Raw genomic sequence first — 57,671 nt, forward strand, 5'->3', positions numbered from 1 at the left:
CGAGTCTCAGTTGATGTAGTAGCGCCAATGTTAAACAAGGCTCGGCACTTTTAGTCTTTGACATGGAAACAAATTCGACTTTAGTTTTAAACACAGAATGTCCGTTTAAAATAATATCAACGGCATTCGTCCCAGGTTCAATTTGGTCCGGGTGATAAAACTGCTGTGGTATTTCCTGAGAGTTTTTACGTAAAAAATCCGCATCAAACTCAGAACTCTCATTTGATGCTGGATTGATTTCTTCACTGGCTATTGAATGCAATGAAAAAAAAGCAGAGACAACAATGATAATTCTCATTATTAATAATAAATGAATCCTCATCATTATTGTTCCGCTATAAATTCATTAACGAAAGGCTCCAAAAATACCTAATGGAGATATCCCGTCTGAATTATGTTAAGGGCAAAACAAGCAGACAGGCTCTTTTAGTTATACACAATATCGACGAAGGTTTTTGCACTCACATTACCCGCCGTTACTGCTGGTGTTGAAGTATTAGCTTTATAGGCAACTTTAAAATGCAAAGTCGTATTTCCCGTTGATAAAGCTTGCTGCTTAGACGGTGTACCGCCGTTAATATCAACCAGCGTCGCGCCATCGTTTTCGAGTAGAGCAACACCGACTCCCGTTGCTGGATTGGTGCTGCTACCATTTTTTAAAATTTCATTATCCACTGTGTCTGGTGAACCACTGAATGTCACTTGCGCATTTTTTTGCGTAGTAATATCACACTCTTTCAGGTCAATAGTGAAATCGGTCATCCCCGCATAACCACCAGCCGAACTAAACGAAGCCGGTGTTACCGAGGGCAGAGTCATCGTAGCCCCGCTGGTCGTCGTTCCCGCATTGAAGCCATTGAGTGTACACGCAGAGGCGGTCACTAGCCCCGTGAAAGTAATATCACCATCTGAAGCAAGCGCTGAGAACGAGCTCACAGCCAATAGCGATAAAATTAAAAATTTATATTTCATACAATTACCTTCATATCCATAAAGTTGAAACCATCCGTTTTTTAGTCATACATGCGTAAACTTAGAGTGCATGCTAGCTATTAATAAATTATATGTATGAATTATAATTTTGGAATACATGAAAATTAAATTCATTTTTTAGTAGGAATAAATACAGTAAATAAAGCTCACAGCAATCAATATTCAGTTAAAATTAATATAAACACCAAGCTTTATCAAAAAGCTTACCGTCATAGAATTTAATAAACCTTGCATAATAAAAAGCAGAAGCAATAACAATTAATCGCATTAAAAATGAAACATATTTATTACTGTTCCGCTTTGCGTAAACCGATGAGGTATGCCTAAGTAATATAAGCAAATTAAAAATTAATTGTACATAATATCAATAAACGTTTTTGCGCTCACATTACCCGCAGTTACTGCTGGCGTTGAGGTATTCGCTTTATAGGCGACTTTAAAGCGCAAAGTTGTATTTCCGGTCGATAAAGCCTGTTGTTTGGATGGCTTACCGCCGTTAATATCAACCAGAGTCGAGCCATCATTTTCTAGCAGAGCGACACCTACCCCCGTTGCCGAATCTGTGCTGCTGCCATTTTTGAGAATTTCATTATTAACCGTGTCGGGTGAACCACTGAATGTCACTTGCGCGTTTTGTAGCGTAGTAATATCGCAGTCTTTCAGGTCAATAGTAAAATCCGTCATCCCTGCATAACCACCGGCAGAACTAAATGAAGAGGGTGTCACAGGGGGTAATATCATTGTCGCCCCGCTTTTTGTTGTACCTCCATTAAAACCATTCAACGCACATGCAGAAGCCGTTACTACACCGATAAAGGTGATATCACCATCAGAAGCAAATGCAGGTAATGAACTTACTGCCAACATTGATAAAACTAAAAGTTTAAATTTCATACATCCACCTAAATATCCATAACGATAAAAATCCATTATTTAGCAATGAATTAACGAACACTTAATGCATACTAAGTATGGATGAATTATATTCAGTTATTATAATTTTGGAATGCGTGGAAATTAAATTCATTTGTTAGTAAAAATGAAAGAGGCAGATTAATAAATTAATGCTATGAAAAATTTAACTAAAGCATTCTTGTGCAGAACAGCAACCTGAGCAACGGTTGCTCAGATTGCTTGCTATAGGTGAGATAACCACGCGGCTATCTGCTTACGTGAGATTTTGATCCCGCCCTGTTTTAGATCTTCGGGCAGAAGGTAGTAACGGATAGGCTGTTGAAAACGGGCGAGCTTTCCTTGTGTCCAAGGAGCAAGCACAGACAAATCCAGTCCTTTCCGAGCTTCAATCACCGCAACGGGACGCTGGCCAAACTCACAGTCGTCCACCGGCAGTACAAACGCCTGCAGAATATCGGGGTGAGTCAGGAGAACGCGTTCAATATCTTCCGGCTGAATGCCTTCGCCGCCGCTGAAAAACAGATTGTCGAGTCGGCCTATAATTCTCAGCTCGCCATTTTGCATCTCACCCCGATCGCGGGTATGAAACCAGCCATCTGCATCGGCTAGCGGGAATAAATGCCCGTCGCGCCAGTAGCCAGACGCCATGTTATCGCCCCGCAGCAGAATTTCACCGTCAGCCAGCATCAGTTCACGCCCACTTAACGGCAATCCAACGCCGGGTAAAGCATTGGCGCGTTTGGCACATACGGTTGACGCCATTTCTGTCAAACCGTAACCGCACCAGCAGCGGATCCCACGCGCTTCCGCCTGCTCGGTTAAATCAACCGGTATCATCGCGCCGCCGAGCAAAACGTCTTTCAACGTCAGTGAGGTTTCAGGCTGGTTCAGCAAACGCCACAGTTGGGTTGGCACTAACGATGCGTGAGTACAGCCGCGTAGCGCGTCATCCAGCGGGTGCATGTTACGCACCGCCAAGCTCGCGCCAGCGAGTAACCAGCGCCACACGATACCTTGCCCAGAAACATGGAATAACGGCAATGAAAGCAGCCAACTATCTTCTTGAACGAAGGGCATCAGTGACAAAACACCCGCCGCACTGGATAAATGCGCCTGAAAACTATGCGCAGCGGCTTTCGGCATTCCCGTTGACCCCGAGGTTAGCGTTAGCGTAGCCAATCGCTGCGCTTGCCACGACGGTAATTCAACAGGATCGCCAGCCGATGCGCTCAGCGCAGCAATGCCGTTTGGCCAGCGGAACTCAGCGTCTGGGTTATAGCCATAATCGACATTAAGCTGCGGCAACAATTCGCTTAGCAGAAGATCTGGCAGCTGCGGATTAAGCGGTAAAACCCGTGCGCCGCATTGTAAAACGGCTAAATAAGTCAGCAGCAGCTCAGCGCTGTTCTTGCCTCGAACGGCGACGATGGCATCAGACGTGACGCCTTGATGCATAAAGCTTGACGCTAATTGGCCGATCTTTTGACTCAAAGCTCGCCAACTCACCGGCGTGCTCTCGAGGAACAACGCCGTATGTTCGGGAGTGTGACTGGCCCAGTGCCGCCAAGGCCAGTCGGTAAACGCAGGATAAATCGTTGCTGTCATGCTAAGAACGCCATACCACATCTAATGAAGAAACGGTCTGCAGCGGCAACGTGTTTTCCGGCCAAGGGCGGATAAGCTGAGCCTGCATCAGATCTAACGTATCCAAACCGGGGACGGTGTTAGGCGTGAGCCATGCCGCCACGCGAGCCAGTTGAGTCAGCCCAAGGCTCGATTCAATGCTAGAACTGATAACGGCATCCAGACCGACCTGATGCGCCTGAGAAATCAGCTGCTGACAGCGCTGCAAACTGCCGGTTAAGGTCGGTTTGATAACAATGGCCGCCACGCCCTCTTCAGCTTCAACGCGGAAATCAGGCTCACGTACGCTTTCATCCCACGCAATAGCAATGCCGGTTTGACGTGCAAAATCACGCGATTCATCGCGGGTTTTACACGGCTCTTCCAGAAATGCGATACGGTTACGCCATTCAGGATTCACATATTTGGCAAATCCATCGGCTTTAGCCCGTGTCCAACTGCGGTTAGCATCCAAACGTAGTTTTAGATCGGGCAATGCCTCTAGCAGCACGTTAACCACCATGCCGTCGCGCACCGCTTCATACAAACCGACTTTCACCTTAGCCACTTTCTCGCCGGGGATAGCCTGCAGCACCGCAAACAATTCGTCGGGGTCGCCGGAACACAGTGGGGCTTTGCGATAGTCAGCCTCCGTTGGCAGTGAGCCTGAAAGCTCAGCCAACGCGCAGCTCATACCGAACGCCACCGAAGGCAGCGCATTTTCATTAGGCTGCTGGCCTGCGGCCCACTGCTGCAAATCAGCCAACACCGCTTCCTGCGCCTGTTCTAACGTCTCATGACTAAACTCAGGCAAAGGGGCAATTTCGCCCCAGCCTTCCTGTTCACCCTCGCGCAGGCACACTATCAACCCGTCACGAGTTTTTAGCCGCTGGTTGCGCAGAATGACGCCTGCATCCATGGGCAGGCTGTAACGGTAAAGTGTGACCTGTCGCATTACGGGTTACGCTTGAATTTAGAGAAATCAGGTTCACGTTTTTCGTTAAACGCGTTACGTCCTTCCTGACCTTCATCGGTCATGTAGAACAGCATAGTGGCGTTACCCGCCAGCTCTTGCAGACCGGCTTGACCATCGCAGTCTGCGTTCAAGGCAGCTTTCAGGCAGCGCAGCGCCATTGGGCTATTGCGCAGCATTTCACGACACCAGCGCACGGTTTCCTTTTCCAGATCGGCCAAAGGCACCACGGTGTTAACCAAGCCCATATCCAGCGCTTCTTGTGCATTGTACTGACGGCACAGGAACCAGATTTCACGCGCTTTTTTCTGGCCGACGATACGTGCCATATAAGAAGCGCCCCAGCCACCGTCGAAGGAACCGACTTTAGGCCCGGTTTGACCAAAGACCGCATTTTCTGCCGCAATGGTCAAATCGCACATCATGTGCAGCACGTGACCGCCACCGATGGAGTAACCTGCTACTGCAGCGACCACTGGCTTAGGACAGGTACGGATCTGACGCTGGAAATCCAGCACGTTCAGGTGATGGGTGCCGCTTGCGTCTTTGTAGCCGCCGTAGTCGCCACGAACCTTTTGGTCACCGCCGGAGCAAAATGCTTTATCGCCCGCACCGGTCAGAATGATGGTGCCGATATGGTCGTCATAGCGAGCATCAGACATGGCCTGAATCATTTCTTTAACCGTCTGAGGGCGGAAAGCGTTGCGCACCTGTGGGCGGTTGATGGTGATTTTAGCGATACCGTCTGCCGATTTATGGTAGAGAATATCTTCAAAATCAGCAGAGCAGTCCTGCCACTCAATCGGTGCATACAGCTCTTGTTCGCTTGGATACAGCATAGTCAGATTCCTGTTAAAGAAGTGGGGTAAAAAAGTCACGCACCTGAGCAACAAACTCGTCAGGATTCGCGCGATGTGCGTTATGACCGGCGCCTGCAATCGTTCGCACCGGCAAATCAGATTCGGCGGCAAGCTGCTGAAACTTAGCGTCACGCTCACCGCATAAATAGACAAAGGGAATAGCCAGCGTTTTCAGCTGTTCGGTGAGCAAGGGCTGTTTGCCCAGCGACGTTGACTCAAGCATTGTAGCCAAAGGCTCGCCGTTCTGCGCCGCGCGCAGTGTCACCAACCGGTGACGTTCAGGATCGCTCAGTTCGGCAAATACAGGCTGGCGATACCATGCCTGAAGAACTTCCGGCATCGGCTGTTGGCGAAAACGTTCCGCCCAACGCGCGTCGTTTTCAATTCTGGCTACCCGTTCGGCTTGCGTTTTCAATCCCGGATTTCCGCCTTCGATCAGCAAGGCTTTTAATCCTTTGGGATACTGAGCCGCGTGGTACATCGCCACACGTCCGCCCAATGAGTAGCCGATAAGCGCATAGGATGAAATATCATAATGCGCCAAGGTAGCCCGCAAAGCGGCATCCACGGCGGCAAAACCGTCTACGGAGAGTTGTGCCGAACGCCCATGGCCGGGGAGATCAACCAGCAGATGTGAAAACTCGGGGAGCTGAGCGGCAAAATCTCGCCATTCGCTGCCCTCACCTAAAAATCCATGCAGCCAGACTAAAGTCGGAGAAGATCCCGCACGCGTTTGAGCCGCAATGTTTGAACCGCAAAGGATGTATGTCGCGGCCAAAATCACAGTGCTTTTACCTGAGCCAACAGATCGCGCAGCGTTTCCGCGCCTTCGCTAGGAGAAACCTGTAGCTCAATCAGCGTAGCCCCCGCGCGACGCCAGCCTTGCTGCACCGCATCAACCAGATCATCCCAGCTTTGTGGCTGGGCATAGGCTAGTTTGAACATCGCAGCAGCATGCTGGAACTCCACGTCCTGCGGCATCAAATAAAAGCGTTCACGCTCGGCTTCTGGCGTTGGCAGCATGGAGAAAATCTGGCCGCCGTTGTTATTCACCACGATAAATACCGTTGGCGCAGAGCAGTGACGCAACAGCGCTAACGCATTGAGATCGTAAAGCGCGGAGAGATCGCCAACGATCGCCAGCGTCGGTTTCGCCGTGGCGCGCTGCACGCCCGCGGCGGTAGAAATCAGCCCATCGATGCCGCTGGCACCACGGTTGCTATAAACCGGGTATCCCGCAGGAAGCTGAGCAAACGCATCAATCAGGCGAACAATCAGGCTATTACCGACGAACAACTGACCATTTTCAGGCAATAGTTCAGGGATGCGCTGCGCCACCTGCGCCTCGCCAAAATGTTCATCGAGATATTCAGTCACACACTGCTGGGCAGTATCCGCCAACAGTTCCAACTCAGGTGCCCACGGCGCACGCGGCTGCGCAGGATGTAGCTCTAACCAATCAGCGATAGAGGCGATCACGCGGCGACCATAGTGATTCGCCGGATCCAAGCGACCTTCCAGCGGATCGATCAGCCAATATTCTTGCGGTTCGCAGCTTGCCTGCCACTGCAACAAGCGTTTTCCCGTTAGGCTGCTGCCGAATTGGATAACCACCTGCGCCTGCTCTAATAACGACTGAGCTTTTGGATTAGCTAGCCATAAATCCGCACAGGGTAAAGGTTGGCCGCTTTGCGATAAAACATCGCCAATCAGCGGCCAGCCGAGCAGCTCAGCCCATAGTGAAACTTGATCGCCCTCTTCGGCGCTCATTCTGCCCGCTAAGATCACACCGCGTTTTTGCCGCCAGTAAAACCAGTCAGGCTGTTTTACCGCAGTGCGCGCATGCAGATCAGTCTCCCGCAGCCACGGGCGTGGATCCTGCCACCATTCACCCAGCGTTTTCGACCACGCATCGGCTGAACCATCGTCATCACCGTATAACGGTTCAGCAAAAGGACAGTTCACATGCAATGCGCCGTGGCTCAGCTGCGCCATCGCGCTGTCGATGGTCGAAGCCAACCAGCGAGCGGGGATATCCGGCGTCGGCCTTGGCAGATTCAGGGTTTGTTTAGGATGAGACGCAAAAATATCGTTTTGACGAATGGCCTGATTGGCACCGCAGTCGATAAGTTCTGGCGGACGGTCGGCGGTCAGCATAACCAGACGTTCACCGGTCAGACCTGCTTCAATCACCGCGGGATACAGATTCGCAACCGCCGTACCCGATGTGACGATAACGGCAACCGGCTCGCCGGAAGCTTTCGCCAGCCCAAGCGCCAAATGACCCAAACCACGCTCATCAAAATGCGTATGACAAATCAGTTGGGGATTAGCGGCCGCCGCAAGCGTTAGCGGCGTAGAACGGGAGCCGGGAGCAATACAGATATGGCGAACACCGTGGCGGGTTAACGCCTCCAGTAACAACGCGGCCCAGTGGCGGTTAAATACACTTGTCGACATGGCGGCTCAGCAGTCTGGTTAAAAAGGGTTTTCTCAGCTTAGTCCATTCACCGACCCCCATCTGAGCTCGAGAATGATAAAGCCGTTAATTTGTTCGCAATTTGAAGGTCTTACAAAACTATGTCTTACAAAACCATAACGTAGAGTAACTTCATGTTTTTGAAAGAAAATCAAAAGGGATTATGCGGCAATATGTTACACCAGCGAGCCCAAGACCACAATCAGCTAAGGGGAGTATATAAAACCAGAGGATCCGTATGGCTTGAGGACAGCAAAGATAAGCGCACGAAGCAAAGAAATGGAACAAAGCGCGCCTTAAAGACTCGCAACGCAGAGCCCTTATGATCGGCGCAAAACTTTACCAGATTACAGCGAAATATCACTTTCCAGCAGCGTTCTCAAACCAGCCGCTTTGTTTTCAATCTCTAGCCACTCTTGTTCAGGATCCGATCCCGCCACGATGCCCGCTCCGGCATAAAGATGAATATGATCATGCTCAATTAACGCCGAGCGCAACGCGACGGCAAACTCAGCCTGATCCTGCGCCAAATAACCCGCCGAGCCAGCATACCAGCCGCGATCGAAGGGTTCATCTTGCATGATGAACTGGCGCGCGGGTTCGCGCGGCAATCCGGCTACAGCAGCGGTAGGCTGCAAGCGGCGCAGACAATCAGCATCGTTAGACTGCACCAGCGTGGCATGAATTGGCCGACGCAAATGCTGAACCTTACGCAAACGAATAATTTCAGCAGGCATCACATCAAGCGCTTGCGCCCCACCCTGCAAACGCTGGCAAATATCATCCACAACCAGTAAATTTTCGTGCTGGTTTTTCCGGTCTGACATCAGCCACTGCGCATTTTCTTGCGCTTGTGCATCGCTGTTACCGCTGGCTACGGTGCCAGCCAAGGCCTCCGTTTCCAGCGATAAGTTTTGGCGACGATATAGTCTTTCCGGCGAAGAGCCTAAAAACGCCCGCTCCGGCGCTAACGCCAGCATGAAGTGGTAGCAACGATGATTCACCGCGCGGCTTGCCGCTAAAAATTGAGCAGCGCGCAGCGGTAGCGAAAGCTTTAACGTCGTACGGCGTGCCAGTACCACTTTTTCAAAGGCTTTATGTTCAATTTCAGCCAGCGCATTATTGAGTAAATTACACCAAGCATCATGATCGGGTTGATGGCGCGCAGCGAGAACGTCGGTTTGTAAGGTTGGCAATGGCTGAATAGCGCACAGCGCAGCTAAATCACGCAGCGCGAGTTCCAGATCTTGCGTCAGTGATGTTTCACCGTATAGGTACACCACCAGCTCCGCCTGACCAGCATGACGCATCAGCGCGATGCGCGGCAAAAACAGCAGGCTGTTGATCGTGCCGTAGCCATCCAGCTCAACCTGACCAAACGCGTTTAGCCCCCAGATACGAAGCTCAGGACAGCCATTTTCTTGAACAAATTTCTGCGCCTGCTCGGCGTCGGTAAACGTACGCACCGCACCACACACTGCGGCTTCTTCCGCGCCATCGCGGTGTCGCCAGTAGAATTGTGGAAACAGCGGCTGCGACGCCAACCACTCCAACATTTGGGTTCCATCTTTCAAACTGCAAGGCAGCGCAATACGTACCAGCCCCGATTGCTCGGCAGCGGCTTGGCGTAACAAAGGAATGATGCGTTCTACCAGGACGGAAAGATGAACCACGACAACCTCGGGCGGCTTTAAGAAGAAGTGAAGAATTATACGGTGGATTGATAAGAAGGAAAGCAACCAGAAGAGTTATCGGCACAGCCAGCGAGTAAGTGGTGAAAAACCCGCCAGCTGTTAACATTTGAAGGGAGAAAAACGCGAATTAAGGAACTTCTTGGCTCGCCGCTTCTGTCTGCGCTTCCACTTTTTGTCGTTCTGCCTGACGCTGCTTACGTGCCGCTAGCCACAATCCGCTGTTTTTCATCGCATAGCCAAAGACTAAGCCCACTAGCAGCGAAGGAACCACCATCTGCCAATCGCCGTTTGCTGCGAAGGTGGCGCACGCGCCGATAAAGGTACCGGGAACAAACGCCAGCCAGCGCTGTTGCGCCTGAATGCACATCAGAAAAGCCACGATCCCGATCAGTACGTAGCCTATGATCGTCCACTCTGGGCGTAGAGCCCCACCATAAATGATCACTTCAGCCCAGAATACACCGCTAAGCAGCGTACATAGGCTGATGCCAAAACCTTTCAATCCGCCCTGCGGACAGGCGAAATAGGCCGTACAACCGAGAAAACCCGCCCAGCTTAACAGCCCAAGGCTCACCGCGACCCAGCCCCAAATGCCAGAAAGGATGCCGGTAGTGATGGCAATAGCAACCAAAACATTCATGATGGAAATCTCACGTATTCAAAAAAAGTAGTTTACCGATGAGAACAGGATATTCATTGACCAGCATCACAAATGCAAAGTGATGTGTTTGTATGATTACATTTTATTGTGATTTTAATCACAAATAAAGTTGTTTTTTTCGCCACCTAACTGCGTGACGCCTCACGAGAATGGACACTTAACCGGCCAATCTGGCCATAAAACCAGACAGCCATCATCCAATAGAATCGTGCCCATTTATTGTCATATCAAAATCAGAGGCATAGGTTAAAAGCCTAAAAAATTTCTCTCACGCATGACGAAAGGCCACGATTCCGATGAAAAAACACATTCTCTCCGCCGTCATTCCTGCTCTACTGGTTCCTCCTGCAATGGCATGTACCACCATTTTGGTGGGTAATGAAGCCTCCAGCGACGGTTCTTTTATCGTCGCGCGCAATGAAGACTATTCCGCTAATAACCCGAAACACTTTCTGATTCATCCTCGCGCTGAGCATCAAAAAGGTGAATTTAAATCCCACGCCAACGGCTTTACCTATCCATTGCCGGAAACATCGCTGCGCTACAGCGCGATATCAGATTTTGACACTAACGATTTATCCATGGGTGAAGTCGGATTTAATGAAGCGGGCGTTGGTATGACCGCAACCGAAACCATCTATAACGGCCAGCAGGTGCTTAAGTTCGATCCTTACGTAGAGAAAACCGGCATCACCGAAGACGCTATCGAAAACGTGATCCTGCCGAGAATTCATAGTGCGCGTGAAGGTGCCGAACTTCTGGGTAAAATCATTGAAGAAAAAGGTGCCGGTGAAGGGTTTGGCGTAGCTTTTGTTGATGAACATGAAGTTTGGTATTTAGAAACCGGCAGCGGTCATCAGTGGATGGCCGCCAAACTACCGCGCGACCAATATTTTGTGTCAGCCAATCAGGGACGTTTAAGAAATTATAACCCTGAAGACAAAGCCAACTATCTGGGATCAAAAACGCTGATCAGCTTTGCCGAACAGCACGGTTTATACAACCTCAAAGACGGCGAGTTTGATTTCCATAAAGCCTATTCGCAAGACGTTGAAAACGATGTCACCTACAACTACCCACGCGTTTGGACAGTGCAGCACATGTTCAATCCGGATCTGAAAACCACCATCACCGATGGCACCGCGTTCCCAGTCTTCTTAAAACCCGCGCATAAAATTTCCGTTGCCGATGTTCAGACCGCGCTGCGTAATCACTATCAGGGAACGGCGCACGACCCGTATGCCAACAACAATCCCAAAGAGCCTTATCGCCCAATTTCCGTATTCCGCACCCAAGAATCTCACGTGCTTCAGGTACGGCCAAAACTCCCAAAAGCCATTGGTGAAGTGGCCTACGTTGCCATCGGCATGCCGTCGCTCAGCGTTTATGTTCCCTATTACCAAGGTATGGAGCACTATCTTGCTGGCTATGATAAAGGTACCAACAAATTCAGTGATGATTCAGTGAGTTGGAAATATCGCCAGCTGCAAACGCTCGTGATGCAAAACTACAACGCCTATGCGCCTGAGGTCGAAAAGGCCTATGCCGAGTTTGAGAAAAATACGGCGGTTCAGCAAACGGCGATGGAAAAAGAGTATCTAAAACTCTATCAGTCTCAGCCGCAGCAAGCGCAAAAAGTGCTGCAAACATTTGAAGATAAAGTGATGCAGGATGCGCTGAGTCTGACAGAACAGCTGACTCGCCAAGTCATGACGCAAATGACCCACGATACCGACATGAAATATCACTTCGAAGGCGCATAACAGCGGCGCAAGCAAAGAATCATCAGGGCCGGGAGCGTATCGAGAGTTTCCGGCCATCCCTCTCACCATATTGGCCCTTATTCACTTCTGAAATGGATAGCCCTTTTGGATAATTTCCATCATCTCTTGGGTATAAGGCGTGACGGGCGTTTTCACCAGCGCGGGGAAAAACACCATGGGGGAAGGAAAAACTTCAACAACATAGCTATGACTGAGTTTGCTGGCATCCACCTCTGACGCCGGCAGCAGCGTCGCCGCGGCAAGTCCAGACTCGATCCAATCTAGAATCGCCTCCGGCTGGGTAATATGCATAATCACATGGGGATGCTTACCGCCTTTATGAAAGTGATCCAATAAAATCTCATCGGTTCCGGCATCTTTAGCGCGATGCAATAAAACCAGAGGAAACTGGCTTAGCGCGAGATAGGGAAAGGGCGAAACAGGCGCTTCGGCTAACAGCTTGTGAGATATCACGGCTACAACGGGGATCGGAGGAAACGTGATGCAGTCAAATCCCTCAAATTTTCTCGGTTTTTGAATCAGCGCAACATCAATTAACCCCTCATTCAAATGCGATTCCAGATAGCTCGAATCGAGCACTGAAATATGTAATTCAGCATCGGGATTACGTCGATGTAGTTCCAAGAGCAGCGGCTTAAAATAGCGCTGAAATAGATGCGTGAGCCCCACTTTTAAAACTTTGGTTTCACGATTCGAGAGAAGTTTGGTTTCCCGCGCCGTATCTTCTATCTGGCGTAAAATATCGCAGGCTTTGCGATAAAGATAATAGCCGGCCTCGGTTGTTTCTAGACGATTACCATTGCGTACAAATAACGGAGCGTTGAGCTCATCTTCCAGCTCTTGGATCCTTTTACTCAACGGCGGTTGAGCCATATTCAGCGCCCTTGCTGCTTGGCTAATCGATCCCTGCTCCACCACCTTACAAAAGTATTTCAGCCTTTTCAGATCCACTTACGCGCTTCCCTTTATCATTTTCACCCCACAAGTTTCGCACCGTAAAGCCACACTGACTAATACTCCACGGCAATATTCCACGGCAAGAATAGAGAGTATCGGTATAGCCACTATGATCGAAACGGTATTGGTCTTGAAATTCAATTAAGAATATATCTATTCCTAACCAACGCCCTCTTATCTCAAGGCAGAATAATGGACAATACACCGAATAATAAAATCAAAAACCCCATTCATGATTTACGCTCCGCGCTGGCTTTTTTAGCCGCACAGCCCGGCGAATTAGTCTCTACCGATGTTGAAGTCGATCCGTGCGCTGAACTATCCGGCGTGTATCGCTACGTAGGCGCAGGTGGAACCTGCCTGCGCCCAACGCGTAAAAATGGCCCTGCCATGGTGTTCAACAAAATTAAAGGATTCAACGATATTAGCGTCGCCATTGGTTTGAATGGTTCACGCAGCCGCGTAGGACATTTTCTCAACTGCGAACCTGAAAATCTGGGGCATCTGCTGAGAAACTCGGTGAAAAATGCCGTCGCGCCCGTGACGGTGGGTGCTGATAAAGCGCTGTGCCAGCAGGTGATTCATTTCGCCGACGATGCAGATTTTGACCTACGCAAACTGCTGCCAGCACCAACCAACACCGAAGAAGACGCCGGTCCGTATATCACCATGGGGCTGTGCTACGCCTCCGATCCCGACACGCATGAATCTGACATCACCATCCATCGCCTGTGCGTGCAAAGCCGCGACGAGCTTTCGATGTGGCTCACGCCCGGTCGCCACATCGATGCCTTCCGCATGAAGGCTGAAGCGCAGGGAAAACCATTACCGATTTCAATCAGCATTGGGGTCGATCCCGCAATTGAAATCGCCGCCTGCTTTGAACCCCCAACCACGCCGCTTGGCTTTGACGAACTGAGTATTGCGGGTGCCCTGCGCGGCCACGCCGTTGAAATGGTTCAGTGCAAAACCATCAATGAAAAAGCCATTGCCCACGCCGAGATTGTGATTGAAGGCGAACTCTTGCCCAATGTACGGCTGCGCGAAGATCAAAACACCAATACCGGCAAGGCAATGCCTGAATTCCCCGGCTATACCGGCGCGGCCAAAGATGCGCTGCCGGTCATTAAAGTCAAGGCCGTAACCCATCGCTTCAACCCTATCTGGCGTACCACCATTGGCCCAGGCGAAGAGCATGTGAATATGGCGGGTATACCCACCGAAGCCAGCATTTTAGATATGGTTGAACGCGCCATGCCGGGCAAACTTCTCAACGTCTTTGCCCATTCTGCGGGCGGGGGAAAGTTACTAGCGGTGATGCAGTTTAAGAAAAGCGCCGCCGTAGACGAAGGTCGCCAGCGGCAAGCCGCGTTGCTGGCTTTCGCTGCCTTCTCTGAGTTGAAGCACGTTATTCTCGTCGATGAAGATGTCGATATTTTCGACAGCGACGACGTGATGTGGGCAATGCAGACCCGTTATCAAGGCGATGTGGATACGATTTTCATTCCCGGCGTTCGCTGCCATCCGCTCGATCCTTCACAGATGCCAGACTACAGCCCCTCCATTTTGCAAGAAGGGATGTCATGTAAGACCATTTTTGACTGTACGGTTCCGTTCCATTTGAAAGCCCACTTCGAGCGTTCTCGTTTCAAAGAGGTGGATGTGAAACGCTTCCTGCCTGATTTTAAATAATCACTGGCGATAGAGGGTAAAAGGTGGATAAAAAAATGCCGAACCCTATGAATTTGGGTTCGGCGATATAATAACACGACTACTTTTATAGCGCCTTTAGGGCTTTTAATTCTGACTCAACGCGTTGAGTTTAAGATTTAGAAAATAAGGCACGTCGGGACAGATTTACGCTCACGCTGCTATCCTGCACCGGTAACGACAGCAGCATCTTCAACGTATCCGTCACGAGTGCCCTGCCTTCATCTGCGCTGATATGCGGTTCAATCGGCGACATCAATGAGCAGGACAACAGCTGGCCGGTTTTAGGTAATTCACCGACCATAAACGTCATGTCGCCACGCGGCAGGGAAAGCGCAATTCGCTCGCCGAGTTTGCGCAAAGACCAAACCTGATCCGGCCCCGGCAAAATCACCACGCTTAGCATCCACGGCGTTAATACCGTGCCGAGCCACTGCCCTTCATGCTGCTGCATCTCAACCACGATCGGCATTTCGGCACGATAGAACGGCAGCGTCGCCATCTCTTCCTGCGCAATCTGTTGGTACTGTTCTATCAAAAGATCGGCAGGATTTTGCTCAAAACCCCAAAATTCATCAGCACCGATAGCGGTCAAATCATGTTCAGAAGGCATGTACCGCTCCTTTATGCTCTATTTGGCAACCATCGTTACGCAGAAGCTGGACAATACGATCCATGGCTACAGGGATCGCCGCCTCAATCGCCGACGTCAGACCAATATGCGGCTCCAGAGACTCTGGCACCACGCCCACCAGCGTTAAGCGCTGTGGAAACTCATCGGTGAGATGCAACGCAGAAAGCACGTCGCACAGCCCAAGTTGATGTGGTGAAATTTTCCGGCTAAAAAATGCCGGAACTTCGTCGTCACACAGCGTAATGACGCTGCCGGGTGCGCTATCGCTGAGGACCGCATCGGCCACAATCAGATGATCGCGGCTAGCCATGTACTCCATCAGCTCCATGCCCGCGGTTCCGCCGTCCATCAGCTCAATGCCCTCAGGAAAACGGAAATCGCGTTCTAGGCGCTCAATGATGCGCACGCCAACCGCCTCATCGCTGAGCAATAGGTTGCCAATACCTAAGATCAGCGTATTCATCACAGCACCTTGACCTTGGTCACTTCGCCACCGCGCGTGTCCACCACGTGCACCGCACAAGACATGCATGGGTCAAAGGAGTGCACGGTGCGCACCACTTCCAACGGTTTTTCGATATCTTCGATAGGCGTGCCGATGAGCGCTTGCTCATACGGGCCCGGCTCGTCGTTGGTGTTACGCGGGCCAGAGTTCCATGTGGAAGGCACAACCGCCTGATAGTTTTCGATCTTGCCGCCTTTAATCACGATCCAATGCGAAAGCATGCCGCGCGGCGCTTCTTCAAAACCGACGCCGCGATACTCTTTATCTTCCAAAATTTCAGGCTTGATAAAGGCAACGTGATCGCCTTTGCCGATGTTGTCGATCAGCGCCTGCCACTGTTGCAGCAGGGTATCTTTCAGTACGCAGCAGCGCACCGCACGACCAATAATGCGTCCCATGGTGGAATGCAACTGCTCGGTTTGTAATGCTTTGCCATTCAGCGTTTTATACAGACCGTTCACTTCATTGAAGTGTTTCACCGTATCAGGATGCTTAGCCGCCAGTTTCACCAGCAGATCGGCCAGCGGGCCGACTTCTACCACTTTGCCGTAGAAGGTTGGGGATTTCACCCATGAGTACTTACCTTCATCCTGCCAGCCAGTGTAGTTCGGTTCGGTTTTGCCTTCCCACGGCTTTAAAATTGCATCGTCTTTATACCAAGAGTGTTTGCAGCTTTCGGCAATACCGTCGATCAACCATTCATCCTGATGGCTGGTGATTGGGCGATAGTTAGCCATATCACCATTTTCAATGTAGCCGCCCGGCAGCAGGAAGCTACCGCCTTTGGCATCGGTTGGCAGCTCTGGCACGCTCAGATAGTGCTTCGCACCTTCGCCCAATGACAGCCATTCTGGGTAGTTTGCCGCAATAATTGCCGCATCCACTTTGTAAACCTGCTCAATGAACTCACCCAGACGTTCAATAAACATCTTCACATACATCAAACGTTCCAGATTCAGCACGCTTGGCGCATCCAGATTGATTGGGTTAGCCACGCCACCCACGGCCAAGTTTTGGATATGTGGGGATTTACCGCCTAAAATCGCCACTACGCGGTTTGCATCACGTTGGCATTCAAGCGCCTGCAGGTAGTGGGCAACCGCAATCAGGTTTACTTCTGGCGACAGTTTCATCGCCTTGTGGCCCCAATAGCCGTTGGCAAAAATACCCAGTTGACCACTGGCCACCAAGTCGCGGATTTTCTGCTGTACCTTGGTGAACTCTTCCGAGCTATTCAGCGACCACGTTGAAACACCTTTCAGCATGGCTTCGCATTTTTTAGGATCGGCGTTCAGCGCAGAGGTGATGTCCACCCAGTCCAGCGCCGACAGCTGGTAAAAATGCACAATGTGGTCATGGATGCTATGGGCTGCCACGATCAGATTACGGATATGCTGCGCGTTCACCGGCACTTCAGCGCCGATCGCATTTTCCACCGCGCGCACTGAAGCAATGGCGTGGATGGTGGTACATACGCCGCAAATACGCTGAACAATCATCCACGCATCGCGCGGGTCGTTGCCTTTGACAATCTCTTCCATCCCGCGCCACATGGTGCCGGATGACCAAGCCTTGGTGACTTTGCCGTTTTCAATTTCGCAGTCAATGCGTAGATGGCCCTCGATACGGGTGATCGGGTCGATAGTGATACGTTGGCTCATACTTTAGCTTTCCCTCGGGCCTGATAATCTTTATGTACACGTTCAAGCGATGGCAACACCGGTAAAATCCGGATTAGCAACAAATAGGCACAGACTTCAATCGCCACAAAGCCGACTGAAATCAGAAGTTCTTCTGACGTTGGGAAATAGTGGTAACCATTGCCCGGATTGAACGCCAGCAGTGAGTAGTTCATACGCCACAGCGCAGCACCCAGCAGCATACTTAGCGCGCCAAGGAACAGCATGCGCGAATCGCGGCGGAATCTGTCCCAATGGAATACCAGCAGCGGGAAGAGCATCAGCCCAATTTCGCACCAGAATGAAATGGAGTAGCGATTCCACTGTGAGAGGTACTCTGATTTATCTCGCAGCACAATTTCCGCGAAGCGCAGCGCAACGAACAGGATCAGGAAAATATCGATAACCTGCGTCAGTCGATAGAACAGCGGCTTTTCATTCGGGCCTTTACCTGCTAACCCTGCCTGTACCAGCGAACCTTCAAACACCACAATGGAGAAGCCCATAATGAATGCCGTCAGCAATGAGAACACCGGCAGCAGCTCGTAGCTTTGCCACAGCGGATGAATTTTATTCCCCGCAGCAATCATCAACGATCCCATTGAAGATTGGTGCATGGTTGGCAGCAGCGCGCCGAGTGCCAGAATGAAGAACATGATTTTATTCAGCCACTTCATTGGCACTTTCCAGCCAAATTTCTCCAGTACGACAGGCGCAAACTCCAGCGCCATCACGCCGATATACACCGTCATACATACCGCGGTTTCAAACAGCACCGACGAGGTATTAAAGTGTCCTGGCAGATAGAAATAAGGCAGGTTCCAGTAACGGCCCACGTCAATGGTGATTGATAATCCCCCTAACGAATAACCGAACAGGCTCGCCAACAGCGCGGGACGCACCAGCGGGTGATATTCACCTCGGTTGAAAACGTATACCGCCCACGCAAGCGCCCAACCACCACAGGCAAAACCTGTGCCGATGAGCAGGTCGAATGAAATCCACAGTCCCCATGGATAACCTCCGTTCAGATCGGCAACGGAGCCAATCCCGAAGATCAAACGTTTGAGGATGAAAATGCCACATAGCACCACGAAGGGCGCCATCACCATTACCGGCCAGCTAACAAGGCGACCACCTAACGGACTGGCTTTATGTTCACTCATGATCATCATCTCCATCATGGTGGTTTTTGGTGTTACGACGGATCATGACCGACAGACCTGTCAGAACCACCAGCGGCAAGATCATGCCTTTATAAACGGTATGCTGAATGTGCTCAGAGCGTGCGCCAGTTGAGAGTTCAGCCAGTTTCGGCATGCCTAGATTTTCATACGGCACCCCCGCCAGCACTATCACCTGCGTTCCACCGCCCTCTTTTTCGCCGTAGACATAAGGCTGATACTTGGCAAGCGGATGCAGATAGTTATCACCACCGTTCAGGGTTTGGCGCGGATAGGCATATTCGGCCCCAGGTTTTGCCGCCAGACGCTTTTTAGCCTCAGCCAACAGCTCGTCACGCGTGCCAAAGATAACCGCGCCGGTTGGGCAAACTTCTACACAGCCTGGCAGTTGGCCTTTGGTAATACGCTCAAGCCCTTTCTGATCGCACAGCTGGCACTTATGAATCTCACCAAACGGGTTGTGATAATCATATTTTGGAATATCGAACGGACATCCCACCATGCAGTAACGACAGCCCGTACAAACGTCAGGGTCGTAATGCACGATGCCGGTTTTGGGATCTTTTTTCAGCGCCTGTACTGGGCATACCGAAACACAGTTAGGGTCGACGCAGTGCATGCACTGTTTTTTGATATAGGCGTAGCCGTTTTCGACCTGATCTTTATTAACGCCGCTGCCGTCTTGCCACACCTGAATAATGTTGTTGGTGTAAGGCGTTAATTTATCGTTGTTAGACCACGTTTGTGGCCCGTTAGGATTGATCTGGTTTTTGTTCAGCTTCTGACACTCAGCCACGCAGGCTTGGCAGCCTACGCACAGCGTTGAGTCATAGAGCATGCCAACCGCACCGGGGATCGGCGGTTTGTTTTCTACCGCTGCCTGCGCAGTGTTCGATGTCACCGTGCCTGCAGCCAACGCCCCCGCAGAGGCAAACTTAATAAAGTTTCTTCTATTCACGGTTATTCCCCCCGTGAATCGTGGTGCTCAGCGTGGCTTTTCTCAGCGTTTTGGCGCTCCGATTCATGGCGCTTTTGCTGGCGACCAAGCTCACGTACCGTCATCAAGCTGACCCCAATCAGGATCCCCAAAGCGCCACCAATCAGGCCAGTTGCCGTTGGTGAAATATGTCCACCTTCGCGGTTGGCCACGCCGGGTTTATCCACGCGCGGCGTTGGATTTTCAACGTTCGCCAGTTGGAAAATCCCTTTGGTGAAACCAATGCCCTGCTCGTTACAGCCATAGCACGGATGACCGATACCGACCGGCCAGATGCCGCCGCCGATATCACAGAATTCCAACGTTGAGCAGTTGCCGTAGGTTTCTGGGCCTTTACAGCCTAGGTGATACAAACACCAGCCTTGGCGATGACCGTGGTCACCAAACTCTTTGGCAAAACGCCCAGCATCGAAATGAGGACGACGCTCACAGTTTTCGTGGATTAAACGTTCATAGGCAAACAGCGGACGATGCTTGCTATCTAACTCAGGCAGCTTGCCGTAGGTGATGTAATACACCACGGTCGTCAGGAAGTTGTGCGGGTTTGGAGGGCAACCAGGGATGTTGATAACCGGTTTGCCGATGGCTTCTTCAAGGCTTACCGCACCGGTTGGGTTGCCGCCGGTGGCAGGAACACCACCCCATGCGGCACAGGAGCCAATCGCGATAACCGCTGCCGCATCAGCGGCTGCACGGCGAATATGATCGACAATAGGTTCACCGGCGACCATGCAATAAACGCCGCCATCTTTTAACGGAATGGAGCCATCAACAACCAGAACATATTTGCCTTTATAACGCTTCATCGCGTTATGTTTATTTTCTTCGGCTTGATGTCCGAAAGCCGCAGATAGCACCTCATGATATTCGAGTGAAATAGTATTAAGGATCAGGTTCTCAATTGTTGGGTGCGTGGCACGCAACAGGGACTCAGTACAGCCGGTACATTCTTGAGCACCAATCCAGATAACTGGCGGTCTCTGTGGATTTGTGATTGCCGCAGCCATTTCTGCTGCCGCATTGGAACTTAGCCCTAGTGTAGCGGCCATACCCGCACACAACTTCATGAAGTCACGACGGTTCACACCGTGAGCGGATAGAAAGTTATCCTCAGCCATTCGTAGTATTCCTTAGATGCGCATTCGTCTGGCGGAATGCTTAGGTAGTGAAATGCTAAGGATTAACCCTACTAGTTGTGGTTGATCTTTATCAAGTTGAGAAGGATTAGTGGAAGGTCAACACCAATAATGTGAATAAAACCGATTCAGCGGAAATTAAATAGCGCAAATATTCCGCAATATATTATTTCTATAAATTGAAAATATAGGATTTCAGATTACTTTCGTATGAATTTTCTTAATTTAGAGGAATACCTAAATGAGAGTAGTTTGTATTAATGACGGTAAATTAGAATTAAATAAATTAAATTCATTTAGTTTTATTTATTTAGTTAAATAATTATTTAGGAAGCGGCGCGGAAATAGTATTACCTCCCAACCTTCCTTTAGCAACGAGTTGACTTACCCCCTCCCAACCTCCCCCTTCACAGGGGGAGGAGCAGATCGAGGGCCTTACAAACATCACCGAACAGTTCCCTCCCCTGACAATAAGCTGGCATTCCCCACTCCCAACCTCTCCCTTTGCAGGGGGAGGAGCAGATTGAGGATCTTACAAACATCACCGAACAGTTCCCTCCCCTGACAATAAGCTGGCATTCCCCCCTCCCAACCTCTCCCTTTGCAGGGGGAGGAGCAGATTGAGGGTCTTACAAACATCACCGAACAGTTCCCTCCCCCTGCGAAGGGGAGGGTTAGGGTGGGGTTTAAACAGGCTTAAAGGCTATAGCTTGTGCACTGCACGCCGTTCACATACAGCTTACGTTGTTCGCTTTGCGGCAGACGGATAACGATTTCCTTCCACGCGGGCTGGAAATCACCTTTGCGGGTAAACGTCACGTCTATACGTTGGTTATCGGAAGCGATCTCCCAGTTAAGCCACAGTGCCTGCCCTTCTCGCCAAGCATAGGTTTCACCATCATCATCAAATAGCATGCCGCGATCGCAACCTTTACCCATCGGAGGGAACAGCATCAGTTCGCGAGAATCATCTGCGGCAGCATCTACGAATGCGGTACGTCCAGACAGCGGTAACATCGCCCCTGCACGCACGACCAGCGGTAAGCGCTCTAAAGGAGCCTCCACGGTGATAGACTGACCGCCGCTAAACCATTGTCCGGTGTAGAAATCATACCAGCCGCTTTCGTTGGCAGGCAGATAGATTTCACGCTGACGCTGTCCTTGTTCCACCACGCTCGCCACCAGCAAATCCTTACCTAACATAAAATCATCGGTTTCTGCGAAGGTCGCCGCATCATTTTCATGATCGAGGAAGGTCGGACGCAGCATCGGCTCATCGTTTTCACTCGCCTGCCACAGCAAGGTATAAAAATACGGTAGCAGGCGATAACGCAGCACGATGGCATCACGAATGGCTGGCGTCACCGCCGGATACATCCACGGCTCATTTACCGTGTGATCGTCGTTCCACGAGTGAATGGTAAAGCGTGGGTGCATCACGCCGTTTTGAACCCAGCGCACAAGCAGCTCGGCATCTGGTTTGTCGCCGGAGAATCCACCAACGTCATGACCCACATTATATAAGCCAGACAGACTCATCCCCACGCCCATTCGCGTGTTATAACGCAACGTCTGCCAGCTTGTCCGGTTGTCGCCGCTCCACGTTTGAACATAGCGCTGCATGCCCGCACAGCCGGAGCGTGAGATCAGATAAGGCCGCTGTTTAGGCGCGAAACGCTGTTGCGCTTCTAAAGAAGCACGCATCATCAGTAGCGGCATCACCGGACGGATCTGTTTAATCGCAATTTCTTGGCCAAACCCATGACAGCGCGCCTCGCCGTCCCATACTTCATATTCGTTATTATCATTCCACGTCGAGCCAATGCCCATTTCTAGCAGTTGCTGAGTCACGTTATCTTGCCACCACTTCACCGTAGCGGGGTTGGTGAAATCAAGGTGGGAGCCTTCGTCATCCCAGAATACCGAGCGCTCCGCGCAGTCCGATTCTGAATCACGAATGAATAATCCCTGCTGCGCCACTTCCTGATATTTAGGGTGATCCTGCAACAAACACGGTTTGATGTTTGCTGCCAGTTTGATCCCTGCATCGAGGAAAGCCTGTGACATCACCTTTGGTTGAGGCACTTTGTCGTAGTTCCAGTTGAAGACATAACGCTTGTTGTTAATCGAGGTGTAACCCGACGACAGTTGGAATGAGTCACATGGAATATCGTGCTCGCGGCACAGCTCGATAAACTTCATCAGCTGATTTTGGGCATCCGGTGCATCGGTGTAATACATGGTTGAGCCGCTATAACCGAGGCTCCATTTTGGCCCAAAAAATGTTTTACCGGTCAGTCGCACAAAGGCTTTAGTGACGTCCAGAACCTTTGGCCCAACGAACATGTAATAGTCTAAGTCACCCGCTTCCGCCTGATAGCGACGGTAGGCTAAATGGTAATTATCCAGCTCGTTGCCCAGATCCAACATAGTGCTGCTGAGGTTGTCATAAAACAGGCCGAAGCTAACGTCTTCTTTGCGCGTAATCGTGAACGGAACATGCTTATACAGCGGATCGGTTGACGCAGCGTTATAACCCATCGCATCCAAATTGCGCATTTCATAGCGCCCACCGGTGCGGTTAAGATCGCCTGCTTTTTCTCCCAAACCATAGTAGCTTTCGGTTGGGAAACGGCGCTGATAATGAGCAACGCCATCACCGTGCGCATTCAGTAAATAAGCGCTGGTTGGACGGTCTGCCGCCAGCGGCAGCCATTCACCTGCCTCGTTACAATATTCCCACTCTAACCACAGCGGTTGATGTACCGTCACCCGCATTTTGTCGGTGCTGATACACAGTTCAGCATCACGCTGTACCAGCTCAAAAACAGGCCGTGCGAAACCCTCGGTGCTTTCACGATCACGCCCCTCCCAAGGCACATCCGTTTGCGGGGCAATACTCCACGTACGGTTCAGCGCCAGCTCCCCGCGCTGTTTAATCAGCACGCGAAACAGCCCTGACTCTAAAATGTAGATGCGGAATAAATGCTGACCATCGACTTTTAACTCAACGTGATCGGCTGCTTGGCGATTCAGAACCCAGTTTTTCAACGTTTTCATTCTGTTATTCTTCCAAAAATTTAAAGGATCAGGCCTGACGCGACTTCTGGCGGCGTTCGGCAATAAAAGCAATCAGGAATACGGCGCCAATCAGGTCAAAGAAGCCCATGGCGATAAATAGCGGGTTGTAGCCAATTTTGTCGGCGGTCACGCCAATCAGGAGTGAGAACAGGAAACTGGCGATCCACGCAAAGGAACCACGCATCCCGTTCACGGTGGCCATTTGGCCTTTATCGAATGATTCAACCACCAAGGCGCTCAACATGCAGGAGATCACCTGATGACCAAAGCCGCCAACGGAAATCAACGCAATGGTGATATAAGGGTCTTTGGTGATTGCCACCAGCGCCAGTGAGATCATCAGGAATGCACCGGTGACCGAGCTGGCTACGATAGAGTTCACGCGCGAGGTGCCAAAGATCTTGGCGTAAATACGCGTGAGATATCCGCTGGCTACGCTGCCTAAATCCGCAGCCAAGAACGGCAGCCAGGCAAACATCGCAATCTGTTTTAGATCCATGCCGCGTTCGTTAGCTAAATAAAGCGGAACCCAAAAGCTCAGCACGGCCCATGCGGGCTCAGCCATAAATGCCGGAATGGCGATACCATAAAAGCGTTTATTTTTAGACACTGTGGCTAGCGCTTTGAAGAACGGCAGCTTAACCGGCGCAGGCTCGTTATCCTGCTTGATATATTCCAGCTCAGATTTGCTTAAATTCGGGTGTTGATCGGGATTGTGGTAGAACAGCCACCACAGCACCACCCACAGCATGGCCAGAACCCCAGAGAACATAAATGCGCCCTGCCAGCCAAATGAAACATGGGCAACCACGATAATCGGCGGTGCAAGCATTGCGCCAATCGAGAAACCGACTCCGGCCCATCCCGCTGCGATTGGGCGCTCTTTTTTCGGGAACCATTCACCGATGGTTTTGGCATTGGCTGGCGTTGCCGCGGCTTCCGCTCCGCCCATAAAGAAGCGTAGGATCGCCAGCTGCATCCAACTACCGGCTCCCGCATGGAGCATGCACATCAACGCCCAAATCCCCGCACAAATCAGAAATCCAAGCTTTAGGCCAATCACGTCGATCAGCCAGCCGCACAGCGGTTGGAAAACGGTATAGGCAATCTGAAAAGCACCCACGATCCACGAATACTGCTCAGTGGTCATCCCCAGACTGGTTTTTAATTCTGGTGCCAAAATCCCTAGCGAGTTACGCGTGATGTAGTTGACCGTAACCCCCAGCAGGAACAGCGCCAACATCCACCAGCGTAGATTCTTAATCTTGCGTTTTTCCTTTACAGCCACAGCCGGTTGATTCATATCAAGACTCATGGTGATCCCCTGGTCGCAGTAGCAATATGCAGTCGGCTGAACACATTGTTGGTATAGAGCTTTTTGAAATGTGTCTTACCAATAAGAATATCGCTATTTATGACTATACATTTGATTTTTAATTTAATTATCCATTTTTGTGACCAAGATAACGCTTGTAATTGGTCGACCAATTGAGAGTAAAGAAGTTAAAAACGTGGGGATACGCACTTTTTTGCAAAGATTTTCATGCGACTCTTGGAATTCACTGTTTTCGGTCAAGAACTCCCGCTGTGTGGCGATTATTGGCTTATGAAAATTTTGTCATTTTCGAATTTGAACGAGATCACAAAATGAACGGAAAGCTAAAAATCCGCGAAATTGCCGCTCAAACAGGGCTTTCTATCAGCACGGTATCGCGCGTTCTATCCGGAAAATCGAATACCAGTGAAGCGGCTAAACAGCGGGTTTTAGCCTCAGCGCGCCAGCAAGGTGTCTTGGATGAGATCTCTACGGGAAGAATGCTGCTTAACGGGCTGGTGGTGTTTGCTCCCCAGCGCGCATTTGACGTGCGGTCTGACATCTTTTACTACAAGGTGATCCAAGGGATTGCTCAAGCGCTGGAGCCTCACGAGGTTCGGCTGCGCTATTGTTGCTTGGAGGAAAATGACAGCGATGTCTCCCTCTTCCTGCAAAAAATGAACGAGCCCGCCACCGAGGCCGCGATGCTGATTGGCATTGACGATCCCTATATCCACTCTCTCGCCGCAGACTTAGGCAAACCCTGTATTCTGATCAACTGCCGCGATCGCAAAATGCGTTTGCCCGGTATTGCCCCCGACCACCAAACCATCGGCGAATTCTCTGCAAACTATCTTTTTGAACAGGGGCATCGCCACGTTTTGCATCTACTTTGCCTGCGTCGCTATACCATGGAACTGCGCTTGGCCGGCATTCGTGAAGCCTATCAAGCACATAATCTTCCCTTTAATAGCGACGATACCCTGCTCACCGCGCCCAGTTTTGGTGCCGCAGATGCAGAGCTTGCCGTGGCTCAATTTCTTGAACATTGCCCTGCCGAACATCGTCCAACCGCCATCCTTGCTGGGGGTGACTATATGGCGGTGGGCGCCGTGAATGCCCTCTTAAAAGCCGGACTGCGCGTACCGCAGGATATTTCCGTGATGAGCATGGACGGATTCAATCTGGCCGCTATCCACGATATTCCGCTTACTTCGGTTCACGTACCTAGAGACGAATTAGGAGAAGAAGCGGTGCGCATGCTGCAACGACGACTCATGCAGCCAAACACACCGCTGGGCAATTTATTGTTGAACGGAACTCTGGTGGCTCGCGACTCGGTTCGCCGCATCCGAACCAGCCAAAATCAGGCCTTGGTGCAAAAAGACGGGGTTTATGGTTAAAAGCGCCCCGCTCAGCCTTGAGTTCATTCACTATTATTTGAGGTTCCACCTTAAATATGAAGGGTGTGCTAATAAAGCCTGTGGCAAACTGTGCTCACTTCCATCCGCTGCTTAGCAGCCAATACGAGAGATAATTCCGCGATGAAATGGCTTTGCTCGCTCAGTCTGGTCGCAGGACTGATTGCAACTACTCTGTCTCCTGTTCACGCAGACACAACCCAACCCGTTCACCCAATGGTGAAACCGCAATCCACACAGGCGCGTGATGCTTTCGTAACCGATCTGCTGAGCAAGATGACGCTCGATGAAAAAATAGGCCAAATGCGCCTTATCAGCGTGGGACCAGACAATCCTAAAGAAGCCATTCGCGAGATGATCAAACAGGGTCAGGTCGGGGCTATTTTTAACACCGTGACCCGCCAAGACATCCGCAAAATGCAGGATCAGGCTATGCAGCTTAGCCGCCTGAAAATCCCTCTGTTTTTCGCCTATGACGTGGTTCACGGCCAACGTACCGTTTTCCCTATTAGTCTCGGTTTAGCGTCAAGTTGGGATCGTAATGCGGTCACCACCGTTGGGCGTATTTCTGCTTATGAAGCCAGCGAAGATGGACTAAATATGACGTGGGCGCCGATGGTCGATATCACCCGCGATCCACGCTGGGGACGTACCTCAGAGGGCTTCGGTGAAGACACCTATCTGACCTCCGAAATGGGCCGTTTGATGGTTGAAGCCATGCAGGGTAAAAACCCGGCCGATCGTAATTCGGTCATGACCAGCGTGAAACACTTCGCCGCCTATGGCGCAGTGGAAGGTGGACGCGATTACAACAGCGTGGACATGAGCCCGCAGCGTTTGTTCCAAGATTACATGCCGCCGTATAAAGCCGCACTCGACGCGGGCAGCGGCGGCGTCATGGTATCGCTCAATTCCATTAACGGCACACCAGCAACGTCTAACAGTTGGTTATTAAAAGACGTGCTGCGCGACGAATGGAATTTTAAAGGCATCACCATCAGCGATCACGGCGCAATCAAAGAGCTCATTAAGCACGGCGTTGCCAGCGATCCTGAAGACGCCGTGCGCGTGGCGGTGAAATCCGGCATCGACATGAGTATGAGCGACGAATATTACAGCAAATACCTACCCGGCTTGGTCAAAAGCGGACGCGTGAGCGAAAAAGAAGTCGATGACGCGGCACGCCACGTTCTAAACGTGAAATATGATATGGGTCTATTCACCAATGCCTACAGCCACTTAGGGCCTGTTGGTTCAGATCCTGTCGATACCAACGCGGAAAGCCGTTTGCATCGACCAGAAGCGCGCAGCGTGGCGCGTGAAAGTATGGTGCTGCTGAAAAATCGCCTAGATACGCTACCGTTGAAAAAATCCGATACTATCGCTCTGATTGGCCCTCTAGCCGACAGCAAGCGTGATGTAATGGGCAGTTGGTCTGCGGCGGGTGTGGTCGATCAGTCTATTACCGTCTTGCAAGGCCTGCGCAATGCGGTCGGTAACAATGCACAAATTTTATATGCCAAGGGTGCCAACGTTTCGAACGATCCGGGGATCACTGATTTTCTGAACCTGTATGAAAAAGCCGTGAACGTGGATACTCGATCGCCACAGGCGATGATTGATGAAGCGGTAGCTACGGCTAAAAAATCGGATGTTATCGTCGCCGTCGTGGGTGAAGCTCAGGGTATGGCACACGAAGCATCGAGCCGTAGCGATATCAACATCCCACAGAGCCAACGCGATCTGATAGCCGCACTGAAGCAAACGGGTAAACCATTGGTACTGGTTCTGATGAATGGCCGCCCACTGGCGCTTGAAAAAGAAGATCAGCAGGCCGATGCTATTTTAGAAAGTTGGTTCTCAGGCACCGAAGGCGGTAACGCCATCGCTGACGTGTTGTTTGGCGATTACAACCCATCGGGTAAGCTGCCCATGTCCTTCCCGCGCTCTGTGGGTCAAATCCCGATTTACTACAGCCACTTGAATACCGGTCGCCCGTATAATCCAGAGAAACCAGAGAAGTATACTTCTCACTATTATGATGCCGCCAACGGCCCACTTTACCCGTTTGGCTATGGACTGAGCTACACCACCTTCAGCGTGTCCGATGTAAAAATGTCGAGCCCAGTGATGAAGCGTGACGGCAGCTTAACCGCCAGCGTAACAGTAAAAAACACCGGCAAGCGTGACGGTGCCACCGTAGTGCAACTCTATCTACAGGATAAAACGGCGTCAATGAGTCGCCCTGTTAAAGAGCTAAAAGGCTTTGAGAAAATCACGTTGAAATCTGGCGAACAAAAGACCATCAGCTTTAAAATTGATGCCGACCAGCTGAAATTCTGGAATGCATCGATGAAATATGTGTCAGAGCCGGGTACATTTAATGTGTTCATCGGACTCGATTCACAGCGCGTAAATAAAGGTGAATTTGAGTTACTTTAAGCATTCTGGTTAATTCTATCCTTAAGCCTCCCTATTTCATTGAGGGAGGCTTAATTTTTCTATCCGCAAATAAATTTATTTTATATAGCCTGATATTAATACCGCAAGAAAATACATTTCTTGAAACTTACTGACATTACCCGATATAAGCTAACCTTTATAAACTGGCATTATTCCACCTGCGGTTCATACTGGTATTCAATGAGTACATTGTAAACAAAGGTGGAATGTCATGCCGAACAAAATCATCACATGGGTTATTATGTTTGGTTTTAGCCTATCGCTGGCGCTATTAGCCAGTATGCTGGGAGAAGCTAACATATGGGCAATTCTGAGTATTTTTACCGTTACGTATTTTATCTGTGATGTTATTTATACGGTCACTGAGTAATTTCTTATTTTCAGTGACCAGACTACAAAAAAAGCATGAGTATGCCTAGCGACAGTCCCTTTTATCATAGACCATGCTAATCCGTTCCGTATCTAGAATCAACAAATACTCGACTTTGATATCAGTTGCAGAAAATATAGGCAAGGCGCAGACTCGCTTAAATGCAGACAAACCATAACTATAAAGTTTGACTCGGGTGAAACTCTCTTTGTTGATATTCATAACGTATTCATAAGTGATTTTACTATCATCACGATACACATCTCTTAATGTAACATCATTGTTTATTTTTACAGGGTATCTATTTTCACTTTTATTTTTGGCAATATACTTATCAAATTCAATCAGTGTATTCCGAGCAACCTTCTTAGCCAAGAGCTCACATGTAATAAACGTACCGCAATACAATGAAAATGATAATAATACACAGAGCGCAGTAGTAACCTTCAGTTGTTTAACTGTCGTATTTTTCCTTTTTTTCCATTGATGAAACGCTATCGTACCTGCAATGCCGTAAGAAAATAAAAAAACCAAGGCTATTAATGAAATATTAATAGCATAGCAATTATAAAAAGGAACTGATTGTAGCATCATAGCTTGATTTAATAAAAAATAAATCAGTAAAAGTATAACGCACGCCCTGCTACGTTTATACCCGCCATAGGTTAATAAAATAACAGTGGTTTCATGCGGTAAAAAACGCCAAGTAAATCCTTTTGACATTATACCAACAATCACAAATATAGTTGTAATAGCAGCATAAAATATGCTTACCCAGCAACCACATTTGGTTGCCCGATTGATATACTTGGGCACCCGTGGTATTGAATTAGTCTCTTCAATTTCAATTGCGTGAGCTGCTAGCATACCCATTCCCACATCCTTGTTATCACTGCTCATTTCAAATCCTTATAAAGCTATGCTTTACATCATTGTATTCAGGAGAATTATCATCATGAATAAACAATGGTATATCACTACCAAAGAATTTTGATCTCCAGATAGTGATATATTGAATTAAGCACTGATAACATCAGTGTGAGATAATATACAGCTCTTTGCTATATACATAGTCCTGCGGGTTGTGGGTGGGGAAACCACCAACGTAAGGCTTCAGTAGTTTAATCAGCGGCTGATAGTAGATTGGAATGATCGGCGCTTGTTGGTTGATTCGTACTTCGGCCTGCGCATATAAAACATTACGCATAACGGGATCGGATACGTTCTCCGCCTGCTTCAATAGCCGGTCATATTCGGCATCTTGCCAATGCCCAACGTTTTCCACACTTTCGGAGCGTAGCGTATTCAAAAACGTTGAGGGCTCATTATAGGTCGCATCCCAAGACTGACGTGACAGCATAAAATCCCCTGCCCGTCGCGCATCTAAATAGGTCTTCCATTCCATGTTACGCAGCGTCACCTGTGCACCCAGTAGCTTCTTCCATTGTGAAGAAAGTGCTATGGCCGTTTTTTCGTGCAGGTCATATTTATTGTAAAACAGCTCAAACTTTAATGGATGCCGTTCGTCATACCCCGCCTGATGTAGCAATCCTTGAGCTAATACAGCTCGCTGAGCTAACGGTTCATTTAATTCATCAAATACCGGTGGCTTAAAATCAGCAACCTGAGGCGGGGTTAGCGTACTGGCTGGCTCTCGTAGCCCTAAAACTTTATGAGCGATCAGCTCACGATCCACAGTGAGGTATAAAGCACGACGCACGCGAACATCATCAAACGGCGGCCGCGTAATATTGAAATTATAATATTCGGTGTTTAAACGCGGAATAATATGTAATTCATCCGGCATAGTTTGCTGAATATTTTTAATCTGATCGGCAGGCACCCAGGTGAGATCTAAATCACCAGCACGATAGCGGTTGTAACCAGAAACCGCGCTGTCGACCACTAAATACTCAACCTGTTTTAATACCGTTTCAGAACGATTCCAATATTGAGGGTTTTGTTTAGCCACGATTTTTTCATTCACTATGCGCTTAGCCAACACAAAGGCACCGTTAGAGACGATGTGTTCAGGCTGAGTCCAGCGTTCTCCCCATTGCGTCACCACCGCATGTGGAACCGGAAACGTTGTGGGCCACGCTAACATCGAAATAAACCACGGTGTCGGTTGTTCTAGCTGCACGCGTAAGGTTCGTACATCTAGCGCTTGTACACCCAGCGTCTGCGGTTTCATTTTTCCGCTCACAATTTGAGCCGCATTAACCACATGCCCAGCGGCAAAATAATTGGCAAATGGGCTCGCTGTGGCAGGATCAACCGCTCGCTGCCACGCAAAGACAAAATCATCAGCGGTCAATGCAGAGCCATCTGACCAACGCAAATTTTTACGCAACGTAAAGTCGATCTGCTTGCCGTCCGCGCTCACTTTCCAGCTTTCAGCCTGCGCGGGTTGTACCTTACCCTTGCCGTCCAACCACACTAGCCCTTCAAACAGATCGAGCGCGATCTGCGCGGCGGTGTTTTCTTCAATTTTTTGTGGATCGAGCGTCGCGGGTTCCGCATGGTTGTTGTAGCGGAAAATCTGTTGGGGAGAGAGCGATGTCCCTGCGGGGATTTGAGCAGCATATAACGGTGCCACGCTTATCAGGCTGACCAGCCATAATGGCGACATTTTTTTCATGATATTCCCTTTTCAATGCGTGAATGCGCGTACCTTACGCCCGCCTACTGCCGATTGCTGTGTGGGATCTCGCGAAAAATGTTTTTTGGCCTTGTTTCTCAAAGCAGTGGATAAAAAAATCCAGCCATATATCAAGGCTGGATTTTACTTACTCATTCATTCAGCTAGCTAACGATTCTTTCTTAGGCGTCAAGCGGATACCAAGACGTCGCAGCTGCCGCTTAAGCATTAACACCACCACTATCGATAAACAGATGTTCGATAAAGGCATCGCCAACCACACGCCGTCCAGACCGAATACCCACGGGAAAAAACCGAGGAATGGGAACAAGATCAGCATATTGCTCAGCGTGATAAACGTAGCATAGCGGGCATGGCCTAATGCTTGGAAGAACGTTGCGGCGAGCACGATAAAGCCATCCAAGTACATCACAAACAGATGCAGACGCAGGCCGTGAATGGTTGCCACGTGCAGCGCGCTGTCATCAGAAATAAAGATGCTGGTAAACAGAGAGGGAAGAATCAGTATCGCGACCGCTAACGCAATGCCGCCGCCGACTGCGGTCATCAAACCTAACTTTAAGACCTGACGTACCTTCTCCGGCTGGCGTGCGCCGTAATAGTAACTGACCAGCGGCTGCATTCCCCCGCATACGCCTTCGGCGAGCAGGTAATAGAAACCAATCAGATAGCTGGCGATGCCATAGGCGGCCACTTCTATTGGCCCACCGTGCTTCATGAAAAGCAGATTATGCATCATAACCACCACGCTGAGATAAAGGTACATCAGCATGCTGGAAAAACCGGTGGTTAGAGATTCCAAACTGAGGCGCAGGTTAAAAGCAATGTGCTCGCGCTGTGGTCGTAATTTGTTGTAGCGGGTGAAAACAAATCCGATGCAAATAATCACCGCCACGCTTTCACTGATTATCGTTCCTATCGCCGCGCCTTTTAATCCCCAACCCAAGCGAATGATGAAGACATAATCCATCAGCACATTCAGCAGCGCTCCCGTCAGCATGGCAATAGTCGCTAACCTTGGCGCGCCTAAGTTGCGCACCAACAGCGGCATAGCGATACTGCCGAGGACAATGGGTCCCGAAATACCAATAATAGTTAAGTAATCAATGCCATAATTTTCAATAATGCCAGATGCGTCTTGCAAGCGCATAAACATTGGGGCGAAATAAACGATGCACAGACCCACGCTGATACCCATGGCGATCAACAGCCAGAATACCTGCATTAAAATGCGCCGCGCCTTATCAATTTTTTCTTCGCCCTGCGCCAATGAACAGCGCGCGCCGCTGCCCATGCCGATCATCATCCCCACCGCAAGCAAAACGCCCGACAGTGGCCAAGCCATATTAATGGCGGAAAGGCCTTCAGCGCCCATCGCATGCCCGATAAAGGCACCATCGACAATCTGGTATAAACCGCTGATCAACAAGGCGGCAATAGCCGGAATACTGTAGTGCCAGAATGTGCGGGTAATACTTTGCTGCAACATAACTTTTCCCAGATCTCTTTCTTATCTATTTTTCATCGCTATCAGCCTGTTTTTAAGCTGCCGCAGGCTTTGTGGAGCAAACGCTCAAACTGCTGTTGTTCTTCTCGCGTTAACGAGGCCGCCATTTGCTGAGTGGTTTGCGCATAGATATCCATCTCTTCCTTTTCTAACGCCGCGCCTTTCTCGGTGGCCTGTAGCAACGTTGCACGGCCATCCTCAGGACACGAAATACGTTGAATGTAAGCGCGTTTTTCTAATTTGCTCACCATAGCGCTGGCGGAAGCTTTGCTCACTTTCATGCACTCAGCCAGTTCAGTAAGCCGCATCCCCTGCGGGTGTTCCAATAACGCATAAAGATAGTCAAACTCGCTGTTCGTCAGCTCCATACTGCCGCTTTGACGCGAGACTTCACGCCAGCAAAACCAGAGGTGCCACTGAAGTTTTTTCAGATCGTCAATCATTCGGGGACTCAGTTCAGAGAGGGAAAATAATTTAGTTAGGCTAACATACTAAATTTAGACAGGCAATTGGGCGAAAATAAATATTCTCAGGATAAAAACTATTTTCTAATTGGTTTCAGACGACCTATACATTTAGGCCGTCTGAAAGATAGCCTTAGGCTTTAAGGCTCTCCCCTTTGCTGGCTATCACCTCAGAATACCAATAGAAACTATCTTTGCGACTGCGGATAAGGGTTCCTTCACCGTGATCATCTCGATCGACGTAAATAAATCCGTAGCGTTTTGACATCTCGGCCTTCGACGCGCTGACGATATCAATCGGCCCCCAGCTGGTATAGCCCATCACCTCAACGCCATCGTCGATAGCTTCCGCGACCTGAACCAGATGATCGTTAAGATAGCTAATTCGGTAAGCGTCATGAATCGCGCCATCTGCGGAAATTTTATCTTTCGCTCCCAGTCCATTTTCAACGATAAATAACGGTTTTTGGTATCTATCCCACAGCATATTCAACAAAATGCGCAGGCCAGTCGGATCTATTTGCCAGCCCCACTCTGAGCTTGGTAAATGTGGATTTGGCACCATATCCAAAATATTACCGCGGGATTTACGATTTAATTCTTCATCAGCCGTGACACACCCCGTCATGTAATAGCTGAAAGAAATAAAGTCGATAGTCGTTTTTAACGCCTGACGATCCTCTGGGGTGATATCAAGCGTAATATTATTTTCACGGAAATAACGCAGCATATAGCCGGGATATTCCCCACGGCATTGTACGTCGCCAAAGAATAGCCAAGTCCGATTTTGCTGGAGCGTTTCCCATACGTCCTGTGGCTGGCACGATAGTGGATACATTAAACCGCCCAATAGCATATTACCTATTTTGGCATCGGGGATAATCTCATGACAGGCTTTCACCGCTTTAGCACTGGCCACTAATTGATGATGGATAGCCTGATATATTTCTGCTTTGCTACTACCTTCGGGTAACCCAACACCGGTTAAAGGCGCATGCAGCGACATATTGATCTCATTAAACGTGAGCCAATATTTAACCTTATGTTGATAGCGCTGGAATACGGTGCGCGCATACTGCTCAAAAAAACCAATTGTTTTCCTGCTCCCCCAGCCGCCATATTTTTTAACTAATTCCCACGGCATTTCATAATGAGAAAGCGTCACTACCGGCTGAATACCGTATTTAGCCATTTCATCAAACAAACTGTCATAAAAAGCTAAACCCGCTTCATTAGGCTGATCCTCATCGCCATGTGGGAAAACACGCGTCCAAGCAATAGAAGTTCGTAAACATTTGAATCCCATTTCTGCAAATAATGCGATGTCTTGTGGATATTGGTGATAAAAATCAATTGCGACATCTTTAATACCAAAGTCACCCTCACGACGCTCCACTACATCCCCAAAAATACCCTGCGGCTGAACGTCTGAGGTTGATAAGCCTTTGCCTGCCTCACGATACGCACCCTCAACCTGATTAGCGGCTACCGCGCCTCCCCAAAGAAAATCCTGCGGAAAAAGTTTCATCGGTTATTCCTTATGTTCGCGGCTTACCACCAGCAGTGGTTCGCCCTCTTGGGTTAATGTGCGTGCCAGGCACTGCACATCCAGAAATTCGTCGCTATTACTGATAATTATCGGCGTCGTTAAATCGTAACCGGCAGCAATGATCGCCTGCCGATCAAACTCAATGAGCAAATCACCGGCCTGAACTTTGTCACCGGCTTTTACATGCGCGGTAAAATGCAGTCCGTCCAGCTTCACAGTATCGATGCCAATGTGGATCAACAGCTCAATCCCCTGCTCGCTGAGGATGCCGATGGCATGTTTGGTTTGGAATAGGGACGCTATTTCCCCCGCAAAAGGCGCCACCACACGCCCAAGCTCAGGCACTATCGCCGCGCCGCGCCCGAGCAAACCACTGGCAAAAGTACTATCACTCACGTTTTCTAGCGCCAGTACCGTGCCGGTCATCGGCGACAACACGGTATTTTCATCGGCAGTCCAGCGCCTGGCACCAGACTTCACTTCCGGCTTCGCCTGCTCTTTAGGCAGACCGAACAAAACGGTGCTCACCGCGGCGATAATCAACGCCAGTAATGACCCTGTAATCGCGCCCCACACGCTCAGATCCACGCCTGCGGGAGGGATAATTTGAGCAAAAGTAAAGACGCTCACTAAGCCAAAAGAGTAGGAAGCTGCTTGGCTATAGCCTACTATCGCACCGCCAATAGCTCCGGCCACGCAGCCAAAAATAAACGGACGTCGGCGCGGAAGCGTTACGCCATATACCGCAGGCTCAGTGATGCCAAAAACCCCCGCGGTGGCAGCGGAACCGGCCATCACTTTAAGCTTGGCATCCCGAGTGCGTAGGAAAACACCAAAAGCCGCACCGACTTGGCCGAGTACTGCGGGCAGCAACAACGGTGATAAGGTGTCATGCCCAAGCACGCTAAAGTTGTTAATCATCAATGGGATCAATCCCCAGTGAAGTCCGAAAATCACGCAGACCTGCCAAATGCCCCCCATCACTGCGCCCGCGAGCCAAGGTGCAAACACATAAATTGCTTGATACCCCATGGCTAGCATTTGGCTTAGCCATGTTGCTACTGGGCCAATCAACAGGAACGTTAACGGAACCGTGATCGCTAGACACAACAGCGGCGTGAGAAAGTTTTTCACCGCGGACGGCATATGGGCATTAAGGCGTTTTTCTAATTGGCAACTGACCCACGCAGCAAAAATGATGGGAATAACCGACGAACTGTAGTTGATAAAGGTAATAGGAATACCGAGGAAATAAGCATCAAAACTACCGGCGAGTGAAGCATTAAACCCCTGCATCATCAGCGGGTGTGTTAACGCACCACCAATGGCCATGGTTAAAAACGGACTGCCACCAAATTTTTTCCCAGCGGTATATCCCAGAACCAGCGGGAAGAAATAGAACAGAGCATCACTGGCAGCAAACCAGATTTGATAGGTGCCCCCTGTAACGGATAGCCAGCCACAGGCCGCGGCTAGCGCCAATAATCCCTTTAAAATACCGGAAGCGGCCATCACGCCTAAGAATGGTGTAAAAATGCCGGATACAACATCAATAAAGCGACCAAGTAACCCCGATTTTTCACCACTTTCAGTGCTTGGCGTATCATCACTGAGCTGCGCTGCTTTTCTTACCGCCTGATAAACATCCCCCACGTGGTTACCGATCACCACCTGAAACTGCCCACCGCTTTCCACCACCATAATGATGCCAGAATGCTCTTTGAGTTTTTGGGCCTGTGCTTTACCGCTATCTTTTAATTTGAAGCGTAGCCGCGTGGCGCAATGCACTAGACTGGCGATATTCTCTTTACCGCCTACCCCCGCCACGATATCTACCGCTAATGTTTGATAATTCATTCCCTCTCCCTCTACGCCTGCCACCGTCAGCGGCTACGGAAACCTGATATAAAAAAACCTGACCCTTCGCCTAAATAAATCAGGAGAAGCGATCAGGTTTTGCCCGCCGAAGCAGTAACAATCCTTTAGTCCATGCCAACATCTGGCACGGTGAATTTTTTAACGCGTTGCCGCGCTTGGACACTCTTTGCGAACTCTTTCGATGTGAATAGACAAGAACATAATCTCTTCATTACTCAGTTCGCGTTGATACTGCGCCTTTAAATGCCGACCAATTTTTTCAGCACAACGCCATGCCAGCGGGTAGTTATCCTTTACCGCCGAATGCAGGGTAATATCGTCATCAGGCACCACATTTCGTCCTAGCATGCGCTGAGCAAAAAACTTGAGGTGCGTGACAAAGCGCTGATAGCTTAAGGTCTCTTCGTCGTATTCCAGCGATAGTTGGTACTTCACAATATGCAGGATTTCTTGCATCACCTGCGTGATGTGCATTACCTCAGGCATTTCGCTATTGAGCTGGGCATTAACCAGATGCAGGGCAATAAATCCTGCTTCATCATCCAATAATCGCACCCCTAAGCGGCGATCAATCAGCTCAATGGCCTCCTGCCCGATGGCATATTCTTTCGGATACAGACGCCGCGTCTCCCACAGTAAAACGTTGCGAATGGCCATCCCCTTCTGCTGCCGTTCAATCGCAAAATAGCAATGATCGGTCAGAGAGATATACAGGCTATCTTGTAATTTACCGAGCCGCGCTTTTGCCGCGTTAATAATGAGATCGCAGGTAGTCATCACCTCGAGTGGTATATGGCTCAAAAGCTCGCTCAAACGCGTGATGAGCTCATCACTTTGCAGTGCGAATACTTTCTCAATCTTAGCCTCGTCCACCGCATCACCGGAACGTTTCTGGAATCCCAAACCACGCCCCATCACCACCTGTTCGCGCTGATGTTCATCAACCACGACCACCACATTGTTATTCAGTATTTTGGCGATTTTCACGGGTTAACCTTTTTAGACTCCAGAAACAAAAAAACCTGACCGCTGACAAATGTCAGTTGATCAGGTTTTGCCTGCTTACGCAGTAACAATCCACTGATGACTCTATCAGTTTTAAACTTTGCCTCAACGGACACATGGCTAAAACGTGATAGCGATCGCCCGCGAACTAACGTTTTAGCTACAGATGTTGCAGCTCAGGTTTATTCAACAAATGCTGGTATTCAGACTCTAGCTGCGGCGCATTCCAGTCACCGTCAATGATGGTATAGGTGATATAACCTTTGTTAAGCCAGCCGGTATCGGTATCCGCCTGAGATGGGGTTAATACGTCTGTGTTCATAATTTGCTGTGCTTTACCATCCGGTAACAGCTTGTAGTGATGCTGTGCTTTAGGATGCGGCTCATTGATAACGTATTTCACACCGGCTATTTTATCTTTTGCCAGAGGCGGATAGTTGATGCTTAAGCCTGAACCTTTCGGTAATAAAGACTGCCCTGGCTGCCAGTTTTTCCCCAGTTCATCGACAACATGAACCATATAATCTACCGCCTGCGGCCAATAAAGCTTGGTGCTCGGCCAACCCGCTTTCATTTCTTTTTCACTCAATACATAGCCGATACTGGCGGCTATGGCAGGATAACCATAGCGAACAGCGCGCGCTGCGGCAGATACCGTGCCGGAATTCAGTTGAGCAACGCCAGTATTTGGGCCATCGTTCACCCCAGAGATAACGAGATCGGGCGGCGTGTCTTGCATCACGCCCAGCACAGCAAAATCAAGCGAATCAGCAGGCGTTCCAGGGAAGCAGTACTGTTTGTCGCTTATTTTTTTTACATCGAAAATCTTGTTAGGTTTAAACGTAATCGCAGAGCCGATGCCGCTTTGATTGGTCGCTGGCGCAACCAGCCATACGTCATAACCTTTTGCGGCCAGCTTTGTTTGTAGCGACGTGGTGCCATAGGATTCACATCCGTCGTCGTTAACGATCAAAATACGCATTGGGCGATCGGCGGCCTGTGCCACTAGCGCGGTAGACGCTAATAAAGCAGCGGTAATCAGTTGTTTTTTCATCGTGTTATTCCTAATCAGTGAAACCATTAAAACAAACCAAATTTATACTCAACGCGAACCGCGGCCCCTACGCCTTTCGCACGGTGGAAACTATCGCCATCATCGGTTATTGATGGGTTACTTTTGCTATCGAGTTTCCATGTATAAGCAGGGCCAAAGCCCGCAAAAATATTGAGGCCAGCGATACGCTGTGGTGACCATGAGAAGAATCCGCCATATTCCCACTCTTTTAACGAAACCCCTTTGTACTCAATGCCATAGCCATAGTTTCCATATAACCCGACCAACAGTTCGGGTGAAACCTGATACTGGCTATAGACATAAAGCATCTGCTCGCCATCGTTAACGTAGTCATTCCCTTCTCCATCGGCTGGGCTATTGAAAGTGCCACGGGTATTTTTCCCCATATGCCAATAGAAATAACCCAGTCCATCTTTTAAATGTGCCTTTGTTTTTGACCAGCCAACGCCGAATTCCGCAGCCGCTTTTTGATAACCAATAAGGCCAAAATAGTGCTCAGCATCATGTTCAAAGGCTTTAGTTCCTTCCCATTCGCTCAAGCCACGGTTGTAATACACCACGCCGCGAGTCAGAAAACGGGAGTTTTCGGAGAGCGGCCAAAACCAACTTCCCTCAATGCCTTGTCGTAGCAAATAATCTTTACTATCACCGGCCAAATAGGTGAAACCTTTGCCCTTTTCTGGCTTCCAGCTAATATCACCGGATGCGATATAGTCGATTTTCTTATCGCTTTTCAGCGTGTAAAAATGACGTTTTTCCGGCTCATCACGCTCTGAAAAACGATTCACCAACGCCGCTTTTATTTGCACCTGATCAAAACCAATCTCAGTGCTGAGCCCTTCCCAAGTACTAGGGACTGCACGGCTGGTATTGGTGGTAATGGCGCCGAATTTATTCAGTTTTCTCCAGCCGCCATACACATTCATAAACCGTTTTTGTTCGCCAAACTTAGCCTTAGCAAAAAGCTGGCCGACCTTATTAAAACCTTCCGCATGCCCATTGTTGTCACGCAATAAATCACGGCCGTAGAAATCTTTATTGGCATATAGTTTGCTCACGCCATACCACGAGGCATCAAATCCCACGGTGTCTTGGTACCAGCCGCTGCTGTAATCTACATGTATCGCCTGCGCCCAGGCATTTTGGTCGCCAACATCGAAATCTGCACGCTGGTCTGTGGTGTTTAGCATCCATATATTTCTGAGCGTGAGATCTAAATGGCTACCCTCAAATAAACCGCCGCTTGAAATATCCATCGCATTGGCATGAGTAAAAATCCCAGTGGTAATTAAAAGTAACGTTATTTTTATATTGCTGTGTCTCATCTTATATTCCCTGCCTTTCCTTGAATTAATTCGGCACTGGTTTTAGGCAAAAGATCCCCGAAAGCAGAATAAGCTGCTCAAAATAGAATCTAATGAATTAACGCTCAATAATTAGAATTTAATAAATCCGATTCAATATCCTTTATTAACACCAACAAACTAGAGGCAAAAAAAAACCTAAGCTCCCGATTGTTGGCCAATGCCATACATTCAGAAGCTTAGGTTTTGCCTGCTACTCAGTAACAATCCTAAACATGTTTCTAGCTAAAAGTACGTTACCACGGTAATTTTAGAAACTAAACCCTTTCAACCGTAAATAAGATTATTTTGTGATGTGGCTAACAAACATTGTTATGCATTTTCTATTTTTATCATCTAATTAATTAGCCTTGATCAAAAAAATACGCTTCGACTAATTCAGTAAAGTTATTCTTTAATATCGTATAAGTAAAAAGCCCTACTAGCGTTAACTAATAGGGCTTTATTTGGCTATGATCTTATCGATTCAATTAAAGAATCGGCTGTGCCATCTGCACCAGAGAAATCAGCGGCTGAGGGAAGATACCCAGCAGAACCACTAAGATCCCTGAAATCAGCACCACAACGCCACCGGCAGTCAGTGCCCAGTTATTTGGCGTATCACGCACCAGCGTTTCAGGTGCATGCAGGTACATACTCACGGCAACGCGCAGGTAGTAGTACAAACCAATCGCACTACCCACCACAACCGCACCGGTCAGCCACCACAGATGCGCCTGAACACCCACGGTAACGATATAGAATTTACCGATGAAGCCCAGCGTCATTGGGATACCCGCCAGAGACAGCATAGACACCGTCATCACCGCAGACAGAATTGGCTTATGCCAGAACAGACCACGATAAGAGAACAGGGATTCTGCGTCAGGGCCGCTGTATGGGCTAGACATCAAGCTCACCACACCGAAGGAGGCAAGACTTGCGAACAGATAACCTGCCAGATACACGCCAACCGCTTCAGCAGAAATTTGCTGACTCTGAACCGCAATCAATGCCACCAGCAGATAGCCTAAATGAGACACCGAAGAGTAACCAAGCAGACGCTTGATGTTGCTCTGCGTGATCGCCATCAGGTTACCAAACAGGATGGAGCAGAATGCGATGATGCCCAGAACTAAACGTACCGTTTCGCTGTTGGTGACCGGCGCATACATAAACAGACGCATCAGAACGGCAAAGATGGCAATCTTGCTGGCGGTGGCCAAGAAGGTTGAAACCGGTGCAGGTGCGCCCTGATACACGTCTGGCGTCCACAGCTGGAACGGAACCAGTGAAAGTTTGAAGCCAAAGCCAACCAGCATCATGCCCAAACCGGCTAACAACAGCGGTTCGTGCAGCATGCTATCGCTCATGCTTTTGCCTAGGCCGGCAAACGACAGGTCGCCAGATTCAGCATACAGCAGCGCCATACCGAACAGCAGGAACGATGACGCCGCCGCTGACAGAATGGTGTACTTGATAGCGGCTTCCAGCGAACGTTTCTGGCGATAGGCATAACCAATCAAGCCAAACAGCGGCAGCGAAATCAGTTCGATACCGATGAACAACGCCGCCAGATGGTTAGCGCAAGCCAGTACGATACCGCCCAGAGTTGCAATCAGAACCAGCAGATAGAACTCATCGCGGTTATCTGGATAGCCTTGCAGCCATGGGTAGGCAAACGTGCTGGTCGCAAGGCTCGACAGCAACACCAAGCCGATATACAGCATGGAGAAACTATCAACGCGAAACAGCGGCGTTACGTTTAACGAGCCATCCGTTGCAGAAAGAAGCTGCCCCACAAAATAGAGCGAAAGCAGCGCCAGGTTCAAACCGATCACTGTCACCGTTGCGTTGACGAAGTGGTTGCGTCGCCACGCAATGCACAGCATCACAACCACCACCGTCAATCCGACGATCAACAGCGGTAACAGTGCGATCAGATGTTGAGGAGTTATTGTCATGGCGAATTACGGCCTTGTTGTTAAAGTTGAAGCAGAGCTAAACCAGTGTTGCACGTTCGTCATTGCGGCACTGGACGTATCCAGAATCGGCTGAGGATAAACACCTAGCGCAACCAGCAGAACCACCAGCAGCAGAATAATCGACAGCTCACGCGTGCTCATGCCCGGCAGAGGTTTGTCAGATTTTGGTGCACCGTAATAAGCGCGCTGCATCATGATTAACGAATAAACAGAGGCAAATACCAGACCGAAGGTAGAGATAATCGTGATAACCGGCACCACTTGGAAGCTGCCGAATAGGATCATGAACTCACCAACGAAGTTACCAGTACCCGGCATACCTAAGGTGGCAACGGCAAAGAACAGCGACAGCGCAGGCAGGTACTTAATCCGGCCCCACAAACCGCCCATCTGACGCATATCACGCGTATGCAGACGTTCGTAAAGCTGACCACAGATGATGAACATACCCGCAGCAGACAAACCGTGCGCAATCATCTGGATAACCGCGCCCTGATAGGCCAGTTGGCTACCGGAGTAGATCGCGATCAATACGAAGCCCATGTGGGAAACGGAGGTATAAGCAATCAGACGTTTAATATCAGTCTGAGCAAACGCCATCCATGCACCGTAGAAGATACCGATAACACCTAACCACATCGCGATAGGCGCGAATTCATGGGATGCTTCTGGGAACAACGGCAGGCTGAAACGCAACAGACCATAGGCTGCGGTTTTCAGCAAAATACCGGCTAAGTCAACGGAACCTGCGGTCGGTGCCTGACTGTGTGCATCAGGTAACCAGCCATGCAATGGAACCACCGGCATCTTCACGGCAAATGCAATAAAGAAGCCCAACATCAGCAGATACTGAACGTTGTGACTCATTGGCGTGTTCAGCAATTCTTCATAGTTAAATGTCCACACGCCGGTAGCGTTGAAGTGAACAAATACCAGACCCAGAATCGCAATCAGCATAATCAAGCCGCTGGACTGGGTGTAGATGAAGAACTTGGTGGCAGCGCTGATACGGGTTTTGCCGTCTGATGCTTTATGACCCCAAAGAGCGATCAAGAAGTACATCGGCACCAGCATCATTTCCCAGAAGAAGAAGAACAGGAACAGGTCGATGGCTAAGAACACACCGATGACACCCCCCAGAATCCATAACAGATTCAGGTGGAAGAAGCCCTGATACTTCTGGATCTCGTTCCAAGAACAGAGGATCGCCAGAACGCCCAGCAAGCCGGTCAATACCACCATCAGCAGTGATAAACCATCCAGTGCTAGGTGGAATTCAATCCCGAAACGTGGGATCCACGGCACGGAGAACTCTGACTGCCACTGCGGCAGACCCGCCGCCTGTGTCAGAGAATAGCCGCCCTGCAACCACAGTTGCACAGACAACACTAACGTCAGACCCATTGCTATCAGTGCTATCCAGCGTGGAGCTTTGGTGCCGAAGCGCTCGCTCTGCCAGCTTAAAAAGCCACCGATGAACGGGATAAGAATTAGCCAAGGTAATAACATGGCGCTTTGTGTCCCTTAAAATTGAATGCGGTTTTCACGTTACCGAGGGCATCCGCCCCCGGCTGGCGACAACTCAATTCACTTAACCAATAACAACAGAGCCAATACGACCACTGCGCCCACACCCATAGATGCCATATACCAGCGCAACTGACCGTTTTCACTCACCGCAAGACCACGATTACCCCAGCGCGCAAAGACGGCGAACAGGTTCATCAGGCTGTTGAGCGGATCGCGCTGTAACAGGTAAGCAATCGCTTTAAACGGCTTAACAAAGATCATGTTGTACAGCCAGTCAAAGCCCCATGCATGGAACCACCACGTTGAGAAGAAGCGACCCGGCGCGCTCTGCGCCACGCTATTCACAAACTGACGTTTCCCAAGGTACAAGACAGCAGCCAGCAGGATGCCAACGATAGCCACGACGCCGGAGATAATTTCTAACGTCATTTTACCCGCTTCACCGCTGTGGCTTTCTGGTAACACACCCGCCAGCGGTGGCGTAATCAACGCACCGATGAAGGTAGAAAGCACCAGCAACACAATCAGCGGCAGGCTATGCGCAATGCCTTTGCCCGCATGTGCTTTGGTATGTGCTTCGCCATGGAACACAATGAAAATCATACGGAAGGTATACAGCGACGTCAGGAACGCACCCACCAAGCCCGCAGTCATCAGGTTAACGTGGCCAGAAGCCAACGCACCCCACAGGATTTCATCTTTACTGTAGAAGCCCGCGGTGACGATTGGCAACGCAGACAGCGCAGCACCACCGACCAAGAAGCAGATGTAAACCAGCGGCAGCGATTTACGCAATCCACCCATTTTGAAGATGTTCTGCTCGTGGTGGCAGGCCAAAATAACCGAACCAGAAGAGAGGAACAGCAGCGCTTTAAAGAACGCATGCGTCATCAGATGGAAGATTGCCGCATCCCATGCTTGAACGCCCAGCGCCAAGAACATGTAGCCGATCTGACTCATGGTTGAGTAAGCTAGCACGCGTTTGATGTCGGTTTGTACCAGCGCGGCGAAACCGGCCAGCACCAACGTCACCGCACCAACGATACCCACCAGATGCAGCACTTCAGGCGCCATCAGGAACAGGCCGTGCGTACGTGCAATCAGGTAAACACCGGCGGTAACCATGGTCGCAGCATGGATCAAAGCAGAAACCGGCGTTGGACCCGCCATCGCATCCGCCAACCATGTTTGCAACGGCAGCTGTGCAGATTTACCTACGGCACCGCCCAACAGCATCAGCGTCGCCCACGTAATCGCAGTCGAGCCTATCTCCAGTTTTTGCGGAGCCAGAATCATCAGTTCACGGATGTTCAGCGTGCCCAGTTCGTTGTAAAGAATGAACAGGCCAATCGCCAAGAACACGTCACCTACGCGGGTCACGATGAACGCCTTCATTGCCGCCGCACCGTTAGCCGGATTGGTGTAGTAGAAGCCGATCAGCAGATAACTGCACAGCCCTACCCCTTCCCAGCCCAGATACATCAGCAGCAGGTTATCCGCCAGAACCAATACCACCATGCTGGCGATAAACAGGTTGGTATAAGCGAAGAAGCGCGAGTAGCCCTCTTCACCGCGCATATACCATGAGGCGAACATATGAATGAAGAAGCCCACGCCGGTAACCACAGACAGCATGGTCAGCGACAGACCGTCCAGCGTTAAGGTCACAGGAATACCGAAGTCACCCACGGCCATCCAGTTCCACAGATGTTGGTTGAACACCTGTACGCCGTCGGCTTTTTGACTTAAGAAATCAAAACCCACATAGGCGGTAACCAGCGCAGCCAGTCCGATAGAACCGACACCGATGATGGCCGACGTATTTTCTGACCAGCGACCACGGGAAAATGCCAACAGCAAGAACCCGATTAACGGTAGCAATATTGTTAAGTAGAGTAGGTTCATCCGCGCATCTCACTGACAGTATCGATATTCAGGGTGTTGCGACGACGATGCAATTGCAGCAACAGCGCCAAGCCAATACTCGCTTCCGCCGCGGCTAAGCTGATCGCCAGAATGTACATCACCTGACCATCTGCTTGTCCCCAATAGCTCCCCGCCACCACGAATGCCAAAGCAGCCGCGTTGATCATGATTTCCAAGCTAATCAGCATAAACAGCAGATTGCGCCGGATTAACAGGCCGGTCAGTCCCAGAACAAACAGGATGGCCGCCAGAATTAAACCGTGTTGTAACGGGATCATGCTCGCTCCTCCGCCTTATTTTTTACCGCCATTGCCTTGGCTTTATTGGCATCCGCTTCTGGCGCTTTGCTGAAGACTTCACCCTGCTTGTGCTCGCGTCCCACATGGAACGCCACCACCAGACCCGCCAGCAACAGCATAGATACCAGTTCAACGGCTAGAACATACGGGCCAAACAGCGCGATACCGACCGCTTTCGCGTCAATCATGTCGCCGCTGATCCCTTGGTCGTTGACGCTCATAATGGCGTAAACCAGCACCGCTAACAGGATCAGAGACAAAATGCTCGGCCCAATCCACAGCGTTGGTTTCAGCCATGCGCGTTCTTGCTCCACCACCGAATTACCGAGGTTAAGCATCATGACCACGAAGACGAACAGAACCATAATCGCACCGGCATACACGATGATCTCCAAGGCACCCGCAAAGTAAGCGCCAAGAGAGAAGAACACCGCCGCAATCGCCAGTAACGACACAATTAAATACAGCAAGGCGTGAACCGGATTGGCATGCGAGATCACTCGGATCGTTGCCACCACGGCCACCAGCGCTGCAATGTAGAATGCAAATTCCATGCTTGGCTCCTTAAGGTAGCAGACCTTTAACGTCAATCGGCTTCGCTTCGTTTTCGGCTTCGCCTTTCGCTTTGCCGTCGATAGCCATACCGGCCATACGATAGAAGTTATATTCCGGATATTTACCCGGGCCCGAGATCAGAAGATCTTCTTTTTCGTATACCAAATCCTGACGCTTAAATTCACCCAGTTCAAAATCTGGCGTTAGCTGAATAGCGGTCGTTGGACACGCTTCTTCACACAAACCACAAAAGATGCAGCGAGAGAAGTTGATGCGGAAAAACTCTGGATACCAGCGACCATCTTTGGTTTCTGCTTTCTGCAAAGAAATACAGCCAACCGGACAGGCAACGGCACACAGGTTACAGGCAACGCAGCGCTCTTCACCGTCGGGATCGCGGGTTAACACGATACGACCACGGTAGCGAGGCGGCAGATAGACCGGCTCTTCCGGATACATTTGGGTTTCGCGCTTAGCAAACGCATGCAAGCCAATCATCCACAGGCTGCGCACTTGGGTGCCGAAACCAACCACTAACTCTTTCAATGTCATGGTTACATTCACCCCTTATTGAGCGTTATACAAAATCACGGCGGCGGTCGCCAACAGGTTCAACAACGTCAACGGCAGGCAAATTTTCCAGCCGAATGACATCACCTGGTCATAGCGAGGACGCGGCAGTGACGCACGCACCAGAATAAACATCACCATGAAGAAGGCAGTCTTAATTGCAAACCAGATAACCGGCGGCAGGAATGGCCCCTGCCAGCCTCCGAAGAACAGCGTCACAATCAGCGCTGATACGGTGACGATCCCGATATATTCCCCCACGAAGAACAGACCGAATTTCATACCGGAATATTCAATGTGGTAACCGTCGGCCAGTTCCTGCTCGGCTTCCGGTTGGTCAAATGGGTGACGGTGACATACCGCAACACCGGCGATAATAAAGGTCAGGAATCCAAAGAACTGCGGGATAACGTTCCACAGATGAGACTGCGATTCCACGATAGCCTGCATGTTGAAGGAATCAGCCTGCGCAACCACGCCCATCACCGAAAGACCGAGGAACACTTCATAGCTCAGCGTCTGCGCAGAAGCACGCATCGCACCCAGCAAAGAGTATTTGTTGTTGCTCGACCAACCGGCAAACAGCACGGCGTAAACCGCAAGACCTGCCATCATCAAGAAGAACAGAATACCGATGTTCAGATCGGCACCCATCCACGTTGGGCTTACCGGCACAATCGCGAAAGCCAGCAACAAAGAGGAGAACGCAATCATCGGCGCCAAGGTAAAGATCAGGCGATCGGAGAAGCGTGGAACCCAGTCTTCTTTGAAGAACATTTTGACCATATCCGCAACCAGCTGGAGCGAGCCGCCCCAGCCAACACGGTTTGGTCCATAACGGTTCTGGAACAGGCCGAGCAAACGACGTTCGCCGAAGCTCATAAATGCCCCACAGGTGACCACCACCAGCAAAATCACCACCGCTTTAAGCACGGTGAGAATGATGTCGATCACGTCTGGCGTCAGCCAACTCATAATGCTGCCTCCCGCACTTTCGTTTCCTGAATAGCGTCAACTTTGCTTCCGTTCAACACCGGTGAGATACCTGGCAGACCCAGAGGCAGACCGATTTGACCTGACTGCAAATTATCGCTTAAGCGCACTGGCAGCGTCAGTTTCTGTTCTGCAACAGTCAGCTCCAGAACCGTTCCGCTGTTCACGCCCAACTGCGCCGCATCCGCCGGATTCACCATCACATATGCTTCTGGCATACGGGTTTGGATAACCGGTGCACGCTGAGTCATCTCGTCGCTACCAAACAGATGGTAGTAAGGCGCAACTACCCAGCCCGCATTCTGATAGGCAGCAGGTACGGCGTCGAAGTAAGCCAATGAGCCTTCACCGGCCGCGATTAAACGCACGCCCGGATCGCCGTGGCGCAGATGCCCCCCCACTTCGGCTTGGAATTTGTTCCATGCCTGCGGTGAGTTCCAGCCCGGAGCCCATGCAAATGGGATCTGCTGACGATCTTCCAATGGACCACTGTACCCTTCCATTGAGAACGCAAACGCGGTGTCTTTGTCCTGCGGCTGGCGCGGTTCATGTACGCTAATGTTGGCGCGCATTGCGGTGCGACCACTATAACGATGCGGTTCACGAGCCAGTTTCTGACCTTTGATACGGAAGCTTGCGTCCGGCGCTGCGTCCACGATGCCTTGCAGCTGTGGATAGGCTTTCACACAAGATTCAATCACGTGATCCAGCTGCGTCCAGTCGATATGACGGCTTTCGACGGTGGTGTGCAGGGAGTGCAACCAGCGCCAGCTTTCCAGCATAATCGACGGCGTGTTTTTCTTCGGATCGTCGTAGTAAGCCGGATCGTAAACTTGGAAAAAGCGCTGTGCGCGGCCTTCTTGGTTGACCAAGGTGCCATCGCTTTCGGCAAAGCTTGCCGCTGAGAGCACCAGATCGGCTTTGTTCATGATTTCTGTACGTTGATGATCGACCACGATCAGGCTTTGGGCTTTCGCCAAAGCGGCATCGACACGCGCAGCTGGCGCATGGCGATAAAGATCGTTTTCCAGCACCACAACGGCATCAGCGTTACCCTGTTCGAGCTCAACCAGTGCATCGTCAATCGACGGTGCATTCATCATTGCCAGACCCATGCTGTTCGCTTCGGCGGCAATAAAGGTGATACCGACATCCAGATCGCGCGCTTTCAACGCTTTAGCCACGTTCGCGGCGGCTTCAATCAGCGGTGTATAACCGGCATTGCTGCCCGTTACGATCAGCGGTTTTTTCGCTCCCGCTAACGCTTGAACGATCACGTCAACCTGCTTGCGCACGTCGTCTGATAAACCTTCAACCGCAGGGGCTGAGTTATCCAACGCATGAGCCACAGCGAAGCCTAAACGTGCCTGATCGGCAACCGGTGCGCGATAGTTCAGCGCCGCGATATCATCCAAACGGGTGTCGTCAATGCTGGTCATGAACAGCGGATACTTGGCACGTTGGCCAATGTTCTGAATCGCCGCAATCTGCCAGTCAGCCACACGCTGAGCCGCAGCCATCGCACGCGCCTTGCCTTTTACAGCCTGACGCAGCGCCAACGCGATACGCGCAGCGGTTTGGGTTACGTCTTCACCGAGGATCAGCACCGCATCGTAGCTTTCCATCTCACGCAGAGCCGGGGTATAGATACCACCCTCGCGCAGGATTTTTTGCATCAGATTCAAACGGCTTAATTCACCCGCTTCAACGCCGCTGTAGAAGTTTTCCGCGCCGACCAGTTCACGCAACGCATAGTTGCTTTCAAGGCTGGCACGTGGAGAACCAATACCGATAGTTTTCTTCGCCTGACGCAGCAGATCCGCCGCACCTTGCATAGCCTGATCGGCATTCAAGTGGATCCAGTCGTTGCCACGACGCTGTTGCGGCTGGCGAGGACGATCCTTCAGGTTGACATAGCCATAGCCGAAACGGCCACGGTCGCATAGGAAGTAATGGTTAACGGTACCGTTGAAACGGTTTTCGATACGGCGAATTTCACCGTAGCGCTCACCCGGGCTGGTGTTACAACCCACGCTGCACTGCTGGCAGACGCTAGGGGCAAACTGCATGTCCCATTTACGGTTATAACGCTCGGAGTGCGTTTTATCGGTGAATACGCCGGTTGGGCACACTTCGACCAAGTTACCGGAGAATTCACTCTCCAGTGTGCCGCTTTCTGGGCGACCAAAGTAGACGTTGTCGTGCGCGCCATACACACCGAAATCGGTGCCATCAGCGTAATCTTTGTAGTAACGCACACAGCGGTAGCAGGCGATGCAGCGGTTCATTTCATGAGAAATAAACGGCCCCAATTCCTGATTGTTGTGCGTACGTTTGGTGAAGCGATAGCGACGGAAGCTATGGCCGGTCATCACCGTCATATCTTGCAGATGGCAGTTACCGCCCTCTTCACACACAGGACAGTCATGTGGATGGTTGGTCATCAACCATTCCACAACGCTCTCACGGAACGTTTTCGCTTCTGCATCATCGATGGAAATAAAGGTTCCATCCTGCGCGGGTGTCATACATGACATTACCAGACGACCACGGGTATCTTCCGCGTTCTGGTATTGCTTAACCGCACACTGGCGGCAAGCACCGACGCTGCCCAGCGCCGGGTGCCAGCAAAAGTAAGGAATATCAAGCCCGAGAGAGAGACATGCCTGTAGCAGGTTCTCCGCCCCGTTAACTTCATATTCTTTGCCGTCTACATGAATTGTAGCCATTAGCATGCTTCCAAAATAAGAAAACTTTGACCCTAAACCCCCTCCCGACCTCCCTCTTCGCAGCGGAGGAGCAAACCTGCCTTCTATCAAGCAGATTGGGGTGGGGCTAAAATTACCAGCGCGATTTCAGCAGGTTCGGCTGAATACCCTTAATGGCATTCAAGTTGCCGTAATCTTTCGCGGCAATACCTGCTTCAAACTCTTCGCGGAAATATTTAATGGCGCTTTGCAGTGGCTCAACCGCACCTGGCGCATGCGCGCAGAACGTTTTACCTGGGCCTAAATGACGGCACAGCTGTTCTAGCGTTTCAATGTCGCCCGGTTGACCTTCACCACGCTCAAGGGCACGCAGGATTTTTACGCTCCACGGCAAACCATCACGGCATGGAGTACACCAGCCACAGGATTCGCGAGCGAAGAATTCTTCTAGGTTGCGTACCAATGGCACCATGCCAATTTCGTTATCCACGGCCATTGCCAGCGCGGTACCTAAACGGCTACCCGCTTTACCGATGCTGGCGAAGTCCATCGGCAGATCCAGATGATCGCCGGTCAGGAAGTCAGTCCCTGCCCCACCTGGCTGCCAAGCTTTGAGCGTTAAACCATCGCGCATGCCACCGGCGTAATCTTCCAGAATTTCACGGGCGGTGGTGCCAAACGGCAGCTCCCACAGTCCTGGATTCTTAACGCGGCCAGAGAAGCCCATGAGTTTAGTACCCGCATCTTCACTCTTACCGGCAGACAGACCTTTGTACCAGTCCACGCCGTGCTCGATGATCGCTGGCACGTTACACAGGGTTTCAACGTTGTTAACGCACGTTGGTTTACCCCATACCCCAGAGCTGGCTGGGAATGGTGGTTTTGAACGAGGGTTTGCACGACGACCTTCTAGCGAGTTAATCAATGCGGTTTCTTCACCGCAGATATAACGACCCGCACCGGTGTGCACAAACAGTTCGAAGTCAAAACCGCTGCCGAGGATATTTTTACCCAGCAGGCCAGCCGCTTTGGCTTCTTCAATCGCTTTACGCAGGTTTACCGCTGCTTCAACATATTCGCCGCGCAGGAAGATATAACCACGGTAGGATTTCAACGCGAATGCCGCGATCAGCATGCCTTCCACCAGCAGGTGCGGCATCTGTTCCATCAGCAGACGGTCTTTATAAGTGCCTGGCTCCATTTCATCAGCGTTACACAGCAGGTAACGGATGTTCATGGACTCATCTTTTGGCATCAGGCTCCACTTCAAACCGGTGGAGAAGCCTGCACCGCCGCGCCCTTTCAGGCCAGCGTCTTTAACCAGATTAACGACTTCATCCTGAGCCATGCCTTTAAGCGCTTTTTCAGCGCCCTGATAGCCACTTTTACTGCGATACTCATCCAGCCATACTGGCTGGCGGTCATCGCGTAAACGCCACGTCAGCGGATGGCTTTCCGCTGAACGTGTTGGAACTAAAGCTGAAGGAATTGTCATTTATACTGCTCCAACAATTCGACGACGTTCTCCGGCGTCAGGTGAGCATGAGTATCTTCATCGATCATCATATTCGGCCCCTTGTCGCAGTTACCCAGACAACAGGTTGGCAGCAGCGTAAAGCGTCCATCAAACGTGGTTTGACCCGGTTTGATGTTCAGCTTGCGCTCCAGCGCGGCCTGAATACCTTGATACCCATTGATATGGCACACCACGCTATCGCAGTAGCGAATAATGTGGCGACCAACCGGCTGACGGAAGATCTGGCTGTAAAATGTGGCCACGCCTTCCACGTCTGCGGCCGGAATATCCAGCACTTCGGCAATGGCATAAATCGCACCATCGGGAACCCAACCGTGTTCTTTCTGCACAATTTTCAGTGCTTCAATCGACGCGGCGCGCGGATCTTCATAGTGATGTTTTTCATGCTCAATGGCCTCACGGGCGCTATCGCTGAGCACGAAAACCTCTTCTTTTGCTAAAGATTGATCTGACATGATTAGCGGTCCACATCTGACATAACGAAATCAATACTGCCGAGGTATACGATCAGGTCGGATACCAGGCTGCCACGAATTACCGCTGGGATCTGTTGCAGGTGCGCATAGCTCGGAGTACGAATACGCGTACGGTAGCTCATGGTGCTGCCGTCACTGGTCAGATAGTAGCTGTTGATCCCTTTAGTCGCTTCGACCATCTGGAACGATTCATTTGCAGGCATAACCGGGCCCCACGACACTTGCAGGAAGTGGGTGATCAGAGTTTCGATATGCTGCAACGTACGCTCTTTTGGCGGCGGCGTGGTCAGTGGATGGTCGGCTTTAAACGGACCTTCCGGCATGTTTTTGTAGCACTGCTCAAGAATACGTAGACTCTGACGAAGCTCTTCCACTTTCAGCATCACACGGTCATAGCAGTCACCGTTGTGGCCGACAGGCACTTCAAAATCAAAGTTTTCGTAGCCTGAATATGGACGCCATTTACGCACGTCAAACTCAACACCCGTCGCACGCAAGCCTGCGCCCGTTACGCCCCAATCCAATGCTTCTTTGGAATTGTAAGCAGCAACGCCGACAGAACGCCCTTTCAGGATGGTGTTTTTCAACGCGGCTTTCACGTATGAATCTAGGCGTTTTGGCATCCAGTCGAGGAAGTCACGCAGCAAGCGCTCCCATCCACGCGGCAGATCGTGTGCCACACCGCCGATACGGAACCATGCTGGGTGCATACGGAAACCGGTAATCGCTTCAACCACGTCATACACTTTCTGACGGTCGGTGAAGGCGAAGAACACCGGCGTCATTGCGCCAACGTCTTGAATAAAGGTCGAGATATACAGCAGATGGCTGTTGATACGGAACAGCTCAGAGAGCATAACGCGGATCACTTTCACGCGTTCTGGCACTTCGATGCCCGCCAGTTTTTCAACCGCAAGCACGTAAGGCATTTCATTCACGCACCCGCCGAGGTATTCAATACGGTCGGTATACGGAATATAGCTGTGCCATGACTGACGTTCGCCCATCTTCTCTGCGCCGCGGTGGTGATAACCCACGTCTGGCACACAGTCGACAATCTCTTCACCGTCCAACTGCAGCACGATACGGAACGCACCGTGAGAAGATGGGTGGTTAGGCCCCAAGTTCAGGAACATGAAGTCTTCGTTTTCAGTACTGCGCTTCATTCCCCAATCTTCAGGTTTGAAGGTCAACGACTCCATTTCCAGATCTTGTTTCTGTTTGGTCAGTTCAAACGGATCAAATTCCGTTGCACGCGCTGGATAATCTTTACGCAGCGGATGACCTTCCCAAGATTGCGGCATCATAATGCGCGTCAAATGAGGATGGCCATCAAAGGTCATACCGAACATTTCCCACGTTTCACGCTCATACCAGTTAGCGTTAGGGAAAATCTTAGTCACGGTCGGCAGGTGCATGTCTTTTTCAGACAATGCCACCTTGAGCATGATGTCACGATTTCGTTCAATAGAGATGATGTGGTAGAAGACCGAGAAATCTGCTTCTGGCAGGCCCTGACGATGAGTACGCAGGCGCTCGTCCATACCATGTAAGTCAAACAGCATGACATACGGTTTAGGCAGTTTTTTCAGGAAGGTCATCACTTCCAGTAATTGCTCACGCTTCACCCAAACAACAGGCATTCCAGTGCGGGTGGGCTGAACGGTAAAGGCATCGGGCCCAAAACGGTTGCGCAATTCACCGATCACCGGATCATCGAGATGATCGCGGGTTTGCCAAGCAGGCAAATTCAGATCTTGCGTCGTCGAATCTGTCATAATTTTTATCACCACGCTTTTACTTTACTTGCCGGGAAACCAGCAAACTAACGGGCTAAATCATTCGCTACTCAAAACTGCAATCCATCTTCTGACGCTCACATCTTCAGTAGACTGCACAAGGCGCAAATTAAATTTCGTCTGGTGAACGCAGATTGGTTACTGCAATGCGTTCAGCACGCTTACGTTCTTTTTCTGATGGCATGTTGGCGCGGTAAACACCTTGATCGCCAACAACCCACGACAATGGGCGGCGCTCTTTACCGATAGATTCCTGTAACAGCATCAATGCCTGCATATAGGCTTCTGGACGCGGCGGACATCCCGGGATATACACATCAACCGGAATAAATTTGTCCACGCCCTGCACCACAGAATAGATGTCGTACATGCCGCCGGAGTTCGCACAGGAACCCATTGAGATCACCCATTTTGGCTCCAGCATTTGGTCATAAAGACGCTGGATGACCGGTGCCATTTTGGTGAAGCAGGTGCCTGCAACCACCATAAAGTCAGCCTGACGCGGTGAAGCACGCAGTACTTCCGCCCCAAAACGCGCAACGTCATGCACCGCAGTGAATGACGTCACCATCTCCACATAGCAACAAGAAAGGCCGAAGTTATACGGCCAAAGCGAGTTTTTACGCCCCCAGTTCACCATGTCATGCAGGGCATTTTCGAGTTTGCCCATGTAAACACTGCGGTGAACATGTTGTTCCAGAGGATCGGATACGATCTCCTGTTTTTGCAGGGGGTAACGGTCGTTCTCACCGTCCGGATCGATGCGGGTGAGCGTATAATCCATCTTTATGCCTCAATTCTTTCTCTATAAATGGTGACTAATAGGCCAGGCTTACTGCGGGCGGCTATCGGTATTCGTAACGGTACTTTCGTGTTCTACACGGCGCTTGGAACGTGCCGGCGTCCAATCAAGCGCGCCAATACGCACCAAATAGAACAGGCCTGCTAACAGCACCAAAATGAAAATTGCCGCTTCGATAAAGCCAATCCATCCACTCTCCCGGATGGAGACAGACCATGCATATAGATACAAGGCTTCCACATCAAAGATGACGAAGAACATGGCGACCAGATAAAACTTAGCAGATAGACGCAAACGCGCCGAACCTACTGAGTCGATACCGGATTCATAAGGCGTATTTTTCGAGCGCGCACGAGCTCTCCCACCGAGTGCATATGCTCCAAGAAGCATAACCCCACATAGCCCGAGTGCGATGATGATAAATACGGCGAATGCCCAGTGATGAGCGATTACTTCAGTGGCTGTTGACATACTCTTATGCTTACTCATCAAACGTGGTACGTCTCTCTGCATTGAAGAAATGCAGGTGCACCACAACGACTAAGGGAAGGAAAAGGACCACAAGAAAACACCTGTTTTTAGTGATTAAACAGAGTTTTACTGTGGGCTTTTTACTCCTTTCTATAACCTTTTGTCAACTTTGACAAAGGTAACAACACATTAATTTACAACACCACATTTTACTTAACATTTGATGCGTCTGCACGACGTATTAGCATCCTTCATAAGGTTTGCAAGTTGCATCAGTAACGTGTCGATTATGTAAACAAAAGTGAATGTTTGGTAGCCACTATACCATTTTCTTAGGTATTACCCGTTCATCATCGTGGGTATCTCGGGCATTTTTATGACGCGGATCACATTAACAATGATAAGCAGACAAATGAATATTCATTCAGGAAGGGATGGCCGGAAGATTGCTTAACAAAAATTGTGCGTATTTTGCACAGACCTCATTTAGTGAGAATGGTTTTCATTTAACTAATTGATGGCAAAGCGGAATCGGTTCAGTCATACGGAATAGGTTTTGTCAGCAGAGAGATGTTAAATTTATTTTTCAAAAGGGGAATAGTCACACACCGGCATTTTTATGCACTTCTACCGGTGTGTGAAATTAAGCTCAGATGAGCGGAGAGATTTCAAATTCAAGCCACATCTTCTGGTCCGCTTGAAAAAGAGCCTTCCTGTACTGTTTGTACTGTTACGCCTGGTCCCCCCTCAATATAAGGATCGGAACCTGCTTTTAATGAACTAAACAAAATCGTCGCTAACTCATTAGTACAGTTTGGTGCTAAGCAAAGCGCATATTCCGTTTCAGGTAGCTTAGGCAAACGCTCAGACAAACCAAGAACGCGTAGTTCTGGGCTCATCATCTCAATAGGACGTGCGGTTACGCCTAAGCCCGCTTTCACTGCGGCGCGTACCGCTGAAAGCGTGGAAGCCACATAGGCGATACGCCATGGGATTCCCGCCTCATTGAGATGCTTAATGGCAAGCGCACGGAAAGGACTTGGTTCATCCAGCACCACCAATGGTACGGGTTCGCTGGGCTGAAAGTCATAATCCGTTGCGCA

The 57,671-nt window shown here is 50.1% G+C and carries 46 protein-coding genes and 1 pseudogene (2 of these 47 only partly in view); 5 read left to right on the plus strand and 42 right to left on the minus strand.

Going from position 1 to position 57,671, the window contains the following annotated elements:
- The 10 genes from CPY98_RS13330 to CPY98_RS13380 form a co-directional block, all read right to left on the minus strand.
- Positions 1 to 325 carry the 5' portion of a fimbria/pilus outer membrane usher protein gene (locus tag CPY98_RS13330; protein WP_367620831.1) on the minus strand. Its footprint begins 2,228 nt before the window's first position, so only the first 325 of its 2,553 coding nucleotides appear in the window; its start codon is at positions 323 to 325; its stop codon lies beyond the left edge, outside the window.
- Positions 326 to 426: 101 nt separating this feature from the next.
- Positions 427 to 972, minus strand: coding sequence for a fimbrial protein (locus tag CPY98_RS13335; RefSeq protein WP_046449903.1), 546 nt, complete (start codon positions 970 to 972; stop codon positions 427 to 429).
- A gap of 369 nt (positions 973 to 1,341) precedes the next feature.
- Positions 1,342 to 1,887, minus strand: a complete 546-nt coding sequence (locus CPY98_RS13340; RefSeq protein ID WP_043494085.1) for a fimbrial protein — start codon at positions 1,885 to 1,887, stop codon at positions 1,342 to 1,344.
- Positions 1,888 to 2,130: 243 nt separating this feature from the next.
- Entirely contained in the window at positions 2,131 to 3,513 is a 1,383-nt protein-coding gene (menE, locus tag CPY98_RS13345) for an o-succinylbenzoate--CoA ligase (RefSeq protein ID WP_231899414.1), read from the minus strand.
- Position 3,514: 1 nt separating this feature from the next.
- On the minus strand, positions 3,515 to 4,486 hold the full coding sequence (gene menC, locus CPY98_RS13350; protein WP_043494092.1) for an o-succinylbenzoate synthase: 972 nt from the start codon (positions 4,484 to 4,486) through the stop codon (positions 3,515 to 3,517).
- Positions 4,486 to 5,343 (minus strand): 1,4-dihydroxy-2-naphthoyl-CoA synthase, encoded by an 858-nt coding sequence (menB, locus tag CPY98_RS13355; RefSeq protein ID WP_025797973.1) that lies wholly within the window; start codon positions 5,341 to 5,343, stop codon positions 4,486 to 4,488. Before menB ends, menC begins: the two co-directional genes overlap by 1 nt.
- Before the next feature lie 13 nt (positions 5,344 to 5,356).
- Positions 5,357 to 6,127 (minus strand): 2-succinyl-6-hydroxy-2,4-cyclohexadiene-1-carboxylate synthase, encoded by a 771-nt coding sequence (menH, locus tag CPY98_RS13360; RefSeq protein ID WP_051874161.1) that lies wholly within the window; start codon positions 6,125 to 6,127, stop codon positions 5,357 to 5,359.
- 17 nt (positions 6,128 to 6,144) lie between these two features.
- Complete coding sequence (menD, locus tag CPY98_RS13365; RefSeq protein WP_096388051.1) at positions 6,145 to 7,824, minus strand: 2-succinyl-5-enolpyruvyl-6-hydroxy-3-cyclohexene-1-carboxylic-acid synthase; 1,680 nt, start codon at positions 7,822 to 7,824, stop codon at positions 6,145 to 6,147.
- A 366-nt stretch (positions 7,825 to 8,190) separates the two neighbouring features.
- Complete coding sequence (gene menF, locus CPY98_RS13375) at positions 8,191 to 9,516, minus strand: isochorismate synthase MenF (protein ID WP_096388055.1); 1,326 nt, start codon at positions 9,514 to 9,516, stop codon at positions 8,191 to 8,193.
- Positions 9,517 to 9,664: 148 nt separating this feature from the next.
- Entirely contained in the window at positions 9,665 to 10,177 is a 513-nt protein-coding gene (locus CPY98_RS13380) for a DUF1097 domain-containing protein (RefSeq protein WP_096388057.1), read from the minus strand.
- A gap of 317 nt (positions 10,178 to 10,494) precedes the next feature.
- Here CPY98_RS13380 and CPY98_RS13385 point away from each other — a divergent pair, with 317 nt between their 5' ends.
- Complete coding sequence (locus tag CPY98_RS13385) at positions 10,495 to 11,961, plus strand: C69 family dipeptidase (protein ID WP_096388059.1); 1,467 nt, start codon at positions 10,495 to 10,497, stop codon at positions 11,959 to 11,961.
- A gap of 81 nt (positions 11,962 to 12,042) precedes the next feature.
- On the opposite strand, the gene CPY98_RS13390 is transcribed toward CPY98_RS13385, so the two are convergent.
- Positions 12,043 to 12,933, minus strand: a complete 891-nt coding sequence (locus tag CPY98_RS13390) for a LysR family transcriptional regulator (RefSeq protein ID WP_025797962.1) — start codon at positions 12,931 to 12,933, stop codon at positions 12,043 to 12,045.
- A gap of 198 nt (positions 12,934 to 13,131) precedes the next feature.
- Here CPY98_RS13390 and CPY98_RS13395 point away from each other — a divergent pair, with 198 nt between their 5' ends.
- Entirely contained in the window at positions 13,132 to 14,631 is a 1,500-nt protein-coding gene (locus CPY98_RS13395) for a UbiD family decarboxylase (protein ID WP_096388061.1), read from the plus strand.
- Between the two features lie 130 nt (positions 14,632 to 14,761).
- On the opposite strand, the gene hybE is transcribed toward CPY98_RS13395, so the two are convergent.
- From hybE to CPY98_RS13435, 8 genes and pseudogenes are all read right to left on the minus strand, one after another.
- Positions 14,762 to 15,262 carry a hydrogenase-2 assembly chaperone gene (gene hybE / locus CPY98_RS13400; RefSeq protein ID WP_046360242.1) on the minus strand — a complete coding sequence of 167 codons (501 nt, stop codon included), beginning with the start codon at positions 15,260 to 15,262 and terminating at the stop codon, positions 14,762 to 14,764.
- Entirely contained in the window at positions 15,252 to 15,746 is a 495-nt protein-coding gene (locus CPY98_RS13405; RefSeq protein ID WP_046449911.1) for a HyaD/HybD family hydrogenase maturation endopeptidase, read from the minus strand. Before CPY98_RS13405 ends, hybE begins: the two co-directional genes overlap by 11 nt.
- Complete coding sequence (gene hybC / locus CPY98_RS13410; RefSeq protein WP_025797940.1) at positions 15,746 to 17,449, minus strand: hydrogenase 2 large subunit; 1,704 nt, start codon at positions 17,447 to 17,449, stop codon at positions 15,746 to 15,748. The genes CPY98_RS13405 and hybC overlap by 1 nt, the downstream gene beginning before the upstream one ends.
- Positions 17,391 to 18,633 (minus strand): annotated as a pseudogene (hybB, locus tag CPY98_RS13415) (Ni/Fe-hydrogenase cytochrome b subunit). The gene hybC and the pseudogene hybB overlap by 59 nt, the downstream one beginning before the upstream one ends.
- Positions 18,626 to 19,609: a hydrogenase 2 operon protein HybA gene (gene hybA, locus CPY98_RS13420; protein ID WP_043494120.1), complete on the minus strand. Its 984-nt coding sequence runs from the start codon at positions 19,607 to 19,609 to the stop codon at positions 18,626 to 18,628. Before hybA ends, hybB begins: the two are co-directional and overlap by 8 nt.
- A 2-nt stretch (positions 19,610 to 19,611) precedes the next feature.
- On the minus strand, positions 19,612 to 20,766 hold the full coding sequence (gene hybO, locus CPY98_RS13425) for a hydrogenase 2 small subunit (RefSeq protein ID WP_043494122.1): 1,155 nt from the start codon (positions 20,764 to 20,766) through the stop codon (positions 19,612 to 19,614).
- Positions 20,767 to 21,480: 714 nt separating this feature from the next.
- Positions 21,481 to 23,844: a TIM-barrel domain-containing protein gene (locus tag CPY98_RS13430; protein ID WP_096388063.1), complete on the minus strand. Its 2,364-nt coding sequence runs from the start codon at positions 23,842 to 23,844 to the stop codon at positions 21,481 to 21,483.
- A gap of 28 nt (positions 23,845 to 23,872) precedes the next feature.
- On the minus strand, positions 23,873 to 25,180 hold the full coding sequence (locus CPY98_RS13435; protein WP_025797929.1) for an MFS transporter: 1,308 nt from the start codon (positions 25,178 to 25,180) through the stop codon (positions 23,873 to 23,875).
- Positions 25,181 to 25,512: 332 nt separating this feature from the next.
- On the opposite strand from CPY98_RS13435, the gene CPY98_RS13440 reads away from it, so the two are divergent.
- The 3 genes from CPY98_RS13440 (at position 25,513) to CPY98_RS20870 (ending at position 29,434) form a co-directional block, all read left to right on the plus strand.
- On the plus strand, positions 25,513 to 26,583 hold the full coding sequence (locus CPY98_RS13440) for a LacI family DNA-binding transcriptional regulator (protein WP_025797927.1): 1,071 nt from the start codon (positions 25,513 to 25,515) through the stop codon (positions 26,581 to 26,583).
- Positions 26,584 to 26,724: 141 nt separating this feature from the next.
- On the plus strand, positions 26,725 to 29,043 hold the full coding sequence (gene bglX, locus CPY98_RS13445; RefSeq protein WP_096388065.1) for a beta-glucosidase BglX: 2,319 nt from the start codon (positions 26,725 to 26,727) through the stop codon (positions 29,041 to 29,043).
- 232 nt (positions 29,044 to 29,275) lie between these two features.
- Positions 29,276 to 29,434, plus strand: a complete 159-nt coding sequence (locus CPY98_RS20870) for a hypothetical protein (protein ID WP_155273778.1) — start codon at positions 29,276 to 29,278, stop codon at positions 29,432 to 29,434.
- 45 nt (positions 29,435 to 29,479) lie between these two features.
- Here the strand turns inward: CPY98_RS20870 and CPY98_RS13450 are convergent, their stop codons facing one another.
- The 23 genes from CPY98_RS13450 to CPY98_RS13560 all read right to left on the minus strand — a co-directional run.
- Positions 29,480 to 30,334 carry a hypothetical protein gene (locus CPY98_RS13450; protein ID WP_096388067.1) on the minus strand — a complete coding sequence of 285 codons (855 nt, stop codon included), beginning with the start codon at positions 30,332 to 30,334 and terminating at the stop codon, positions 29,480 to 29,482.
- 133 nt (positions 30,335 to 30,467) lie between these two features.
- Positions 30,468 to 32,075 carry an ABC transporter substrate-binding protein gene (locus tag CPY98_RS13455; RefSeq protein ID WP_043494130.1) on the minus strand — a complete coding sequence of 536 codons (1,608 nt, stop codon included), beginning with the start codon at positions 32,073 to 32,075 and terminating at the stop codon, positions 30,468 to 30,470.
- Between the two features lie 160 nt (positions 32,076 to 32,235).
- A complete protein-coding gene (locus CPY98_RS13460; RefSeq protein ID WP_096388069.1) occupies positions 32,236 to 33,585 on the minus strand; it encodes an MATE family efflux transporter in 1,350 nt (449 codons plus the stop codon).
- 41 nt (positions 33,586 to 33,626) lie between these two features.
- On the minus strand, positions 33,627 to 34,046 hold the full coding sequence (locus CPY98_RS13465) for a MarR family winged helix-turn-helix transcriptional regulator (protein WP_096388071.1): 420 nt from the start codon (positions 34,044 to 34,046) through the stop codon (positions 33,627 to 33,629).
- 154 nt (positions 34,047 to 34,200) lie between these two features.
- Positions 34,201 to 35,595: a glycoside hydrolase family 1 protein gene (locus CPY98_RS13470; protein WP_043494134.1), complete on the minus strand. Its 1,395-nt coding sequence runs from the start codon at positions 35,593 to 35,595 to the stop codon at positions 34,201 to 34,203.
- 3 nt (positions 35,596 to 35,598) lie between these two features.
- Positions 35,599 to 37,473, minus strand: a complete 1,875-nt coding sequence (bglF, locus tag CPY98_RS13475) for a PTS beta-glucoside transporter subunit IIABC (protein ID WP_096388073.1) — start codon at positions 37,471 to 37,473, stop codon at positions 35,599 to 35,601.
- A gap of 159 nt (positions 37,474 to 37,632) precedes the next feature.
- Positions 37,633 to 38,481, minus strand: coding sequence for a transcriptional antiterminator BglG (gene bglG / locus CPY98_RS13480; RefSeq protein ID WP_096388075.1), 849 nt, complete (start codon positions 38,479 to 38,481; stop codon positions 37,633 to 37,635).
- Between the two features lie 178 nt (positions 38,482 to 38,659).
- Entirely contained in the window at positions 38,660 to 39,553 is an 894-nt protein-coding gene (gene surE, locus CPY98_RS13485; protein ID WP_043494138.1) for a 5'/3'-nucleotidase SurE, read from the minus strand.
- A 26-nt stretch (positions 39,554 to 39,579) separates the two neighbouring features.
- Entirely contained in the window at positions 39,580 to 40,899 is a 1,320-nt protein-coding gene (locus tag CPY98_RS13490) for an OprD family outer membrane porin (RefSeq protein WP_096388077.1), read from the minus strand.
- 509 nt (positions 40,900 to 41,408) lie between these two features.
- The gene (nuoN, locus tag CPY98_RS13495; protein ID WP_025797909.1) at positions 41,409 to 42,881 is read right to left on the minus strand and encodes an NADH-quinone oxidoreductase subunit NuoN; all 1,473 of its coding nucleotides are present in this window, start codon (positions 42,879 to 42,881) and stop codon (positions 41,409 to 41,411) included.
- 6 nt (positions 42,882 to 42,887) lie between these two features.
- Positions 42,888 to 44,411 (minus strand): NADH-quinone oxidoreductase subunit M, encoded by a 1,524-nt coding sequence (gene nuoM, locus CPY98_RS13500; protein ID WP_096388079.1) that lies wholly within the window; start codon positions 44,409 to 44,411, stop codon positions 42,888 to 42,890.
- A gap of 78 nt (positions 44,412 to 44,489) precedes the next feature.
- Positions 44,490 to 46,337, minus strand: coding sequence for an NADH-quinone oxidoreductase subunit L (gene nuoL / locus CPY98_RS13505; RefSeq protein ID WP_043494141.1), 1,848 nt, complete (start codon positions 46,335 to 46,337; stop codon positions 44,490 to 44,492).
- The gene (gene nuoK, locus CPY98_RS13510) at positions 46,334 to 46,636 is read right to left on the minus strand and encodes an NADH-quinone oxidoreductase subunit NuoK (protein WP_004092601.1); all 303 of its coding nucleotides are present in this window, start codon (positions 46,634 to 46,636) and stop codon (positions 46,334 to 46,336) included. Before nuoK ends, nuoL begins: the two co-directional genes overlap by 4 nt.
- Positions 46,633 to 47,211, minus strand: a complete 579-nt coding sequence (nuoJ, locus tag CPY98_RS13515; RefSeq protein WP_040046432.1) for an NADH-quinone oxidoreductase subunit J — start codon at positions 47,209 to 47,211, stop codon at positions 46,633 to 46,635. The genes nuoK and nuoJ overlap by 4 nt, the downstream gene beginning before the upstream one ends.
- A 10-nt stretch (positions 47,212 to 47,221) precedes the next feature.
- Positions 47,222 to 47,764 carry an NADH-quinone oxidoreductase subunit NuoI gene (gene nuoI, locus CPY98_RS13520; RefSeq protein ID WP_004092603.1) on the minus strand — a complete coding sequence of 181 codons (543 nt, stop codon included), beginning with the start codon at positions 47,762 to 47,764 and terminating at the stop codon, positions 47,222 to 47,224.
- Between the two features lie 15 nt (positions 47,765 to 47,779).
- Positions 47,780 to 48,757 (minus strand): NADH-quinone oxidoreductase subunit NuoH, encoded by a 978-nt coding sequence (gene nuoH / locus CPY98_RS13525; protein WP_025797899.1) that lies wholly within the window; start codon positions 48,755 to 48,757, stop codon positions 47,780 to 47,782.
- Positions 48,754 to 51,504 carry an NADH-quinone oxidoreductase subunit NuoG gene (gene nuoG / locus CPY98_RS13530; RefSeq protein WP_046360231.1) on the minus strand — a complete coding sequence of 917 codons (2,751 nt, stop codon included), beginning with the start codon at positions 51,502 to 51,504 and terminating at the stop codon, positions 48,754 to 48,756. Before nuoG ends, nuoH begins: the two co-directional genes overlap by 4 nt.
- A 112-nt stretch (positions 51,505 to 51,616) precedes the next feature.
- Positions 51,617 to 52,978 (minus strand): NADH-quinone oxidoreductase subunit NuoF, encoded by a 1,362-nt coding sequence (gene nuoF / locus CPY98_RS13535; RefSeq protein ID WP_025797895.1) that lies wholly within the window; start codon positions 52,976 to 52,978, stop codon positions 51,617 to 51,619.
- On the minus strand, positions 52,975 to 53,475 hold the full coding sequence (nuoE, locus tag CPY98_RS13540) for an NADH-quinone oxidoreductase subunit NuoE (protein WP_004092610.1): 501 nt from the start codon (positions 53,473 to 53,475) through the stop codon (positions 52,975 to 52,977). The genes nuoF and nuoE overlap by 4 nt, the downstream gene beginning before the upstream one ends.
- A gap of 2 nt (positions 53,476 to 53,477) precedes the next feature.
- Positions 53,478 to 55,286: an NADH-quinone oxidoreductase subunit C/D gene (gene nuoC, locus CPY98_RS13545; protein WP_369828322.1), complete on the minus strand. Its 1,809-nt coding sequence runs from the start codon at positions 55,284 to 55,286 to the stop codon at positions 53,478 to 53,480.
- 118 nt (positions 55,287 to 55,404) lie between these two features.
- A complete protein-coding gene (locus CPY98_RS13550) occupies positions 55,405 to 56,079 on the minus strand; it encodes an NADH-quinone oxidoreductase subunit B family protein (RefSeq protein ID WP_025797891.1) in 675 nt (224 codons plus the stop codon).
- Positions 56,080 to 56,127: 48 nt separating this feature from the next.
- On the minus strand, positions 56,128 to 56,568 hold the full coding sequence (locus CPY98_RS13555) for an NADH-quinone oxidoreductase subunit A (protein ID WP_025797890.1): 441 nt from the start codon (positions 56,566 to 56,568) through the stop codon (positions 56,128 to 56,130).
- A gap of 674 nt (positions 56,569 to 57,242) precedes the next feature.
- Positions 57,243 to 57,671 carry the 3' end of a LysR family transcriptional regulator gene (locus tag CPY98_RS13560; RefSeq protein WP_038502366.1) on the minus strand. Its footprint extends 522 nt past the window's final position, so the window shows 429 of its 951 coding nt (coding positions 523-951); its start codon lies beyond the right edge, outside the window; the stop codon is at positions 57,243 to 57,245.

Source organism: Hafnia sp. CBA7124 (assembly GCF_002355555.1).
In the GTDB taxonomy this organism is placed as follows: Bacteria; Pseudomonadota; Gammaproteobacteria; order Enterobacterales; family Enterobacteriaceae; genus Hafnia; species Hafnia alvei.

Bases quoted from the DNA above. Each gene is read 5' to 3' on its own strand.
- CPY98_RS13335 (WP_046449903.1), bottom strand. From the start codon at position 972: ATGAAATATAAATTTTTAATTTTATCGCTATTGGCTGTGAGCTCGTTC.
- CPY98_RS13340 (WP_043494085.1), bottom strand. From the start codon at position 1,887: ATGAAATTTAAACTTTTAGTTTTATCAATGTTGGCAGTAAGTTCATTA.
- menE (WP_231899414.1), bottom strand. From the start codon at position 3,513: ATGACAGCAACGATTTATCCTGCGTTTACCGACTGGCCTTGGCGGCAC.
- menC (WP_043494092.1), bottom strand. From the start codon at position 4,486: ATGCGACAGGTCACACTTTACCGTTACAGCCTGCCCATGGATGCAGGC.
- menB (WP_025797973.1), bottom strand. From the start codon at position 5,343: ATGCTGTATCCAAGCGAACAAGAGCTGTATGCACCGATTGAGTGGCAG.
- menD (WP_096388051.1), bottom strand. From the start codon at position 7,824: ATGTCGACAAGTGTATTTAACCGCCACTGGGCCGCGTTGTTACTGGAG.
- CPY98_RS13380 (WP_096388057.1), bottom strand. From the start codon at position 10,177: ATGAATGTTTTGGTTGCTATTGCCATCACTACCGGCATCCTTTCTGGC.
- CPY98_RS13385 (WP_096388059.1), top strand. From the start codon at position 10,495: ATGAAAAAACACATTCTCTCCGCCGTCATTCCTGCTCTACTGGTTCCT.
- CPY98_RS13395 (WP_096388061.1), top strand. From the start codon at position 13,132: ATGGACAATACACCGAATAATAAAATCAAAAACCCCATTCATGATTTA.
- hybE (WP_046360242.1), bottom strand. From the start codon at position 15,262: ATGCCTTCTGAACATGATTTGACCGCTATCGGTGCTGATGAATTTTGG.
- CPY98_RS13405 (WP_046449911.1), bottom strand. From the start codon at position 15,746: ATGAATACGCTGATCTTAGGTATTGGCAACCTATTGCTCAGCGATGAG.
- hybC (WP_025797940.1), bottom strand. From the start codon at position 17,449: ATGAGCCAACGTATCACTATCGACCCGATCACCCGTATCGAGGGCCAT.
- hybO (WP_043494122.1), bottom strand. From the start codon at position 20,766: ATGGCTGAGGATAACTTTCTATCCGCTCACGGTGTGAACCGTCGTGAC.
- CPY98_RS13430 (WP_096388063.1), bottom strand. From the start codon at position 23,844: ATGAAAACGTTGAAAAACTGGGTTCTGAATCGCCAAGCAGCCGATCAC.
- CPY98_RS13435 (WP_025797929.1), bottom strand. From the start codon at position 25,180: ATGAGTCTTGATATGAATCAACCGGCTGTGGCTGTAAAGGAAAAACGC.
- CPY98_RS13440 (WP_025797927.1), top strand. From the start codon at position 25,513: ATGAACGGAAAGCTAAAAATCCGCGAAATTGCCGCTCAAACAGGGCTT.
- bglX (WP_096388065.1), top strand. From the start codon at position 26,725: ATGAAATGGCTTTGCTCGCTCAGTCTGGTCGCAGGACTGATTGCAACT.
- CPY98_RS20870 (WP_155273778.1), top strand. From the start codon at position 29,276: ATGCCGAACAAAATCATCACATGGGTTATTATGTTTGGTTTTAGCCTA.
- CPY98_RS13450 (WP_096388067.1), bottom strand. From the start codon at position 30,334: ATGAGCAGTGATAACAAGGATGTGGGAATGGGTATGCTAGCAGCTCAC.
- CPY98_RS13455 (WP_043494130.1), bottom strand. From the start codon at position 32,075: ATGAAAAAAATGTCGCCATTATGGCTGGTCAGCCTGATAAGCGTGGCA.
- CPY98_RS13460 (WP_096388069.1), bottom strand. From the start codon at position 33,585: ATGTTGCAGCAAAGTATTACCCGCACATTCTGGCACTACAGTATTCCG.
- CPY98_RS13465 (WP_096388071.1), bottom strand. From the start codon at position 34,046: ATGATTGACGATCTGAAAAAACTTCAGTGGCACCTCTGGTTTTGCTGG.
- CPY98_RS13470 (WP_043494134.1), bottom strand. From the start codon at position 35,595: ATGAAACTTTTTCCGCAGGATTTTCTTTGGGGAGGCGCGGTAGCCGCT.
- bglF (WP_096388073.1), bottom strand. From the start codon at position 37,473: ATGAATTATCAAACATTAGCGGTAGATATCGTGGCGGGGGTAGGCGGT.
- surE (WP_043494138.1), bottom strand. From the start codon at position 39,553: ATGAAAAAACAACTGATTACCGCTGCTTTATTAGCGTCTACCGCGCTA.
- CPY98_RS13490 (WP_096388077.1), bottom strand. From the start codon at position 40,899: ATGAGACACAGCAATATAAAAATAACGTTACTTTTAATTACCACTGGG.
- nuoN (WP_025797909.1), bottom strand. From the start codon at position 42,881: ATGACAATAACTCCTCAACATCTGATCGCACTGTTACCGCTGTTGATC.
- nuoM (WP_096388079.1), bottom strand. From the start codon at position 44,411: ATGTTATTACCTTGGCTAATTCTTATCCCGTTCATCGGTGGCTTTTTA.
- nuoL (WP_043494141.1), bottom strand. From the start codon at position 46,337: ATGAACCTACTCTACTTAACAATATTGCTACCGTTAATCGGGTTCTTG.
- nuoK (WP_004092601.1), bottom strand. From the start codon at position 46,636: ATGATCCCGTTACAACACGGTTTAATTCTGGCGGCCATCCTGTTTGTT.
- nuoJ (WP_040046432.1), bottom strand. From the start codon at position 47,211: ATGGAATTTGCATTCTACATTGCAGCGCTGGTGGCCGTGGTGGCAACG.
- nuoI (WP_004092603.1), bottom strand. From the start codon at position 47,764: ATGACATTGAAAGAGTTAGTGGTTGGTTTCGGCACCCAAGTGCGCAGC.
- nuoH (WP_025797899.1), bottom strand. From the start codon at position 48,757: ATGAGTTGGCTGACGCCAGACGTGATCGACATCATTCTCACCGTGCTT.
- nuoG (WP_046360231.1), bottom strand. From the start codon at position 51,504: ATGGCTACAATTCATGTAGACGGCAAAGAATATGAAGTTAACGGGGCG.
- nuoF (WP_025797895.1), bottom strand. From the start codon at position 52,978: ATGACAATTCCTTCAGCTTTAGTTCCAACACGTTCAGCGGAAAGCCAT.
- nuoE (WP_004092610.1), bottom strand. From the start codon at position 53,475: ATGTCAGATCAATCTTTAGCAAAAGAAGAGGTTTTCGTGCTCAGCGAT.
- CPY98_RS13550 (WP_025797891.1), bottom strand. From the start codon at position 56,079: ATGGATTATACGCTCACCCGCATCGATCCGGACGGTGAGAACGACCGT.
- CPY98_RS13555 (WP_025797890.1), bottom strand. From the start codon at position 56,568: ATGTCAACAGCCACTGAAGTAATCGCTCATCACTGGGCATTCGCCGTA.